Origin of the sequence: Loktanella agnita, from assembly GCF_046640325.1 — a bacterium.
In the GTDB taxonomy this organism is placed as follows: domain Bacteria; phylum Pseudomonadota; class Alphaproteobacteria; order Rhodobacterales; family Rhodobacteraceae; genus Yoonia; species Yoonia agnita.
The window spans coordinates 1-55571 of sequence record NZ_JBJMBF010000002.1 but is presented as its reverse complement, the minus strand read 5'-3'; the positions used below and the strand labels follow the sequence as shown (position 1 = coordinate 55571).

General features: G+C 58.2%; 59 protein-coding genes and 1 riboswitch (1 of these 60 running past the window's edge). Of the genes, 27 read left to right on the top strand and 32 right to left on the bottom strand.

Translation table 11 applies throughout. The features are described 5' to 3' along the window. The 5 genes in view from fghA to ACJ5NV_RS02300 are tightly spaced (at most 60 nt apart) and all read left to right on the top strand, a layout consistent with a single transcriptional unit that may run on beyond the window. Positions 1-704 carry the 3' portion of an S-formylglutathione hydrolase gene (fghA, locus tag ACJ5NV_RS02320; RefSeq protein WP_411642273.1) on the top strand. Its footprint begins 127 nt before the window's first position, so only the last 704 of its 831 coding nucleotides appear in the window; its start codon lies beyond the left edge, outside the window; it ends in the stop codon at positions 702-704. Positions 705-726: 22 nt separating this feature from the next. Beyond that, positions 727-1176 (top strand): YaiI/YqxD family protein, encoded by a 450-nt coding sequence (locus ACJ5NV_RS02315; protein ID WP_411642004.1) that lies wholly within the window; start codon positions 727-729, stop codon positions 1174-1176. 60 nt (positions 1177-1236) lie between these two features. Continuing rightward, complete coding sequence (locus ACJ5NV_RS02310; protein WP_411642003.1) at positions 1237-1860, top strand: HAD family hydrolase; 624 nt, start codon at positions 1237-1239, stop codon at positions 1858-1860. Beyond that, positions 1857-2777: an ornithine cyclodeaminase family protein gene (locus tag ACJ5NV_RS02305; RefSeq protein WP_411642002.1), complete on the top strand. Its 921-nt coding sequence runs from the start codon at positions 1857-1859 to the stop codon at positions 2775-2777. Before ACJ5NV_RS02310 ends, ACJ5NV_RS02305 begins: the two co-directional genes overlap by 4 nt. A 28-nt stretch (positions 2778-2805) precedes the next feature. After that, positions 2806-3720, top strand: coding sequence for an alpha/beta fold hydrolase (locus ACJ5NV_RS02300; protein ID WP_411642001.1), 915 nt, complete (start codon positions 2806-2808; stop codon positions 3718-3720). Here ACJ5NV_RS02300 and ACJ5NV_RS02295 read toward each other — a convergent pair. Beyond that, positions 3717-4961 (bottom strand): MFS transporter, encoded by a 1245-nt coding sequence (locus tag ACJ5NV_RS02295; RefSeq protein WP_411642272.1) that lies wholly within the window; start codon positions 4959-4961, stop codon positions 3717-3719. The genes ACJ5NV_RS02300 and ACJ5NV_RS02295 overlap by 4 nt on opposite strands. Positions 4962-5428: 467 nt before the next feature. Between ACJ5NV_RS02295 and ACJ5NV_RS02290 the strand changes: the two genes are divergently transcribed. The 3 genes from ACJ5NV_RS02290 to ACJ5NV_RS02280 all read left to right on the top strand — a co-directional run bounded on the left by ACJ5NV_RS02290 (position 5429) and on the right by ACJ5NV_RS02280 (position 7422). Further along, the gene (locus ACJ5NV_RS02290) at positions 5429-5998 is read left to right on the top strand and encodes a carboxymuconolactone decarboxylase family protein (RefSeq protein ID WP_411641999.1); all 570 of its coding nucleotides are present in this window, start codon (positions 5429-5431) and stop codon (positions 5996-5998) included. Positions 5999-6174: 176 nt separating this feature from the next. Next, positions 6175-6819 (top strand): DsbA family oxidoreductase, encoded by a 645-nt coding sequence (locus ACJ5NV_RS02285; RefSeq protein WP_411641998.1) that lies wholly within the window; start codon positions 6175-6177, stop codon positions 6817-6819. 3 nt (positions 6820-6822) lie between these two features. Further along, positions 6823-7422 carry a TetR/AcrR family transcriptional regulator gene (locus tag ACJ5NV_RS02280; RefSeq protein WP_411641997.1) on the top strand — a complete coding sequence of 200 codons (600 nt, stop codon included), beginning with the start codon at positions 6823-6825 and terminating at the stop codon, positions 7420-7422. Positions 7423-7810: 388 nt separating this feature from the next. Here ACJ5NV_RS02280 and ACJ5NV_RS02275 read toward each other — a convergent pair whose 3' ends face one another. From ACJ5NV_RS02275 to ACJ5NV_RS02190, 18 genes are all read right to left on the bottom strand, one after another. Beyond that, positions 7811-8602 carry an amino acid ABC transporter ATP-binding protein gene (locus ACJ5NV_RS02275; RefSeq protein ID WP_411641996.1) on the bottom strand — a complete coding sequence of 264 codons (792 nt, stop codon included), beginning with the start codon at positions 8600-8602 and terminating at the stop codon, positions 7811-7813. A 12-nt stretch (positions 8603-8614) separates the two neighbouring features. Further along, on the bottom strand, positions 8615-10045 hold the full coding sequence (locus ACJ5NV_RS02270) for an amino acid ABC transporter permease (protein WP_411641995.1): 1431 nt from the start codon (positions 10043-10045) through the stop codon (positions 8615-8617). Position 10046: 1 nt separating this feature from the next. Beyond that, a complete protein-coding gene (locus tag ACJ5NV_RS02265) occupies positions 10047-11285 on the bottom strand; it encodes an amino acid ABC transporter permease (protein ID WP_411641994.1) in 1239 nt (412 codons plus the stop codon). A 139-nt stretch (positions 11286-11424) separates the two neighbouring features. Then, the gene (locus tag ACJ5NV_RS02260) at positions 11425-12444 is read right to left on the bottom strand and encodes an amino acid ABC transporter substrate-binding protein (protein ID WP_411641993.1); all 1020 of its coding nucleotides are present in this window, start codon (positions 12442-12444) and stop codon (positions 11425-11427) included. 296 nt (positions 12445-12740) lie between these two features. Further along, the gene (locus ACJ5NV_RS02255; RefSeq protein WP_411641992.1) at positions 12741-13451 is read right to left on the bottom strand and encodes an ATP12 family chaperone protein; all 711 of its coding nucleotides are present in this window, start codon (positions 13449-13451) and stop codon (positions 12741-12743) included. Continuing rightward, a complete protein-coding gene (locus ACJ5NV_RS02250; protein ID WP_411641991.1) occupies positions 13451-14119 on the bottom strand; it encodes an HAD-IA family hydrolase in 669 nt (222 codons plus the stop codon). The genes ACJ5NV_RS02255 and ACJ5NV_RS02250 overlap by 1 nt, the downstream gene beginning before the upstream one ends. Continuing rightward, positions 14112-15167 carry an RluA family pseudouridine synthase gene (locus tag ACJ5NV_RS02245; protein WP_411641990.1) on the bottom strand — a complete coding sequence of 352 codons (1056 nt, stop codon included), beginning with the start codon at positions 15165-15167 and terminating at the stop codon, positions 14112-14114. Before ACJ5NV_RS02245 ends, ACJ5NV_RS02250 begins: the two co-directional genes overlap by 8 nt. Continuing rightward, positions 15164-15541 carry a fluoride efflux transporter CrcB gene (gene crcB / locus ACJ5NV_RS02240; protein ID WP_411641989.1) on the bottom strand — a complete coding sequence of 126 codons (378 nt, stop codon included), beginning with the start codon at positions 15539-15541 and terminating at the stop codon, positions 15164-15166. The genes ACJ5NV_RS02245 and crcB overlap by 4 nt, the downstream gene beginning before the upstream one ends. Before the next feature lie 31 nt (positions 15542-15572). After that, on the bottom strand, positions 15573-16883 hold the full coding sequence (locus ACJ5NV_RS02235) for a replication-associated recombination protein A (protein ID WP_411641988.1): 1311 nt from the start codon (positions 16881-16883) through the stop codon (positions 15573-15575). After that, on the bottom strand, positions 16883-18250 hold the full coding sequence (locus ACJ5NV_RS02230; RefSeq protein WP_411641987.1) for a trypsin-like peptidase domain-containing protein: 1368 nt from the start codon (positions 18248-18250) through the stop codon (positions 16883-16885). Before ACJ5NV_RS02230 ends, ACJ5NV_RS02235 begins: the two co-directional genes overlap by 1 nt. Before the next feature lie 107 nt (positions 18251-18357). Further along, positions 18358-18777 (bottom strand): 50S ribosomal protein L17, encoded by a 420-nt coding sequence (gene rplQ / locus ACJ5NV_RS02225; RefSeq protein WP_411641986.1) that lies wholly within the window; start codon positions 18775-18777, stop codon positions 18358-18360. A 181-nt stretch (positions 18778-18958) separates the two neighbouring features. Next, a complete protein-coding gene (locus ACJ5NV_RS02220; RefSeq protein WP_411641985.1) occupies positions 18959-19975 on the bottom strand; it encodes a DNA-directed RNA polymerase subunit alpha in 1017 nt (338 codons plus the stop codon). Between the two features lie 111 nt (positions 19976-20086). After that, on the bottom strand, positions 20087-20476 hold the full coding sequence (rpsK, locus tag ACJ5NV_RS02215) for a 30S ribosomal protein S11 (protein ID WP_411641984.1): 390 nt from the start codon (positions 20474-20476) through the stop codon (positions 20087-20089). 14 nt (positions 20477-20490) lie between these two features. Next, a complete protein-coding gene (rpsM, locus tag ACJ5NV_RS02210; protein WP_411641983.1) occupies positions 20491-20859 on the bottom strand; it encodes a 30S ribosomal protein S13 in 369 nt (122 codons plus the stop codon). 306 nt (positions 20860-21165) lie between these two features. Continuing rightward, positions 21166-21750, bottom strand: a complete 585-nt coding sequence (locus tag ACJ5NV_RS02205; RefSeq protein ID WP_411641982.1) for an adenylate kinase — start codon at positions 21748-21750, stop codon at positions 21166-21168. Further along, on the bottom strand, positions 21747-23108 hold the full coding sequence (secY, locus tag ACJ5NV_RS02200) for a preprotein translocase subunit SecY (RefSeq protein ID WP_411641981.1): 1362 nt from the start codon (positions 23106-23108) through the stop codon (positions 21747-21749). The genes ACJ5NV_RS02205 and secY overlap by 4 nt, the downstream gene beginning before the upstream one ends. Positions 23109-23211: 103 nt before the next feature. Further along, positions 23212-23685 carry a 50S ribosomal protein L15 gene (rplO, locus tag ACJ5NV_RS02195; RefSeq protein WP_411641980.1) on the bottom strand — a complete coding sequence of 158 codons (474 nt, stop codon included), beginning with the start codon at positions 23683-23685 and terminating at the stop codon, positions 23212-23214. Between the two features lie 269 nt (positions 23686-23954). Continuing rightward, positions 23955-24179, bottom strand: coding sequence for a DUF1127 domain-containing protein (locus ACJ5NV_RS02190; RefSeq protein ID WP_411641979.1), 225 nt, complete (start codon positions 24177-24179; stop codon positions 23955-23957). A gap of 265 nt (positions 24180-24444) precedes the next feature. On the opposite strand from ACJ5NV_RS02190, the gene dapE reads away from it, so the two are divergent. The 3 genes from dapE to ACJ5NV_RS02175 all read left to right on the top strand — a co-directional run bounded on the left by dapE (position 24445) and on the right by ACJ5NV_RS02175 (position 29311). Continuing rightward, positions 24445-25590, top strand: a complete 1146-nt coding sequence (gene dapE, locus ACJ5NV_RS02185; protein WP_411641978.1) for a succinyl-diaminopimelate desuccinylase — start codon at positions 24445-24447, stop codon at positions 25588-25590. A gap of 143 nt (positions 25591-25733) precedes the next feature. Further along, on the top strand, positions 25734-27989 hold the full coding sequence (rnr, locus tag ACJ5NV_RS02180) for a ribonuclease R (RefSeq protein ID WP_411641977.1): 2256 nt from the start codon (positions 25734-25736) through the stop codon (positions 27987-27989). Between the two features lie 137 nt (positions 27990-28126). After that, on the top strand, positions 28127-29311 hold the full coding sequence (locus tag ACJ5NV_RS02175) for an AAA family ATPase (protein WP_411641976.1): 1185 nt from the start codon (positions 28127-28129) through the stop codon (positions 29309-29311). 41 nt (positions 29312-29352) lie between these two features. On the opposite strand, the gene ACJ5NV_RS02170 is transcribed toward ACJ5NV_RS02175, so the two are convergent. Both ACJ5NV_RS02170 and ACJ5NV_RS02165 read right to left on the bottom strand, forming a co-directional pair. Further along, positions 29353-29769, bottom strand: a complete 417-nt coding sequence (locus ACJ5NV_RS02170) for a DUF1801 domain-containing protein (RefSeq protein WP_411641975.1) — start codon at positions 29767-29769, stop codon at positions 29353-29355. Further along, positions 29766-30455 (bottom strand): glutathione S-transferase family protein, encoded by a 690-nt coding sequence (locus tag ACJ5NV_RS02165; protein ID WP_411641974.1) that lies wholly within the window; start codon positions 30453-30455, stop codon positions 29766-29768. The genes ACJ5NV_RS02170 and ACJ5NV_RS02165 overlap by 4 nt, the downstream gene beginning before the upstream one ends. A 74-nt stretch (positions 30456-30529) precedes the next feature. On the opposite strand from ACJ5NV_RS02165, the gene ACJ5NV_RS02160 reads away from it, so the two are divergent. Both ACJ5NV_RS02160 and ACJ5NV_RS02155 read left to right on the top strand, forming a co-directional pair. After that, positions 30530-31264 carry a helix-turn-helix transcriptional regulator gene (locus ACJ5NV_RS02160; RefSeq protein WP_411641973.1) on the top strand — a complete coding sequence of 245 codons (735 nt, stop codon included), beginning with the start codon at positions 30530-30532 and terminating at the stop codon, positions 31262-31264. Between the two features lie 61 nt (positions 31265-31325). Next, positions 31326-32504, top strand: coding sequence for a lytic murein transglycosylase (locus ACJ5NV_RS02155; protein WP_411641972.1), 1179 nt, complete (start codon positions 31326-31328; stop codon positions 32502-32504). Here ACJ5NV_RS02155 and ACJ5NV_RS02150 read toward each other — a convergent pair. The 3 genes from ACJ5NV_RS02150 to ACJ5NV_RS02140 form a co-directional block, all read right to left on the bottom strand. After that, positions 32484-32969, bottom strand: coding sequence for a hypothetical protein (locus ACJ5NV_RS02150; protein WP_411641971.1), 486 nt, complete (start codon positions 32967-32969; stop codon positions 32484-32486). The two genes, ACJ5NV_RS02155 and ACJ5NV_RS02150, sit on opposite strands and share 21 nt — an antisense overlap. 103 nt (positions 32970-33072) lie before the next feature. Continuing rightward, on the bottom strand, positions 33073-33576 hold the full coding sequence (locus tag ACJ5NV_RS02145; protein WP_411641970.1) for an RNA pyrophosphohydrolase: 504 nt from the start codon (positions 33574-33576) through the stop codon (positions 33073-33075). 46 nt (positions 33577-33622) lie between these two features. Next, positions 33623-34117: a L,D-transpeptidase family protein gene (locus tag ACJ5NV_RS02140; RefSeq protein ID WP_411641969.1), complete on the bottom strand. Its 495-nt coding sequence runs from the start codon at positions 34115-34117 to the stop codon at positions 33623-33625. Between the two features lie 216 nt (positions 34118-34333). Between ACJ5NV_RS02140 and ACJ5NV_RS02135 the strand changes: the two genes are divergently transcribed. Then, positions 34334-35476: a DUF4240 domain-containing protein gene (locus ACJ5NV_RS02135; protein WP_411641968.1), complete on the top strand. Its 1143-nt coding sequence runs from the start codon at positions 34334-34336 to the stop codon at positions 35474-35476. Between the two features lie 232 nt (positions 35477-35708). Here ACJ5NV_RS02135 and ribA read toward each other — a convergent pair whose 3' ends face one another. Next, on the bottom strand, positions 35709-36785 hold the full coding sequence (ribA, locus tag ACJ5NV_RS02130; RefSeq protein ID WP_411641967.1) for a GTP cyclohydrolase II: 1077 nt from the start codon (positions 36783-36785) through the stop codon (positions 35709-35711). Between the two features lie 157 nt (positions 36786-36942). On the opposite strand from ribA, the gene ACJ5NV_RS02125 reads away from it, so the two are divergent. Next, on the top strand, positions 36943-37629 hold the full coding sequence (locus ACJ5NV_RS02125) for a response regulator transcription factor (RefSeq protein ID WP_411641966.1): 687 nt from the start codon (positions 36943-36945) through the stop codon (positions 37627-37629). Between the two features lie 199 nt (positions 37630-37828). Next, positions 37829-38203 (top strand): rhodanese-like domain-containing protein, encoded by a 375-nt coding sequence (locus tag ACJ5NV_RS02120; protein ID WP_411641965.1) that lies wholly within the window; start codon positions 37829-37831, stop codon positions 38201-38203. 9 nt (positions 38204-38212) lie between these two features. Here ACJ5NV_RS02120 and ACJ5NV_RS02115 read toward each other — a convergent pair whose 3' ends face one another. After that, positions 38213-39337: a trans-sulfuration enzyme family protein gene (locus tag ACJ5NV_RS02115; protein ID WP_411641964.1), complete on the bottom strand. Its 1125-nt coding sequence runs from the start codon at positions 39335-39337 to the stop codon at positions 38213-38215. Between the two features lie 290 nt (positions 39338-39627). After that, a riboswitch (TPP riboswitch) is annotated at positions 39628-39716 on the top strand. A 52-nt stretch (positions 39717-39768) separates the two neighbouring features. Here ACJ5NV_RS02115 and ACJ5NV_RS02110 point away from each other — a divergent pair. Together ACJ5NV_RS02110 and ACJ5NV_RS02105 are read left to right on the top strand one after the other, a co-directional pair. Further along, complete coding sequence (locus ACJ5NV_RS02110; protein ID WP_411641963.1) at positions 39769-40434, top strand: TenA family protein; 666 nt, start codon at positions 39769-39771, stop codon at positions 40432-40434. 100 nt (positions 40435-40534) lie between these two features. After that, positions 40535-40975 (top strand): hypothetical protein, encoded by a 441-nt coding sequence (locus ACJ5NV_RS02105; protein WP_411641962.1) that lies wholly within the window; start codon positions 40535-40537, stop codon positions 40973-40975. A gap of 119 nt (positions 40976-41094) precedes the next feature. On the opposite strand, the gene serB is transcribed toward ACJ5NV_RS02105, so the two are convergent. Next, positions 41095-41970, bottom strand: a complete 876-nt coding sequence (gene serB, locus ACJ5NV_RS02100) for a phosphoserine phosphatase SerB (RefSeq protein ID WP_411641961.1) — start codon at positions 41968-41970, stop codon at positions 41095-41097. A gap of 158 nt (positions 41971-42128) precedes the next feature. On the opposite strand from serB, the gene ACJ5NV_RS02095 reads away from it, so the two are divergent. The 3 genes from ACJ5NV_RS02095 (at position 42129) to ACJ5NV_RS02085 (ending at position 45813) form a co-directional block, all read left to right on the top strand. After that, on the top strand, positions 42129-43271 hold the full coding sequence (locus ACJ5NV_RS02095; protein ID WP_411641960.1) for a phosphoserine transaminase: 1143 nt from the start codon (positions 42129-42131) through the stop codon (positions 43269-43271). Between the two features lie 102 nt (positions 43272-43373). Continuing rightward, the gene (gene serA, locus ACJ5NV_RS02090; RefSeq protein ID WP_411641959.1) at positions 43374-44966 is read left to right on the top strand and encodes a phosphoglycerate dehydrogenase; all 1593 of its coding nucleotides are present in this window, start codon (positions 43374-43376) and stop codon (positions 44964-44966) included. Between the two features lie 58 nt (positions 44967-45024). Then, positions 45025-45813 carry a metallophosphoesterase gene (locus ACJ5NV_RS02085; protein ID WP_411641958.1) on the top strand — a complete coding sequence of 263 codons (789 nt, stop codon included), beginning with the start codon at positions 45025-45027 and terminating at the stop codon, positions 45811-45813. Between the two features lie 211 nt (positions 45814-46024). Here the strand turns inward: ACJ5NV_RS02085 and ACJ5NV_RS02080 are convergent, their stop codons facing one another. Further along, positions 46025-47578, bottom strand: a complete 1554-nt coding sequence (locus tag ACJ5NV_RS02080; protein ID WP_411641957.1) for a hypothetical protein — start codon at positions 47576-47578, stop codon at positions 46025-46027. 147 nt (positions 47579-47725) lie between these two features. Between ACJ5NV_RS02080 and mnmH the strand changes: the two genes are divergently transcribed. Both mnmH and ACJ5NV_RS02070 read left to right on the top strand, forming a co-directional pair. Next, the gene (gene mnmH / locus ACJ5NV_RS02075; RefSeq protein WP_411642271.1) at positions 47726-48793 is read left to right on the top strand and encodes a tRNA 2-selenouridine(34) synthase MnmH; all 1068 of its coding nucleotides are present in this window, start codon (positions 47726-47728) and stop codon (positions 48791-48793) included. Next, a complete protein-coding gene (locus ACJ5NV_RS02070) occupies positions 48777-49184 on the top strand; it encodes a GFA family protein (RefSeq protein WP_411641956.1) in 408 nt (135 codons plus the stop codon). Before mnmH ends, ACJ5NV_RS02070 begins: the two co-directional genes overlap by 17 nt. Before the next feature lie 57 nt (positions 49185-49241). Here the strand turns inward: ACJ5NV_RS02070 and ACJ5NV_RS02065 are convergent, their stop codons facing one another. Beyond that, on the bottom strand, positions 49242-50702 hold the full coding sequence (locus ACJ5NV_RS02065) for a tannase/feruloyl esterase family alpha/beta hydrolase (protein ID WP_411641955.1): 1461 nt from the start codon (positions 50700-50702) through the stop codon (positions 49242-49244). 272 nt (positions 50703-50974) lie between these two features. Then, a complete protein-coding gene (locus ACJ5NV_RS02060) occupies positions 50975-51622 on the bottom strand; it encodes a carbonic anhydrase (protein ID WP_411641954.1) in 648 nt (215 codons plus the stop codon). Between the two features lie 115 nt (positions 51623-51737). On the opposite strand from ACJ5NV_RS02060, the gene ACJ5NV_RS02055 reads away from it, so the two are divergent. From ACJ5NV_RS02055 to ACJ5NV_RS02045, 3 genes are all read left to right on the top strand, one after another. Further along, positions 51738-52157, top strand: coding sequence for a hypothetical protein (locus ACJ5NV_RS02055; protein ID WP_411641953.1), 420 nt, complete (start codon positions 51738-51740; stop codon positions 52155-52157). 69 nt (positions 52158-52226) lie between these two features. Continuing rightward, positions 52227-53606 (top strand): leucyl aminopeptidase family protein, encoded by a 1380-nt coding sequence (locus ACJ5NV_RS02050; protein WP_411641952.1) that lies wholly within the window; start codon positions 52227-52229, stop codon positions 53604-53606. Next, the gene (locus tag ACJ5NV_RS02045) at positions 53603-54421 is read left to right on the top strand and encodes a C40 family peptidase (RefSeq protein ID WP_411641951.1); all 819 of its coding nucleotides are present in this window, start codon (positions 53603-53605) and stop codon (positions 54419-54421) included. The genes ACJ5NV_RS02050 and ACJ5NV_RS02045 overlap by 4 nt, the downstream gene beginning before the upstream one ends. A gap of 21 nt (positions 54422-54442) precedes the next feature. Here ACJ5NV_RS02045 and ACJ5NV_RS02040 read toward each other — a convergent pair whose 3' ends face one another. Both ACJ5NV_RS02040 and ACJ5NV_RS02035 read right to left on the bottom strand, forming a co-directional pair. Then, the gene (locus tag ACJ5NV_RS02040; protein WP_411641950.1) at positions 54443-54778 is read right to left on the bottom strand and encodes a DUF2794 domain-containing protein; all 336 of its coding nucleotides are present in this window, start codon (positions 54776-54778) and stop codon (positions 54443-54445) included. A 216-nt stretch (positions 54779-54994) separates the two neighbouring features. Beyond that, entirely contained in the window at positions 54995-55261 is a 267-nt protein-coding gene (locus ACJ5NV_RS02035; protein WP_411641949.1) for an I78 family peptidase inhibitor, read from the bottom strand. Between the two features lie 110 nt (positions 55262-55371). On the opposite strand from ACJ5NV_RS02035, the gene ACJ5NV_RS02030 reads away from it, so the two are divergent. Next, the coding region (locus tag ACJ5NV_RS02030; protein ID WP_411641948.1) for an alcohol dehydrogenase catalytic domain-containing protein at positions 55372-55571 on the top strand (200 nt) is incomplete at its 3' end.

The window sequence follows — 55571 nt, the reverse complement described above, 5'->3', positions numbered from 1 at the left end:
TACCCGTCCTGTGGTTTCTGTCGGGGCTGACCTGCACCCATGAAAACGTAATGACCAAGGCGGGCGCCCAAGCCTGGGCCGCTGAACATGGGATCGCGCTGGTCTTTCCCGACACATCCCCGCGCGGCGAAGACGTGCCCGATGATAACGCCTATGATCTGGGCCAAGGGGCGGGTTTCTACATTGACGCGACACAGGCACCTTGGGCGCAGCATTTCAAAATGTGGACCTATATCGCCGAAGAATTGCCCGGCCTGCTGGGCGACAGCTTTCCGCTGGATATGGAACGGCAGTCGATTTGCGGGCATTCCATGGGGGGGCACGGCGCGCTGACGATGGCGATGGCCTTGCCCGGACGGTTCCGATCGGTCAGCGCCTTTGCCCCGATCTGCAACCCGACACAAAGCGACTGGGGCCGCAAACAATTCACTGCCTATTGGGGCGCGGATGAAAGCAAATGGGGACCCCATGACGCGACCCTGCTGATGCAAGGGCCGGGCTTTGACGGGCCGCTTTTGATCGACACTGGCACCGATGATCAGTTCGGTGATCTTCTGGGGACAGAGGCCTTTGCCGCCGCCATGGCCACCAAACGCCAGCCCGGCACGCTGCGGCTGCAAAAGGGCTATGATCATAGCTATTTCTTTATCGCGACTTTCATGGAAGACCACGTCGCCTTCCACGCAGACGCGCTTTACACCTGACCGGCGCAACGCAGGAGCACAGATGATTTACGTCGATGCAGATGCCTGCCCCGTCAAGGCAGAGGTCGAACGGGTCGGCACCCGACACAAGCTGCGGATGTTTGTCGTCTCAAACGGCGGCATCCGGCCCTCGCCCAACCCGCTGGTCGAAACGGTGATCGTACCCGATGGGCCGGACGTGGCTGACATGTGGATTGCCGACCGGGTCACCAAAGGCGATGTGGTCATCACCGGTGACATCCCGCTGGCTGACCGCTGTATTGCAAACGGGGCGCTGGTGCTGAAACATAACGGCGAAGCGCTGACCGAGAAAAACATCGGCAACGTGCTGGCCACCCGCGACCTGATGACCGACATGCGCGCGGCCGATCCCTTTCGCCAAGGCGGCGGCAAACCTTTCAGCAAAGCAGATCGGGCGCGGTTCCTTGACGCGCTGGAACGGGTAGTGCGGGCGGCAGCACGCCACGTCTGAACATCTGGTTTACAGCCTCTATCAGCGGGGTAAGGTGGTCCAAAAGACAAGGACACCATCATGACGCAGGTCAACGCGGTTATCTTTGATATCGGCAATGTGCTGATCGAATGGCAGCCCGAACGGTTTTACGACAGCGTGATCGGCCCCGAACGGCGCAAGGCGATGTTCGCCACGATTGATCTGCACGGGATCAATGACGTGGTCGACCGGGGCGGCAATTTCCGCGACACCATCCATGCCGCCGCTGACGCCAACCCCGATTGGCGGGACGAGGTGCTGATGTGGCATGACCGCTGGATCGACATGGCGGCTCCGGCCATTGATCATTCTGTCCGGCTGCTACGCAGCTTGCGCGGCGCGGGCGTACCTGTCTTTGCGCTGACCAATTTCGGCATCCAGACCTTTGACATCGCCGAACCGGTCTACCCGTTTCTAGGCGAATTCGACCGACGCTATATCTCGGGGCATATGGCCTGCATCAAGCCAGACGCGCAGATTTATGAAATGGTCGAACAGGATTGCGGACTGGACCCAGCCACACTGCTATTTACCGATGACCGGCAGGACAATATCACCGCCGCTGCGGCGCGGGGCTGGCAGACGCATTTGTTCACCGGACCACAAGGTTGGGCCGACCGGCTGGTGGCAGACGGGCTGCTGACACCAGAGGCCGCACAATGACCGTCACGATTTCCTTTGCAGAGGGCGAAGCGCATCTGGACTGGCTTGCCCTAACCGACGCGCTGGCCGCAGGGCATCAACATCCGAAAGCCGAGGTCGCGGATGTGTTCCTCTACCAAGGGGACAACACGCTGCTGAACCGGTCAGCATGGGTCGACGGGCTGGGACTGGCGGTGAAATGTGCCACCATTTTTCCGGGCAACAAGGCACATGGCAAACCGGCGGTCGGCGGCGCGGTAAACCTGTTTTCCGGCAAGGACGGCACGCTAGAGGCAATCCTTGATTTTCATCTTGTCACCAAATGGAAAACCGCCGGGGACAGCCTGCTTGCCGCACGGCGTCTGGCGCGACCGGATAGTCGGAATATCCTGATCGTCGGTGCAGGCACCGTGGCGCAATCGCTGCGCGCCGCCTATGGTGCCGCCTTCCCCGATGCCCGTTTTACAGTCTGGAACCGGTCCCCTGCCGGGGCGCAGGCCTTGCAACAGATCTGGCCCGACATCGCCATCGCCGATGATCTGGAAACCGCCATCCGTGTGGCGGATATCGTCACCGTCGCGACCATGTCTACCGACCCGCTGATCCGGGGCGATTGGCTGCAACCGGGGCAACATATTGACCTGATCGGCGCCTACCGCCCCGACATGCGCGAAGCAGATGATGCTGTCCTGCAAAAGGGGCGGATTTTCGTGGATAGCTTCGAAACCACGCTGGAGCATATCGGCGAACTGAAAGACCCTATCGCACGCGGCGCTATTGGAAAAAACGATGTCATCGCAGACTATTATGCGTTAGACCGCTTTAAACGCCATGATGACAAAGACATCACAGTCTTCAAGAATGGTGGTGGGGCGCATCTTGATCTCATGACCAGCCGTTACATACTTGCGGCCTGTAAGCCGGATCCTGAAAGCTGACCCACGATATCGAAAGGACATCGGTCATATGTGGTATGTGATCACTCTATGCGTCATTCTGGTGATTGCGGCACCGCGATTGCTGGAAATGATACGGCCCACGATTGGACCCAAGCAGCGCCAAAACGCAGAAGGCGATTTTGCGCAGCTCTCGCAGGGTGTAACCCATTTCCGTTGGGTCGGACCGGTGCGTGGACCGGTCGCAGTGATCATCCACGGGCTGACCACACCACTTGTCGCCATGGACGGGATCGCCGAAGGGTTGGGCGGTATGGGCTACCGGGTCCTGACCTATGATCTTTACGGGCGCGGCCTGTCCGATGCCCCGACTGGCGCGCAGAATCGGGTGTTCTTCCTGCAGCAGCTGACTGATCTGCTGGCGCATCAGGGGATCCGTGGAGATATTACGCTGGCGGGCTATTCCATGGGTGGGTCCATCGCCACTGCTTTTGCCGCCGAAAACCCGCACCGGATTACACGGGTCGTGCTGTTCGCTCCTGCAGGGGTGAAAACGACCGAAGGGGGTTTTGCACGGTTTTGCCGGATGATGCCTATCGTTGGGGACTGGGTGCACGGGCTCTTTGCGCGCAAGCGCATTCTGGAAGCGATCCCCAAAAGCACCGCCCGGCCAGAGGTCAACCGCGTGCTGGTCGCCCAACGTAACGAATTGCGGCGCAAGGGTTTCCTGCCCGCAATCTTGTCCAGCCGTCGGGGCATGCTGTCCGAAAAGCTGGAAAAGGATCACCGCATGCTGCAACACGAAGACGTGCCAGTCATCGCCATCTGGGCCGAAAAAGACGCGACCATCTCGATCAAATCCAAAGATATTCTGGCAAAATGGAATCGGGCGGCCCGGCAGGAAGTGGTGAAAGGGGCGACCCACGCCCTGCCCTACACCCATAGCGCAGAGGCGTTGGACGCGCTACGGCACGCCCTGCGCTAACGCACAGGCGCCATCACCGGCGACCGACGCTCGCGGATCGGCAGATGGACCAGCGCGCTGAACGCGCCCACAGCCACACCAACCCACCACACATGGGTATAGGTGCCGTAAATATCATAGAGCGCCCCGCCCAGCCAAACGCCCATGAACGACCCCAACTGGTGCGAGAAAAAGACAATCCCGTAAAGCGTCCCCATATACCGCAGCCCATACAGATGCGCGACCAAACCAGAGGTCAGCGGCACAGTCGCCAACCACAGCGACCCCATCCCGACCGAGAACAGCAGCACCGTTGTCGGTGTAATCGGGAACAGAATGAAAGCAGCAGCGATAATCGTGCGGCCCGTATAAATGCCCGCCAGCAGGTATTTCTTGGAATACCGCTTGCCCGCCCAACCGGCCAGCAATGTACCGCCAATATTTGCCAACCCGATGAGAGAGATCGCTACCGCCCCCAGCGCGCTTGTGGTCGATACACCCAGCCGGGCCAACGTACCGCCCTGATCAATTGGACCGCACATCTCTGTCACCAGCGCAGGGAAATGGGCGGTGACAAAGGCCAGTTGATAGCCGCAGGAAAAGAAGCCCAGAAAGATCATCGTATAGGACGGGTCCGCAAAGGCACGGCGCAGCACGGTGCCCATGCTCTCTTCCAACTCCGTCTTGCTGGCCGGGGCCGGGCTGCGCATCATCGGCAACACCAGCAACACCGCCAGGATCAGACCCGCGAAGCTGACAAAGGTCATCTGCCATGTCATGATGCTCAGCATATATTCGGCCAAGGGCGCACCAAACACCTGCCCGGCAGAGCCCGCAGCAGTGGCGATGGCCAACGCCATAGAGCGGTTTTCATCCGACGCCGCCCGGCCCACCACGGCCAAGATCACGCCAAACCCGGTGCCCGCGATACCAAAGCCCACCAGCACCTCGTAAAACTGATGGGCCAGCGGGGTCGTCGCACCTGCAGAGAGCAGCAAGCCAGCCGCATAGAACAACGCGCCAAGGATGATCGCCTTGCGATCTCCGATCTTCTCGGCAATCGCGCCAAAGATCGGCTGACCAATCCCCCAGGCAAGGTTTTGAATCGCAATGGCAAGGCTGAAATCACTCCGCAGCCAGCCAAACTCCTCAGCAATCGGGATCTGAAACACGCCGAAAGAGGCACGAATGGCAAAGCCAGTCATGATAATCAGACAGCCGGCCACCAGAACCGGAGTGATCAAAGGCGCACGATGTTCCATCCCGGCAGTTGAGGGCGGAGGGGTGGTTTTGTCAATCGGGGGCAGTGTGATGGTAGGGATCACGGGGAGTGATGGCTGGCGACGACGCAAAGCAGCAGTGCCGAATGTTAGCAGATGCTGCGGCGCGGCTTCGCTAAAGGTGCCATAACTATTCAAACCATGGGCTACGACAAACAGTAGATTACCGTTTGCAGCTGTCGTGTCGTAGCAGACAAGAATGTTGAGCGTCATTTCAAGGACCGGCTGAAATGCGACGATGTTGCGGCATTCAAGGGCCTCTGGCACATCGTTTTTCCGATCAACCTGAAACGCGGGTAATCCTCACAATATCGGCGCAACCGTAGCTGATGGCGATGTTGCAGGACTGATCAGCCTCACATTTGAGTGATTGCTCAATAATATTGGTGAGCAATCACTCAAACAGAACTAAGTCGGTGTTACATTCCAAAATCCTGAAAGAGCACATCATGGCGACCTTCAAAATCCACACCGTCGAAACTGCACCAGAGTCCGGCAAGCCTTTGTTGGAAAAATCACTTAAGGCCAATGGCCGCATTCCTGGCCTGCATGGCACGATGGCTGATGCCCCGCCTTTGCTGGCGGCCTATCAGGTTGCCCATGAACAGTTCATGGCCACCAGCCTGACGAACGAAGAAAAGACTGTCGTCTGGCAGACGATCAACGTTGAAAGCAACTGTCACTATTGTGTGCCCGCCCACACCGGTATCGCGAAAATGATGCAGGTCGACGACGCGATCACCGAAGCCCTGCGTAATGAAACACCACTGCCGACTGCCAAGCTCGAAGCGCTGCGGACGTTTACCTTGGCGCTTATTCGTGACCGCGGTTTCGTTGCTGACGCTGATACGCAGGCCTTCCTCGACGCAGGCTATACTGAAACCAACATCCTCGAAATCATTCTGGGCGCCGCGCAAAAGCTGATGTCAAACTACACCAACCACTTTGCCAAAACGCCCGTCGATCAAGTGTTCCAAAAGTTCGCTTGGGAAAAGACATCGGACGTCGCCGCCGAGTGACGCCCAATTAGGTTATGCCAAAAGAGGGAAGCGATATTCGCTTCCCTCATGCGACGAACAAGAACCCTAGGACGAAGTTGATCATGTAGTCTCGTCGCAGGTGGCACACATTGCGCATCGCGCAAACAATGATTTTCGCCTATTGGCTTGCGGGCGACTATGCATGAGGAACTGAAATGACTGAACCGCTCCGTATCGACATTGTGTCCGATGTGATGTGCCCGTGGTGCATCATCGGCTATCGTCAGCTTGCACAGGCACTCGAAGCGACTGGCACCGCTCATGAGATCCACTGGCACCCGTTTGAGCTGAATCCGCAGATGCCCCCCGAGGGGCAAAACACGCGTGCGCATATCATCGAAAAATACGGCAGCACGCCGGAGCAATCCGAGCAGTCACGCCAGCAGATGAAAGCGCTTGGTGACAGCCTCGGGTTTGATTTCGCTTGGGATGAAGATTCCCGCATGCACAACACCTTCAACACCCATCAGGTGCTGCATTGGGCCGAAACCCAAGACCGCAAGCACGACCTGAAAATGGCGTTGTTCGAAGCGCATTTTACAGAAGGACGCGATCTATCTGACAACACCGTGCTGGCGGATATTGCTTCAGAGATCGGTCTGGACCGTGATGAAGCCTTGGCCGTGCTGGACGACCAACGCTTTGCCAACGACGTGCGCAACACGGAAACCTTCTGGCAACAGCAGGGCATCACAGGCGTGCCGGCCGTGGTTTTCGACCGCAAACACCTTGTCACAGGGGCGCAAGGCGTGGACAATTACACCAGTATTTTGACCCAACTGGCCGAAATGAAGGACTAACCCATGGCGCGCGCTGCAAATTATGATCGGGATGCAGCCCTTGATGCAGCGATGGAGGTGTTTTGGCGCAAAGGCTATTACGCCACGTCCCTCAAGGATCTGGAAGTGGCGTTGCAGATGAAGCCCGGCAGCATTTATGCGGCTTTTGACAGTAAGGAAAACCTCTACCTGCTGGCGATCGAGCGATATTTCAACTTATCGCGCGCGCGCTTCCGCGCCGAAGCAGCCGCCTCGGCCTCGCCCTTGGCTTGCTTGGCAGCGCAGTTCCAAAACTACGTCGATCTCGGTGATGGTGACCCATCTCGCCAAGCCTGCATGTTGATGAAAACGCTTGTGGATACGAAATCCACCGACCCCAAGATTGCGCAGGTATCACAAAACTATTTGAACGACATGCACGCTGAATTCGCCAGCATTTTCGAGGCCGCCCGCACCAGTGAGGAAATTTCGACGAACGCGGACCCCGACCGGCTGGCGAGACGGTATCAAGCCAACATCACAGCGTTGCGGGTCGAATTGCTACGTGGCGTGCCGCAAGCGGACTTGATCGCCTTGGCCGAAGACATGGCACAGGAAACGATGCAGCTTGGCATGACAAATTAGAAACTTTGGCGCGCTGTTCCAGTCGAAGTATTCAGCTTCTGGATGGATGATCTGGTGGGGGCGAACGCTTTCCATTTTGAGGTGGTAGAAAGGGTGCCTCCCGCGACAAAAAGCGAGGCAAGTAAAAAGGCGGTCTCGTCTCCCGCAGCAAATGTATGCAATCCGCCGTTTCCGCGCGATCAATGCAGAACAATTAACCACACCTTAACCACTCCAACCGCCCGCACCCTTAACCTAGGAAAACCCGTCCAACGGTCAGATGGAAGTCCGATAAGTGTCCGACGCGATATTGACCCTTTTAAGTGGACTCAAAAAAAGCCGCCCCGTTTTGCAACGCGGCGGCTTTGTCTGTTCAGAGGTCCCGGATCGTGTCCGGGACTGCGGGCAATTAGTGACCGAGAATCTGGCTGAGGAACAACTGTGTCCGCTCGGATTGCGGATTGAGGAAGAATTCCTCGGGCTCGTTCTGCTCTACGATCTGGCCCTGATCCATAAAGATCACGCGGTTCGCCACCTGCCGTGCAAAGCCCATCTCGTGCGTGACGCAGAGCATGGTCATACCTTCCTCGGCCAGTTCAATCATCGTATCGAGCACTTCTTTGATCATTTCGGGATCAAGCGCCGATGTTGGTTCGTCAAACAGCATGATCCGTGGCTTCATGCAAAGCGACCGGGCGATAGCAACACGTTGCTGTTGCCCACCTGAAAGCTGGCCGGGGTATTTATTGGCCTGATCGGGGATTTTCACCTTTTCAAGGAAATGCATCGCTGTCGCTTCGGCCTCTTTCTTAGGCGTCTTACGCACCCAGATTGGGGCCAGCGTACAGTTTTCCAAAATCGTCAGATGCGGGAAAAGGTTGAAGTGCTGAAAGCACATGCCCACTTCTGACCGGATCTTGTCGATGTTTTTCAAGTCCGACGACAGTTCCGTCCCGTCCACGATAATCCGGCCCGCCTGATGTTCTTCCAGCCGGTTGATGCAGCGGATCAGGGTGGATTTGCCCGAACCGGAGGGTCCGCAGATCACGATCCGCTCTCCCCGGTTCACCGTCAGATTGATGTCGCGCAGCACGTGAAAGGTCCCGTACCACTTGTTCATGTCGTGGACTTCGATGGCGACCTCGTCTGAGACCTGCATCTGGCTGCGATCCACGTCGCGTTCTTTTGTCATTTCAACCATTGTCAGGTCTCCTTAGCGGTTTTCACGCTGGAGCTTTTTCTCCAGGTAAAGTGAGTAGCGCCCCATGCTGAAGCAGAAGATGAAGAACATCACACCGATGAAGACGTAAAGCTCCCAGTAGATGCCATTCCAATCGGTGCTTGCCCGAATTGCGTTGGTCAGCCCGAGCGGGTCAAACAAGCCGATGAAAACCACCAGCGTGGTATCTTTGAACAAGCCAATAAAGGTGTTCACGATACCGGGGATCGAGATTTTCAGCGCCTGCGGCAGGATGATCAGGCGCATCGCCTGCCAGTAATCCAGACCCAGTGCATCTGCGGCCTCATACTGCCCCTTTGGCAGGGCGGCGAGACCACCGCGCACAACCTCGGCGATGTAGGCTGCCGAGAACAGGGTCACCATGATGATCACACGCAGGGTCAGGTCGAAACTCGTGCCCTTCGGCAGGAAGTAGTTGAGCAGCAGCGATGCGGTGAAAAGCCAGACGATCAGAGGCACGCCGCGGATGATCTCGATAAAGGCCACCGACAGCTTGTTGACGATCAGCAGTGGCGATTGCCGCCCCAGCGCCAAAAGAATGCCCAGCGGCAGTGACAGCACGATACTGGCGGCCCCGATGACCAACGATAGGGTGAACCCGCCAAAATCCTTGGACGCGATAAAGGGCAACCCGACGACTTCATCTGTGAGTCCATTTAGAAAATTTGTGCCGCTTCCAACTAGTGGGAAGATTGAAAGCAGGTCAAATCCGAACACATTTAACGTCAATTTGGGTTCACCGCCAAACCAATCAAGCACCCAGTTGAATGAGGAAAGAAGCAAGCTCACTGGATCGGCAAAAGTGCATAGAAATACCAGTGTGGCGACTAGCGCTCCTACAATAGCATTTGTTGCTGAAGTCGTTTTGGTGAACGCGAAACCAACAGCTATCAGCCCGGCACCCACAAGAATTGGCCCCCAGATCGACCCGCCCCATAAAAGCATGTAGCACAGAAACGGCGCCGCGGCGGTGAAGATCAGCGCTTGACGCGGAACCTTGTCAAACAGTACGGGCATCAGCCCCAAGAGGAAGACGATCAGCGCCAGCACTGGCCGCCAGTAGGCGTCATTGGGATAAAAGCCGAAAACAAGCTGCTGCCAGCGATCACCGAGAACGGCGAAACACGCGGCGGATGCATCCGGCCCCAGTGTTTCATTCCGGATCTCCCGGCATTCGCTCAGCGAAGACGCGCTCCAGATACCATTCAGGAACCAAGGCAGCGTATGCATCAGCACATAGGCGATGAAGATCACCGAAAGCACTGTCAGCGCGATATTCAGGACGCTGGAAAAGAGATTCTCGCGCGTCCATTTGACAATACCCTTTTCGCCCAATGGCGGTTCCGCCTGCGGCAGCATCGTATCGCGGACGTAGGGAACGGTTTGTGCATGTGTGTCGCTCATATCACCGCTCCACCAGTTTTTTACGATTATTGTAGATGTTCATGAAGAACGAAATCACCAGTGACAGCGCCAGATAGAACAGGCCCAGCAGCAACATGCATTCCAACGCGCGGCCCGTCTGGTTCAGCGTGATCCCCCCCAGCGTGGCACGCACGTCCGGATAACCCACCGCGATGGCGAGTGAGGAGTTCTTGGTCAGGTTCAGGAACTGCGAAATCAGCGGCGGGATGATGACCCGCATCGCCTGCGGCAGAATGATCAAGTTCATCGTCCGGTTTGGCCGCATCCCAAGCGCAAAGGCCGCTTCCGATTGCCCCTTGCTCACGGCGAGGATACCCGCGCGGACGATCTCTGCGATAAAGGCACCAGTGTATAGCGACAATGCCAGCCAGAGCGCCACGAGCGGGGTGCTGATCTGGATACCGCCCCTGAAGTTGAACCCACCGAGTTCCGGGTAGCTCAGCCCGACAGGGCGACCCAGAATAAAATAGAAAAGGATTGCCGGCACGATGGCGATCAGCAGAGCCGGCCAGAACATTGGAAGCAACTTACCCGTATCATAAAGCAGCTTCTTGGCGTAGCGGCGATACATGAACGCGCCGATCACCGACAATACGAACACAATCGCAAGCACGACAACCATACCGGCAGCTTCCGGCATCCAGGTCGGTCCGGGCAGGTAAATCCCGCGGTTTGTGATGGCAAAGCTATCGAAAATCATGGATGCGGCGGCGTTGCCATCCGCGTCAGGGCGAAAATCGCGAGGTTGCGGCATGCCTTCTGACATGATCGCGTAGATCAGCACGATCCACAACAGCAACGGCACATTGCGGAACCCTTCGACATAGACAGCCGTCAGGCGGCTCACCAGCCAGTTGTTCGACAGGCGCATCACCCCAGCCAGAACACCGATGATTGTTGCCGTGACACAGCCCATGACCGCGACCAGAAGCGTGTTCATGATCCCGACCAGCGCTGCCCGTGCGTGGCTCATGCTACTGTCATAGGCAATCAGGCTTGTGCCGATATCATAACCCGCCCGGCTGGACAGAAAGTTGAAGTTTGGCTCCAGCCCCAACTGGCCAAGGTTTTCCAGCAGGTTGTTTACCAGATACCAGATACCAAAGCAGACAAGGGCCAGCGTGACGACCTGAATGGTCATCGAACGATAGCGCGTGTCATAGATAAGCTGTTCAAGCCGGAAACCCGACTTCGGCGGACTGTCCGCTTGAATTGACATGACGTTCTCCCCAGGCTCCCGTTCTCATTTTGGCAGCCCCGATTTTCGGGTGCCGCACGCGGCGGGATGCTCTTTTGACGTTATTTTAGCGTAATATGGCGAAAGGCCCGGCACGGGGCCGGGCCTTTGCCAAAGTATCTTAGCGGAAAGGAGGCGAGTAGATCAGGCCGCCTTCGGTCCACTGTGCGTTCAGACCACGCGCCAGACCGATTGGGGTGCTTTCTCCGATGTTCTGTTCGAACAGTTCGCCGTAGTTGCCGCCAGCAGAAATCGCGTTCACAGCCCAGTCAGCCTCCAGACCGATCATAGCGCCCAGTTCACCTTCGGTGCCCAGCAGACGGTTGACTTCGGGGTTGTCGGTTGGTGCAGATGCCATGTCGGTAACATTGGCCGAGGTCACGCCAAGTTCTTCTGCAGCGATCAGCGCATTCAATGTCCAGCGCGCGATGTCACCCCATTCGCTGTCACCGTGGCGAACAAGCGGGCCCAGAGGCTCTTTGGAGATAATTTCGGGCAGCACGACGTGATCGCCGGGTGCTTCGAAAGTTGCACGGGTCGCGGCCAGACCGGAAGCATCCGTTGTGTAGACGTCACACGCACCAGCAAGGTATTGCTGTTGGGCTTCGGCGTTGGTCTGAATTGGCACAGGCTCGTAGCTGATGTTGTTGGAACGGAAGAAATCCGCCAAGTTCAGCTCTGTCGTGGTGCCGGTCTGGATGCAGACAGTTGCGCCGTCCAGATCCTTGGCCGAGGACACGCCAAGTGCTTTTGGCACCATGAAGCCTTGACCGTCATAGTAGTTCACGCCAACGAAATCGAATTTCAGATCGGTGTCACGGCTCATTGTCCAGGTGGTGTTCCGGGCCAACAGGTCGATTTCGCCGGAGGACAGCGCGGTGAAGCGTGTTTCACCAGTGGTCGGCACGAATTCGACGGCAGTAGGATCACCGAAGATAGCGGCAGCCACGGCGCGGCAAACACCAACATCAAAACCTTCCCAAACGCCATTGGCGTCGGGTGCAGCAAAACCAGTCAGACCGGTCGTCACGCCGCAGTTCAGCGAGCCACGGGCCTTCACGTCATCAAGCGTCGCCGCCGAGGCCATGCCAGCAGCAAGACCAGCTATAGTCAGCGCGCCGAAGAATACGGTTTTTTTCATTTTTACCTCTTCCTGAGTTTCCACCTAAATGAAGGTGGCCAATTTTTATTCCATCCACATAGGCAGATGAGAGAAATCAATCCGGTCTCCCGGACCAACATGTGGCAGAGTGTGCGGATTCACTCAAAGACGTCAAGAGTGACAAAGGGTGAACCAAAGGCATACGCCGCAAAAATTGGCACATTTCAGAACCTTTGCTGCGAAATGCTCTTTGTTGAAAGCCTGTTCATCTTAAATCACATTGCCGGGGGTGCCGGTATCTGGCCGGGGATTTCGCGCCCGGTGATGCCTGATCGTTAGCCGCGCGTCAGTTGATAGAACCGTTCGGCATCAAAAAACGCAGCGCGTTTGACCGCGGCCATCGCGCTGGCTTCATCATCCGCGCCCCATTGTTCGATCTGCCAGTCTTCATCAACCCGCGACACGTCCCAGGCTTCTATTGGTGTCAGCCTTTCCCGCGTGACCGCCAGCGCCAGTACCAACGATCCAGAGAGGCTGATCAGATCATGCACAGCAGCCAGTGCAAATTCGTCAAAACTGTCGATTTCCTGGGTCAGCCGGGCCAGAATCTCTGGTTTTTGCGACACATGCATGACGCCTTCGCCAACCCAGAGCCGGGCATTGAACGTCTCAGCCGCCCAATCCAAAAGCGGATCCCACGCCGCTGCCTGTCGTTTGATCAGGCCGTCAGGCCCCGGCGCGCGATAGCACAGCAGATCACTGTCGCCATACTCTGCCAGCATCGCGACCACTTCGTCCCGCTGGGTACGCACCTTGTCGATAGCAGCATTAGCCCCACGCGTGACCGGCATAGTGCCCGGATCGACCTTTTCGGTTTGTGCATCCCATTCTGCGGCGACGGCTTCGGCCAATGCGCGGGTCGGCAGAATCAGCCCGGCCTTGGCCGGTGTCTTGACCGGCCGGTCGTCCAGATGCACAGCGTGGCCGCCATCAACGGCCACAACTTTGGCCTCTGTCCAGAATCGTTTGGGCTGCCAGTCACTCATCAAGATGCTTTCGTCAGTTGGTCAAATGCCCCCGGCAAAGCCGCGAAGTCATCAATCAGAATATCAGGGTGCAGATCCTCTGACGGGTGATAGCCCCAGCTGACACCGATCGTGCGCACGCCCGCCGCGCGGGCCATATCCATGTCATAGGTGGTATCGCCAAGCATGACCGTCCTCTGCGGTTCAACGCCAGTTTCGTTCAGCGCAGTCAGGATCATGGATGGGTTTGGCTTTGATGGATGGTCATCGGCCACCTGTTCGCTGTGAAATATCCCCGTCAGCCCGTGCCGTTCCAACACCTTGTCAAGCCCGCGCCGTGATTTGCCCGTCGCGACAGCCAGCAAAGTGTCGTCTTGCGCCTTAAGAACCTCTAGCACCTCCCGCGCGCCGGGAAACAGCGGGCCCAGTTCCTTGTCCTGCGTCCGCAGCGCCCCGAAAGCATCCTTGTATCCTGCCACGAGCCTGCCCTGCGCATTGTCATCCGAAGCAGGGGACAAGCGCCGAAACGCGTGGTCCAGCGACAGGCCGACAATTGAAAGAACCGCATCGCGCGCGGGCATCACGATACCTTCACCAGCAAAGGCCATCTGCATGGCCGCCATGATTTCAGCCTGACTGTCGACGAGCGTGCCATCGACGTCAAAAATCAGCAGTCGCAAATCAGTCATCAGGCATATTGAACGGGTCAACAGGTGCGTGTTCCACCACCCATCCCACGTAATCCCATGTGTTTTGCATATGTTCGGGCAAGGGTGCCGTCAGATGCAGCGTTGCCCCTGTTGCCGGATGCTCGATGGTCAGGCTGCGAGCATGCAGGTGCATTTTGCGGCTAATCTCGCCGCCCATGCCTGCGCCCCAGCCATCGCCCAAGTTTTCTTGGCCCGATCCGCCATATTTACCATCACCGATGATCGGATGCCCGATTTCGGCCATATGCGCGCGCAGCTGGTGGGTGCGTCCCGTGATCGGCACAAGCGCGCACCATGATGCCCGGCTGCCCAATGTATCCATCACCGCATAATCACTGGTGGCGCGTTTCGCGCCTTCGGTGGTGGCCACCTCGCGCGGGTGCACACAGCGCATCTTTTCATTTTCGCCGCCGCGCCCGTGGCCCGCCGCCTTGACCAGCCCGTATTTGATCGTCGCCGCACGCGGCTGCGGCACACCGGCAATCGCCGCCCAATAGATTTTGCGCGTGTCGCGATGCTTAAGGTTTTCGGTCAGCTGTTTGGCCATCATCCGTGTACGTGCAAGCAACAATACGCCAGAGGTATCCTTGTCCAACCGATGCACCAAACGGGGTTTTTCATCATAGCCAAAACTCAGCGCCTCGGCCATGCCATCCACGTGTCGCGTGGTTTTAGAACCGCCCTGCGTGGCCAGACCAGCAGGCTTGTTGATCGCGATGATGTGGTCGTCACGATAGATCACGCAGGACTGGATCATCTTGGCGTCCGCTTTGGTCACGCCTTGCTTGGCCAGTGACGCGGCTGCGGCGGCCTCTTCCTCGGTCGGGAGGGGGGGGATGCGGACCACCTGCCCGGTTTCAAGACGGGTATTCGTTTTGACCCGCCCGCCATCAACGCGCAATTCACCCTTGCGGCACATCTTTTCGATGCGACCCTGTGTCAAATGTGGAAACAGGCGGCGCAGATACCGATCCAGCCGCTGGTCACCATCATCAGGACCAATTGTTCGTGTTTGTACGCCGCTCATGTCAGCACCATCCTTGTCAGGGCCATTCCCGCAATAATCGCCAATAGGGCGACCAGCACGGTGCCAACAATATAAACCGCCGCCTGCACCAGTTCACCACGCTCAAACAGCGTCACGGCATCCAAGGAAAAGGCAGAAAATGTGGTGAACCCGCCCAGCACCCCGGTCATCAGAAAGGGGGCAAAGCGCATGTCGCCCTTGTGCGCGAGAAGCACCACCATCACCCCCATCAGGAATGACCCAAGCACGTTGACAGCCACCGTGCCCCAGGGAAAACCGGGGCCGAATAGCCGCATCGCCGTCACGTTGACGCCATAACGCCCGACCGCGCCAATGGCACCGCCAAGGGCCACATAAGGGAGAGTTGTCATCATGCCTGTGCCTTCGCCCGTAATCGCCACGATGTCAATTCTTGCTGCGCTTTGCGCGCAACCCGGCAAAATAATCCACCCGTTTTTTCAATTCACGCTCGAACCCGCGATCCACGGGCAGGTAGTAAATGCCGCGCTTCATCGTCTCGGGAAAGTAATTCTGGCCTGAAAAACCGTCTTCTGCATCATGGTCATAATCATAACCCGCGCCGAACCCCTGTTCCTTCATCAACTTCGTCGGCGCATTCAGGATATGGGCAGGGGGCGGTTCCGATCCGGTCTTTTTCGCCGCCACCATCGCCGCCTTGTAGCCCACATAGGCCGCGTTCGATTTCGGGGCGAGCGCCAGATAAACCAGCGCCTGCGCCAGGGCGAGCTCCCCTTCGGGGCTACCGAGCCGTTCATAAGTTTCCCAACTTTGCAGGCAAACCGACTGCGCTTGCGGATCGGCCAACCCGATATCTTCCACCGCCATACGGGTGATACGACGGGCAAGGTATCGCGGATCCTCCCCCCCGGTCAGCATGCGCGCGAACCAATAAAGTGCCGCGTCCGGATCTGATCCCCGCACGGATTTATGTAAGGCGCTGATCAGGTTGTAATGCTCATCCCCTGACTTGTCGTATTTCGCGGCCCGTTTCATCAGGCGGCGCGTCAGGTCATCGGTGGTCAGCTTTCCATCAGCCTTCCAAGCGGTAATCTGTTCGATCAGATTAAGCAGTGCGCGCCCATCGCCATCGGCCATTTCCAGCAGCGCATCACGCGCGGGCCCGTCCAGTGGCAAAGCTCGATCCAACTCTTTTTCCGCGCGCTGTGCCAACCGTTCCAGATCAGTCAGGTCCAGCCGCTTTAACAGCAGTACCTGCGCCCGGCTCAACACAGCGGCATTCAATTCAAAGCTAGGGTTTTCGGTCGTCGCCCCGACCAGCAGGATCGTCCCATCCTCCATATGCGGCAGGAACCCGTCCTGTTGCGCCTTATTGAAACGGTGGATTTCATCGACGAACAAAAGCGTGCCCTTGCCGTTCTGCCGCCGCATCTTTGCCGCTTCGAACACCTTGCGCAGTTCTGGCACCCCAGTGAAAATGGCACTGATCTGTACAAAATGCAGATCGGTTTCATCGGCCAGAAGGCGGGCAATCGTCGTCTTGCCGACACCGGGCGGGCCCCAGAAAATGAGCGATGACAGCGATCCAGAGGCCAGCATTGTGCCCAGCGGCGCATCGGGACCAAGCACCTGTTCCTGCCCGATTACCTCGGAGAGTTTCGCCGGACGCAGCCGATCCGCCAACGGGCGCGGTGCGCTCTCACCCCCTGATGGGGCATGATCAAATAAATCTCCCATTATATACCGAACCGCAGTGTCAGGCGGCGATTGCCGCGCTGCGCGTCAATACGGATACGGCGTCCAGCCCGGTGCAAGGCGGAAGCAATGTCAGACGGGGCGACAATCGCCACGCCATTGATCGCACGAATGAGATCGCCGGCTGCCAATCCGACCCGCTCACCATAAGGGCCCGGATCAGTCACAACGACGCCCTCAGCAAAAAGCGGAAGATCAAGCTCTGCGATCACCGCCGGGTTTACCACTGAGGCAGTCAGTCCTGGCAGCACGTCCAAACGGTCCAAGGTAAGCGGTTCGCGCGGTGGCTGATTGGGTGCTACTGCCAGAGTGATCTGAGCTTGCATTCTTTGCTGTTCACGCACGTATGTAACATCGACGCTTGCACCAATGCCCGCAACAGTCATGCGATAAAGCATCTCGGCAGATGTGTTTACAGGATGGCCATCCACTTCCACGATGACATCACCTACCTGCAACTCCGCTGCCTGCAATGGGCTGACAGGGTGCAACGCAGTGACGACCACGCCGCCTGGGCGCGCCATTGCAAAGCCCCTGGCGAGATCAGCAGTCACGTCCTGCCCGGAGAAACCGAGCCAAGGACGCTGAAGGCTACGATTGCCTGCCCGGGCCTGCTCTACAAATTGCTGCACCAATGCGGCGGGGATTGCGAAACCAATACCGTTTGAGCCACCAGAGCGGGTCAGAATTGATGTATTCACACCAATAAGACGCCCCGCGACATCGATCAGTGCACCCCCGGAATTCCCCGGATTGATAGGTGCATCGGTTTGTATAAAATATCCGCGCCCGCCGCCGTCCGCCGCGCCGGAACGGGCCAGCCCTGACACAATGCCGCTGCTGACGGTTTGCCCTACCCCAAATGGGTTTCCGATGGCCAACACCAGCTCGCCTACCTCTACAGTGTCGCTATCGCGCAGAGCCAGATGGGGCATGTCGGCGGCATCCACCATTTGCAGGATCGCCAGATCCGCTTCTTCGTCGCCCAGCAACACCTCTGCTATATGTTCACGTCCGTCTTTTAGCACCACGCGAATATCAGTCGCCTGCCCAACTACATGATAATTCGATACCACGATCCCATCCGCTGACAGGATAACCCCAGATCCAAGCGAATTCTGTACCCGCGGACGTTGCTGTCGAAACATATCGCCAAAAAAGGGATCGCCCGCAAATGGGCTGCGCGCCTGCACTAGACGCTGTGCATAGATATTTACGACAGCCGGGGCAGCCTGTTTAACCAAAGGTGCAAAGGTCAAACTGATTTCGGCCTGCGACTGTGGCACCCGCTCTTGTGCATCGAGCGGCGGCGCAAGGCAGCATAGAATTATGAAAAGCAGGCGGATCATGACGCCTAGGATATGTTCCGCTCCCGACACGATTGCAAGGCTATCAGAATGACAAAAAGCCCCGCTGGTCTGGCGGGGCTTTGCGAAATTCACCAAGGGCGAGAGGATTAATCCTCAGCAGCCTCAAACTCGGCCAGACGGGCTTTGTCGCCGGCGCCTTTGGCGTCAACGTCACGATCAACAAATTCGATGATCGCCATCGGTGCCATGTCGCCATAACGGAAGCCGGCTTTCATGATGCGAATGTAGCCGCCCTGACGTTCAGCATACCGTGGGCCGAGGATTTCGAACAGCTTTGCGACGTGAACGTCCTGCTTCAGCTGCGCATTGGCCTGACGGCGGGCATGCAGATCGCCGCGCTTGCCCAGCGTGACCAGCTTTTCGACAACCCGGCGCAGTTCTTTCGCCTTGGGCAGTGTTGTTTTGATCTGCTCATGTTCGATGAGCGCACCAGCCATGTTTGCAAAGAGCGCCTTGCGGTGCTCATGTGTGCGGTTCAGGCGGCGGTAACCTCTTGCGTGACGCATTTTGATAGTCTCCTAGGTTTATACTTTGTCCAACGGTCTGATGCGTGCCAGCCGTATTATTGGGGCAGAATTGCCCGGATATTCCCCGCACGAGGCGGGCAATATAGTGCGGCGCAGCCCCGGACTTGATCCGAGGCCTCAAAGTCCAGATCCCGGATCAAGTCCGGGATCTTCGGATCAGTTAAAACTGATCCTCAAACTTTTTCGCCAGATCTTCGATGTTGTCCGGTGGCCAGTCCTCGACATCCATGCCAAGGTGCAGCCCCATACCTGACAGCACTTCCTTGATTTCATTCAAGGACTTGCGGCCAAAGTTCGGCGTGCGCAGCATTTCTGCTTCGGTTTTCTGGATCAGATCGCCGATATAGACGATATTGTCGTTCTTCAGGCAGTTGGCCGAACGGACAGACAGTTCCAACTCGTCCACTTTCTTGAGCAGCAACGGGTTGAATTCCAGCCCATCATCATCGGAACCAGCAGAGGCCGATTCAGGCTCATCGAAGTTGACGAAGATTGACAGCTGATCCTGCAGGATGCGGGCCGCATAAGCGACAGCATCATCAGGGGTCAGCGATCCGTCGGTTTCGACCTTCATGGTCAGCTTGTCATAGTCCAGAACCTGACCTTCACGAGTGGACTGCACGTCGTAGCTGACTTTTTTCACAGGCGAATAGATCGCGTCGATCGACATCATGCCGATAGGCGCATCTTCTGGCTTGTTTTTGTCAGCGGCGACATAGCCCTTACCGGTGTTGACGGTCAGTTCCATGTACAGATCAGCGCCGTCATCAAGGTGACAGATCACATGATCCTTGTTCAGGATTTCGATACCCGCTGTTTCCGAAATATCGGCAGCTGTCACAATGCCGGGGCCTTTGGCTTGCACGGAAAGACGCTTGGGGCCTTCGACGCCCATGCGAATGGCAACGCCTTTGAGGTTCAGCACGATATCGGTGACGTCTTCACGCACACCGGACACGCTGGAAAATTCGTGCAGCACGTTGTCGATTTGCACCGCAGTAATGGCGGCACCTTGCAGCGAGCTCATCAGGATGCGGCGCAATGCGTTGCCCAATGTCAGACCAAAGCCGCGCTCCAGCGGTTCGGCAATAACGGTCGCCTGACGCATGGGATCGTTGCCTGGCTTCACTTCCAATTGCGTTGGCTTGATCAGCTCAGCCCAGTTCTTGTGGATCATGTGTCCCTCCATTCCTGTCTGCCTTCATGTCCAAAAGGCAAACGCCCGAGGTTTAAAATGACGGATTGGGGCCGTGCCAATACAAGCACGACCCCAAAGCGTTTGGGTAATTTATACGCGGCGGCGCTTTGGTGGACGACAGCCGTTGTGCGCCATTGGGGTCACATCACGGATCGAGGTGATGCTAAAACCGACAGCTGCCAGTGCGCGCAACGCAGATTCGCGACCGGAACCGGGGCCCTGCACTTCGACTTCCAGCGTTTTCACGCCGTGATCTTGTGCTTTCTTGCCCGCATCTTCCGCAGCCATCTGTGCGGCGTAAGGTGTCGATTTCCGCGACCCTTTGAAGCCCATTGTACCGGCAGACGACCATGAAATGGCGTTGCCCTGTACGTCGGAAATCAGGATCTTGGTGTTGTTGAAAGAAGAGTTCACATGCGCCACACCTGCGGCGATGTTCTTAGAGACCTTCTTCTTGGTGCGTTTTGGATCACGTGCCATGTGTCAGACCTCCCTTATTTCTTCTTACCGGCAATGGCCTTTGCGGGGCCTTTGCGTGTGCGTGCGTTGGTGTGGGTCCGCTGACCGCGCACCGGCAGGTTGCGACGATGGCGCAAACCACGATAGCAGCCCAGATCCATCAGGCGCTTGATGTTCATCTGCGTTTCGCGACGCAGGTCACCTTCGACGGTAAGGTTCGCGTCGATATATTCGCGGATCGACAGAACTTCGGCGTCGGACAGGTCATTGACCCGGCGTGTCGCGTCAATTTTGACGGCTTCGCAGATTTCGACAGCTTTGGCATTACCAATGCCGGTGATGTAGGTGAGGGCGATAGGAACCCGCTTTGCAGTGGGTATGTTGACGCCGGCGATACGTGCCACGTGTGCAATTCCTTTTTCGTTGCGGGTCCGTCATGCCAGACCCTTTTTTCACAACGGAAGCCCGGACCAAACGGCACCGGGCTGCGTTATATCGAGGTAGTCAGCAGGTGACGGACGCGCCCGCCCTGCTTGGTGATTCTCTGATGAGATGGCGCTGTTTAGGGGGCATCAGACGAAGGGTCAAGTATGCAAGGCCCCACAATTGAGAGAGGCGTAGCCCGAGCGTGGTATAAACGTAACCTCTAATGCAATGCCGCAACCCTAATCGCCCAAGAGCTGGATGCGTTACGATGCAAAAGATCTCCGCTATTTCCCGGCCATCGCCTTTGCAATACTTTCGGCAACCTCTTCCATGCTGCCCAAGCCATTGATCGACCTCAGATCGCCCTTGGCATAGTAATAACCGACCAGCGGGCTGGTCTGCTTGTAATAGGCCATCAAACGGATACGCAGGCTTTCTTCATTGTCGTCAGCGCGCACCGGTTGCCCTGCGGCTGCGGCTTCTTTGGCCCGACCGACGATCCGACCCACCAGCGCGTCATCATCAACCTGAAGCTCGATCACGGCGTCAAGATTTTCGCCCATATCAATCAGCAGACGGCCCAGCGCATCGGCCTGCGCCAACGTCCGGGGAAACCCGTCAAAGATATAGCCGCCAGCGCCATCGTCTTTTGCCAGTTGTTCGCGGATCAGGCCAATCACGATATCATCGGTAACAAGCTCACCGCGATCCATCACTTCGGCAACCTTGTTGCCCATATCGGTGCCGCTTGTACGGGCAGCGCGCAGCATATCGCCGGTGCTCAATTGCACCATGTTGCGTTCCTCCACAAGCTTCTGCGCCTGTGTCCCCTTACCCGCCCCCGGCGGCCCCAACAGTATGATATTCATCGACGCGATGGCCCCTTACGTTTTTTTGCACCGCGTCTGCCACGCAGTTGCGACTTCTCAATAAGACCTTCGTACTGGTGCGCGAGCAGATGAGATTGAACTTGCTGAATCGTATCCATACCCACTGACACAATAATCAGGATAGACGTACCACCAAAATAAAACGGAATGGCGAGCTCTGCCCGAAGGATTTCAGGAAGCAGCGCAACCAGCGCCAGATAACCAGAACCGAGCACCAGAATGCGGGTGACCACATAATCCAGATATTCTTCGGTCTTCTTGCCGGGGCGAATGCCGGGCACAAAGCCGTTTTGGTTTTTCATGTTCTCGGCCACATCCTCGGTTTTGAACGCAACTTCACGTGTATAGAAATACGTGAAGAAAATGATCATACCACCAAAGAACACCAGATATAGCGGCTGGCCCGGCCCAAACAGCGCCAGAATGGTCGACATGATCGGCCCGGATGACCCACCGCTAAAGGTGCTGATTGTCGTTGGCAAAAGCAGCAGGGCAGATGCAAAGATCGCAGGGATCACACCGGCAGGGTTCACCTTGATCGGCAAGTGGCTGGTCGAGCCGTCATAGACCTTCATCCCGCGCTGCTGGCGCGGATACTGGATATGGATCTTGCGCAAAGATCGTTCCATGAACACGACGAACGTCAGCACCACCGCAAGCATCACAATGATCCCGATCACCACGGGTGTGCTGATCGCGCCGGACCGGCCTTGGGACAGGAACTGCGCCACGGCGGCAGGGACCTCTGCGATGATGCCCACGAAGATGATCAGCGAAATTCCGTTGCCGATGCCACGCGCGGTAATCTGTTCACCAAGCCACATCAGGAACATGGTCCCGCCCACGATCGTGATGACGCAAGATGCACGGAAGAAGAAACCGGGGTCATTGACCAGACCGCCCGCCTCAAGGCTCAGCGCAAGGCCGTAAGCCTGTGCCGTTGCCAGAACGACCGTGCCGTAACGGGTATATTGGTTCAGCTTGCGGCGGCCCTGCTCCCCCTCTTTCTTGAGGTTCTTCAGCGGCTCCCACATCGACCCAAGCAACTGCATCACGATGGATGCGGAAATATATGGCATGATTCCCAGCGTAAAGATCGCCATCCGCGACAGCGCGCCACCGGTGAACATCGACAGGATGCCCCCAATGCCCGACTGCGCGTCATCCATGAATTCTTGCAGCGCAAGGCCGTCGATACCGGGCACCGGAATAAACGTGCCCAGACGGTAAATCATCAGAAGGCCGATGGTGAACAGGATGCGTTGCCGAAGCTCAGTTGCTTTGCCGAAGGCGCTCCAACTGATATTGGCTGCCATTTGCTCTGCTGCAGAAGCCATAAGGGTCTCTTTTCATGCTAACGCCGCCAGACGGTTCCCCGTTGGCGGCGTTTGGGAAAACTTGAAGAAACATGTAAGCGACGAAAACGCCGCTCACAAGGTCTTACTCAGCCGCTGCCGGAGTTGTCACAGTCAGCGCGCCGCCAGCCTTTTTAACCGCCTCAACTGCGCCCTTAGAGGCACCGGTGACGGTAATATTGGCTTTTGCGGTGAAATCGCCCTTGGCCAGCACGCGAATGCCGTCCTTCTTGCGGCGCACCAGACCGGAGGCGACCAGCGCATCTTCGGTGATGTCGGCCTTGACGTCGATCTTGCCCGCGTCGATGAATTTCTGGATCAGACCCAGATTCACAACAGCGTAGGTTTTTGCGTTCGGATTGTTGAAGCCACGCTTTGGCAGACGTTGGTACAAAGGCATCTGACCGCCTTCATAACCTTTGATCGCCACACCCGAGCGGGATTTCTGACCCTTGATACCACGCCCAGCAGTTTTACCCTTGCCGGAACCGGGACCACGCGCAACGCGCTTCTTACGGTGGGTTGCGCCTTCGTTATCGCGAAGTTCATTCAGTTTCATGTCGCTTCTCCTCTTGCCGGAACTGACCCCCAGCGACGGGAGCGGCCAAACACGGCATTACAATTGAGTCGGGCAGACAACCTGCCGACCGGGGGCGTATAGACAAACAGGGTGCACTGATCAAGAGGGGCGGCGCGTTTTGCATGCAGGTCACAACCGGCAGAGCGACATCATCGGCCATCAACGCCACAGCAGAAACGCAAAACGCCCCCGACATGGCGGGAGCGTTACAAGACCATATGCCCGGAGCAACCCCGGTGCGCATGCCTTCAGTTGTCGGAGTAAGCCGCCCGGCGCGCCACATCGCGAATTTCCAGACGGGAAATCCCGATATCAGCAAGATCGCGGTCCGTCATCGTGTTCAGCTCTGCCAGAACCTGCGTGTAGATCGTGCGCTGGACGCGCGCTGCCTTGAAACGGGCGAGACCGTCATTGACCAGTTGTGCGACAGTCCCACCAGAGACGTTTTGAAGATTTACATTTACGAATGCCATGCGATGCACCCCTTTCATTTCCTGCGCCTCAAGACCTGACGAAGCGCTGTTACCGTTGACTTGAACCTAGCGGCTGGGTGCTTTCAGAACAAACGCGGTTTCGGAATTGCCGCCATGCAGCACGGGAATGCCGCAACTGCATCATCGCCAGAAAATTGTGCATCTTGCATATGCAGATACGCACCAGGGCAGCGATCTGCTGCGAACGGCAGCGCGTTTGCACTTCCCGCGCTCAGCCGCTAGCCATTGCGAAAAGGAGTGTCCCATGCCCCCCATTGATCCCGTTGCCCTGACCGCCGATCTGGTGCGGTGCCCCTCCGTCACACCGGCAGAGGGTGGCGCGCTCACCCTGTTGGAACGGCTCCTGTCCGACGCCGGATTTACGTGCACCCGCGTGGATCGTGGCGGGATCGCGAACCTCTATGCCCGTTGGGGCCGCAAAGGGGCGAATCGGACATTCGGCTTTAACGGTCACACGGATGTGGTGCCGGTCGGCAATGAAAACGACTGGACCATGCCGCCCTTCAGCGCTGATATTCGGGACGGCTACCTGTACGGACGCGGGGCAACGGACATGAAATCCGGCGTCGCCGCTTTCGCCGCAGCCGCAATCGACTTTGTGCAGGACACACCGCCGGACGGGGCGATCGTTCTGGCGATCACCGGGGACGAAGAAGGGGATGCACTGCATGGCACCACCGCCCTGCTCGACTGGATGAATACAGAGGGCGAGGCGATGTCAGTCTGTCTGGTCGGCGAACCCACCTGCCCCGATGTCATGGGTGAAACGATGAAGATCGGACGGCGGGGGTCGGTCAGCACATGGCTGACGGTACGCGGCGTGCAGGGGCATGCTGCCTATCCGCACCGGGCCAAAAACCCGCTGCCTGCGATGGCGCGGTTGGTGGACCGGCTGTCGTCCCACGTGCTCGACAACGGCACGGATCATTTCGATCCTTCCACCCTTGCGGTCGTCAGCATCGACACAGGCAACACCGCCACCAATGTCATCCCCGCTGTGTGTCAGGCCGTTGTGAACGTGCGCTTCAACGACGCACATAGCAGTCAGTCTATCGTGGATTGGATCGGGGAAGAGGCGGGCCGCATTGCCGAGGAGTTTGACGTTGATGTGGACATCAAAGTGAAAGTGTCCGGGGAAAGCTTCCTGACGCCCCCCGGCGATCTGTCCGATCTGGTCGCCTCTGCGGTCGAGGCAGAGACCGGACGCAGGCCCGAACTTTCCACCTCTGGCGGCACCTCCGATGCGCGCTTCGTCAAAGACCATTGTCCGGTGGTGGAATTTGGGTTGGTGGGCAAGACGATGCACCAAGTAGACGAACGGGTGGCGGTCGCGCAAATTGGCCAACTCAAAGCGATCTACAAACGGATTTTGCAAGACTACTTCACCTGACGCGCCGCAGTTTCACGATCATCCCCGATAACACTGACGGGAAATGTCGCCACCATCGCAGCATCCAGACTTTCACAGAAAGTCTGCCGCCAAATCCTGTGTCAGGAATTGGCGGCGCCGCGACCGCATGCTAGGGCTGCGCCATGACACATATCCCCTCCAAGTCCGAAATCCTCACCTGGATCTCCGACAACCCCACCAAGACCGCGAAACGCGATATCGCCAAGGCCTTTGGTATCAAGGGTGCAGCGCGCATCGAGCTCAAACGCCTGCTGCGTGAATTGCAGGATGAAGGCAAGCTGGCCAAGCGGCGCAGTTCCTTCCGTGACGCCGAGGAATTGCCGCCTGTCGCAGTGCTCGAAGTACTTGCGCCCGACGCGGATGGTGATCTTTTCGCCCGCCCGCTCGAATGGAAGGGTCAAGGCGCAGAGCCGCGTATCCTGCTGATGCTCCGCTCAAGCGATCCGGCATTGGGCGCGGGCGACCGTATTCTGGGTCGGCTCACCGTCGATGCGACCGAACATCATAGTCACACAGCCCGCATGATCCGCCGGATTGGAACCAATCCGCTGCGCATCCTTGGTATCTTCCGGGAAGGGAGCGAGGGCGGGCGCCTGTTGCCCATCGACAAGGGATCGGACAGACAATGGACGGTCGCAGCAGGGGCCACTGGCGGCGCGAAGGATGGGGAATTGGTCGAGGCGGAACAAGCCGGGCCAAAAGGTCGCCTCGGCCTTCCCAAAGCACGGATCGTCGCACGTTTGGGCGACCCGACCGCGCCGCGTGCGGTATCCCTGATCGCCATCCACCAGCATGGCATCCCCGATCATTTCCCTGATGAGGTGATCGCAGAAGCGGATGCCGCCAGCCCTGTGGCGCTGAAAAAGCGCAAAGATCTGCGTGACATGCCCCTGATCACGATCGACCCTTGGGATGCGCGCGACCATGACGATGCCTGCTTTGTCGAAGCTGACCCCGACCCAAAAAACGCCGACGGCTTCATCATCTGGGTCGCCATCGCCGATGTCGCGCACTATGTCACGCCCAACTCTGATCTCGACCACGAAGCACGCAAGCGCGGCAATTCCACCTATTTCCCCGACCGGGTTGTGCCGATGTTGCCTGACCGGCTGTCGGGCGATTTATGCTCTTTGCACGAAGGGGTAGAGCGTGCCTGTCTGGCTGTGGCGATGCGGATCGATGCCAATGGCAACAAGATCGACCACAGCTTCCATCGCGGGCTGATGAAATCCGCCGCCTCGCTGAATTACGAAGAGGTGCAGGCAGGGATGGACGGGCAACCGAATGACAAGGTGGCCCCGCTGATGGATGGTATCATCCGCCCGCTCTTTGCCGCCTATGACGCGCTGACACGGGCGCGGGCCGCCCGCCAGCCTTTGGATCTGGACCTTCCCGAACGCAAAATCGTGCTGGACGATAATGGCAAAGTCACATCCGTGCAGTTCAAGGAACGGCTGGATGCCCATAGGCTGATCGAAGAATTCATGGTGCTGGCCAATGTAGCCGCCGCTGAAACGCTGATCGCCAAGAAATCCCCCCTGCTTTTCCGCGTGCATGAAGAGCCAAGCCCTGAAAAGCTCGACGCGCTGCGCGAGGTTGCCCAAGCCTCGGGCCTTGTTCTGGCCAAGGGTCAAGTTCTGAAAACCGCCCACCTGAACCGATTGCTGGTGCAGGCGCAGGACACTGACAATGATGAGCTGATCAATATGGCCACGCTACGGTCGATGACGCAGGCCTATTACAGCCCTGACAATTTTGGGCATTTCGGGCTGGCGCTGCGGTCCTATGCGCATTTCACATCACCAATCCGACGCTATTCCGATCTGATCGTGCACCGGGCATTGATCAGTGCCCATGGCTGGGGCGATGACGGGCTTAGCCCGTGGGACATCGAACATCTGGCCGATACCGGCAAACAGATCAGCGACACAGAGCGGCGGTCGATGACAGCAGAGCGTGACACAACTGATCGCTACCTCGCGGCCTTCTTGTCAGAGCGGGTCGGCGCGGAACTCACCGGGCGGATCAGCGGCATTGCCAAGTTTGGCGTCTTCGTCCGGCTGGATGAAACCGGCGCCGACGGCATGATCCCGATCCGGACGCTGGGAAATGAGTATTTCGACTATGACGCAGACAGCCAGACACTGATGGGGGCTGACAGCGGCATGATCATCACGCTGGGGCAACGGGTCACGGTCAAACTGGCTGAGGCGGCACCGGTCACCGGCGGGTTGATCGTCGAATTGGTAACGCTGGAAGACCGGGCCATCCCGCGCGGCCCAGCCCGCGGGCGCGGCAAGCCACCGCGGCGCAAGGTTGGATCGGCGCGCAAGAAGGCTGCCAAGACCGCGCGTAAGGTGAAACGGCGCCGCAAATAGGACCAGCGCTTTACCCGGCTTTGTACGTGGCAAGCGGGCTATAGGATCAACAGGTTGACGCATTGCTGGCAAAGCGGGAGTCGCAACCACATTTCATTGCTTGCAGACAGGTAACGGCAAGATTGTTAGGAAGGCGCGTGTTGCGTTCGCTTCTACCAACCGGGGCCAAAGACATGATCATAACACTTGCCGTATCCGGCTATCGGTCGTTGTGCGATATCGTCCTGCCGCTCAGCCGTTTGACCGTGATCACCGGCGCGAACGGCACTGGCAAATCATCTCTTTACCGTTCGCTGCGGCTGCTGGGTGACATCGCGCAAGGGCGTGCAATTGCGTCCCTCGCGAAAGAGGGCGGGCTGACATCAACCCTTTGGGCAGGTCCGGAACAGCTTTCACGCGCGATGAAAGCAGGCGAGGGCGCGATTACCGGAACCCAACGCAGCAAGCGCGTCGGGCTCAAACTTGGGTTTGCGTCAAATGACTATGGCTATGCGGTTGATCTTGGATTGCCGTCCGTGGTGTCGGCATTCGCGCATGACCCTGAAATCAAGACAGAGTCGGTCTGGGCCGGGGAATATCTGCGGCGCAACAATGTTTTTGCAGAACGGCGTGGCCCCGGTGTGCGCATTCGCAGCGACAACGGTGCGTGGGATCAGGTAAAAACCACGCTTCCCCCGTTCGACAGTATGATGACCCATGCTGCCGACCCCCGCAGCGCACCGGAATTGCTGGACCTGCGCGACCGTATGCGCGGCTGGCGCTTTTATGATCAGCTTCGGACAGATCGCGACGCGCCGGCCAGAAAGCAACAGGTTGGGACCAGAACACCTGTGCTGGCGGGGGATGGCGCGGATATGGCGGCGGCCGTCCAGACGATCTTTGAAATCGGCGACCAGCAGGCATTTCACCGAATGGTCGCTGACGCCTTCCCCGATAGCACGGTCGAGGTCAGGGTTCGCGATGGCATCTTCACCTTGCACATGCGTCAAAGGGGGCTGCTCAGACCACTCAGCACGGCTGAATTATCGGATGGCACATTGCGCTACTTGCTTCTTGTGGCGGCCCTGATGACACCACGACCGCCAAGTTTGATGGTTTTAAATGAACCGGAGACAAGCTTGCACCCTAACCTGATCGCCCCGCTGGCCCGGCTGATTTCCCACACATCGCAAAACACGCAGATCGTGGTTGTCTCGCACAATCAAGCGCTGGCCGACGCGCTGCATGGTGATGACACATTGACCCACCGCCTTGAGAAAGACACGGGCGAGACTGTTGTGTGTGAGGCAGAACCAGTCGGTTGGGCATGGCCAAAGCGATGAACGACAGAGCAATCGAGTGGCCCCCTGAAACGCGCGCCGCGTTACGACGCGCGCGCCTGTTTCAAATGATAGGTCAGACCGTGATAAATCAACAACCGCACCCGTTCCGGCACGATGTCTTGCGCGCGCATAAAGATCACCGCGCGATTGCCTTCAATCTGGTCGGCCTCCGGAAAGGTATTGGCATAGGTGCTGATGATATTCGTCGCGCAATGCGCAAACAGGGCCGCTCCCCCGTTCTTGGCCATCCCGATCCGCAAGGTTGATCCTGATTTCGTCTCTGACGTCAGATAAGATGGCTGACCCCATTTCAACGTTTCCTCAATGCGTCCGACCTGCGGCGTGTCCCAGGCCACGCTCAGGATCAGATCGCGCAGGGTCAGTGCCATGTCGCGCACATCTGGCGGCAAGGCGTCGTAGGCGTCAGCAACTGCCGGGTTGTCAAACGGACGCATCATAGGCCCATCTCCTGTGTCATACGCGCTGCATAATCAGACAAAACGGGATCATCCGATACCCTTTCACGCAAAGCAGTCGGCAAAGGCCCGGCCATTGCGGCACTCAGCATTGCCGCGACAGGATAATCGGGCAGGTTGATTGTGTCACCCAGCAGGTATGGCTGATCCCTTAACAGTGTCGCGATGGCCATAAGATCAGGTTCGATCCGTTCCATCCGCGCGATACGATCAAAACGCCCAAGGCCTTGCGTGTGCATGCCTTTCATCACCGCCTTGCGGATACTGCTTGTGATCGGCTTGCGCAGCAGCCCCGGAATAGCGTCAAAATACGTGTCGCGAATAATCGGCCAGACATCATCATCGCCCCAGCGATCCATGAGGATATGGAAATACATGTGTTCCTCGGCCATCCGGATCAGCGCGTGACCAAGCACCCGGTCAGCCGCCACGCCCCAGAACTGCGCCCCCTGCTCTTCCAGATGGGTTTGGATGTCGTGGCTGTCTGCAATAATCCCCTGCGCGGTGCGGATGGCGGGCAGTTTGGCATAAGGCATCTTGCGCGGGTCATTACTGTCTTCGCGCTGCCAATCTACGCCTGCCGCCTGCAACAACCACATGGCCTTGACGCAAAAGGGGCTTAGGCTGGGCTGACCGAAACCGGCCTGATAGGTGATAAGAGTGATCATAGGGGCTCCATTTAAGTTGCCCCCTTATGCCGGTTGGTGCTGACAATTTTTGGCAGCAGCATTAAGCTATGCGCATGTCCCGCACCGCCCGCCTGTTTCAACTGATGCAATCGCTGCGCCGCCATGCGCCACCGGTCACCGCACGGCAGCTTGCCGATGACACGGGCGTCTCGCTGCGCACGCTTTACCGCGATATCGACTCCTTACGTGGCCTTGGGGCGGTGATCGACGGCACGGCAGGTTACGGCTATGCCCTGACCGAGGACGCCGCCCTGCCGCCGATGATGTTCGAAGATGAAGAGATCGAAGCAATCGTGCTGGGTCTGCGCGAAGTACAAGCGGTCGCCGATCCGGCGCTGGCGCAGTCGGCCCGAAACGCGCTGGCCAAACTGCAAGCGCGGCTGCCCGGTACTCAGGCGCACCGGCTGCAATATGCTGTCCTGCACGCAAAGCGTATCGTGCAGCCACCCGTCCCCACTGTTGATGTGCGCGCGCTCCGGCAAGCAACATGGGACGAACGGACCATTCAACTGGATTACATTGATGCCGAAGACCGGGCGAGCACACGCCGTGTCGACCCGCTTAGCATCGTATTTCTAAAGGACACCCATAATCTGATCGGCTGGTGCCATCTGCGGCAGGCCTATCGTAATTTTCGTCTGGACCGGATGCAGAACCTGACCGTGACAGAAACCAGCTTCCGGCCACGGCGAGTGCCGATGCTGCGCGCGGCATTGGAAGAATTACAGCACTGCTGGCCAGAGCCATTAAATATAGATGCACAAATGGTGGAACTGTCAGAGAGTTGATTTCGTTCTCCCTTAAATTACGCTTAAATGCGCTAAAAATAGTAGTGGTGAGGACAGGTTTATGAAACGCAGACAATTTATCGCAACGGGCATTTCGGCCATTGTGGCAGGCAGTGCCGCACAGGCCGACGCGAGCGGCTTTGGCAATTGGGTCATGGGATTTTACCGCCGGGCAAAGGCCGCAGGGATTTCCGACCAGACTTTCAACGCAGCATTTTCGAACGCGCGCTATTTGGCGGAGAGTATCGAACGCGATCGCAATCAGGCCGAATTTGTGCGCCCGCTGGGGGAATATATGGCCACCGCAGCCTCGGAAACGCGCGTCGAAACCGGGCGCGCCATGCTGCGCCAGCACGCCAGTCTGCTGTCCCGGATCGAGGCCACCTATCAAGTCGAACCCCATGTTGTGCTTGCTGTCTGGGGGATGGAATCGAACTACGGTCAGCGCCGGGGCGATACCGATGTAATTTCCACCCTCGCCACACTGGCCTATGACGGGCGGCGCGGGCGGTTCTTTGAACAACAGCTGATCGCCGCGCTTAAAATCTTGCAACGCGGCGATGTGGCCCCGCGCAACATGACCGGCAGCTGGGCCGGGGCGATGGGCCATACGCAGTTCATCCCCACATCGTTTGAGGCCTACGCGGTTGATTTCACTGGCGACGGGCGGCGTGATATCTGGGCGGATGATCCCAGTGATGCGCTAGCCTCTACCGCCGCCTATTTCCGCCGGTTCAACTGGCGCCGTGGGCAGCCTTGGGGGGTCGAGGTCACCCTGCCCCGCAATTTCGACTTCACCCAAAGCAACAGTCGCTCGCCTGCCGCTTGGGCACAGCTAGGGGTGCGCGGCGTCGATGGGCAGCCCGTGCCGAACCACGGCGATGCATCGCTGATCTTTCCCACCGGCGCTGACGGCCCGGTCTTTCTGACCTTCGCCAACTACCGCACGATTTCGCGCTATAACAACGCGCAGGCCTATATCATCGGGGTCGGACATCTAAGCGACCGGATCAAAGGGATGGGCCCGTTGCGCACTGCATGGCCCACCGGCGACCGCCCCCTGCGCCGGGCGGAGCGTGTTGAACTGCAGCAAAGGCTGACGGCGGCAGGATTTTCCACCCAAGGCGTGGACGGGCAGATCGGGCCAAACTCCATGACCGCGATCCGGGCCTACCAGCGTAGCGTCGGCCTGCCGGCGGATGGGTTCGCGTCGCTGTCGCTACTGCAACGGCTGCGGTGAACATTCACCACCCTGCATACAGGACACCATCATATTCAACGTAGCCTGATCTGGCTGCTCAAAGATCATGCCACCGCAGGCTCCGGCTTCCATTGTGACCGGGGCACCATCGGCCCGCACGAAATATAGCGCATCAACCCCGCTGCGGGCGGACCCACACCACGAACCGGCGCAGGTGACCTGCAATGCGGCGGGGCTGATATAATCCGATGTAAAACCTTGGCGTGTCAGCCCTTTGCCACGAAAAAATGCATCAATCGGATCAGGCTCTGCCACCGGTATCTGCGACACAGCTTCCGGCAGCGCATCCGTATCGAACGTCAACTGGCCATAAAGCACATAGTAATCATCCGGCGCAGCGGCCACACGGTTGAACGTCTCGACCGGGTCAGGGCGCATACAGCTCAGCGCAGCGGATTGCGTGGCAAGCGCACTCAGCGCGAGGGCAAGGGTGAAACTCTTCATTCGCATTCTCCTTGATATCAGACAGCGCGCGTTACGCGGCTTGCAACAATAGGACGGTCGCCACACCGCGATCCTTGGCGGCAGGCAGAATTTTATGCGCGGCTCAGTATTTGCCCGCGAACTCTGCCAGCACCTGTTCATAGACGGCGCGCTTGAACGGCACGATGGCATCAATCACCTGATCACGGGGCATCCATTTCCAGGTGGAAAATTCCGGATGTTGGGTTTCCAGATTGATCTGGTCATCGCTGCCATGAAACCGCATGAGATACCATTTCTGTTCCTGCCCGCGATAGCGCCCCTTCCAGATACGCGGCACCAGATCATGTGGCAGGTCATAGCGGACCAGCCCGGTGCTTTCGCCCTCAATGGAAACGAGCTTCTCCGTCACGCCGATTTCCTCTTGCAGCTCACGCAGGGCCGCATCCCGTGTCTTTTCGCCGGGATCCACGCCCCCCTGCGGCATCTGCCAGGCGTCCTGATCGCGGTCGATCCGCTGACCGACAAAGACATGCCCGCGCGGATTGGTGAGCATGATACCAACGCAAGGACGGTAGGGGAGTTTTTCGATTTCGTCAGGAGTCATAAAGTGGCCTTGATGTTTCATGGTACAGCCTTTGGATACCTCTCCCAGCTTAAGGCGTATCGCCGGGTTATCGAATAACAAGACGGGTTTGGTAACCGATATGCTGTGCAATCCACAACAGATTCTGGCGTGATACCGCCACGCAGCCCGCAGTCGGACGTCCGGGACCACGCCATTGATGCATAAAGATCGCAGACCCGCGGCCTTTGACCACATAAGGCCAGTTCCAGTCGGTCAGAATGATCAGATCATACATCGGATCGGATCGGCGCAGGTTTTCGTGGCTATAGTGATGGGGCGCACGCACCATCATATTGTAATCCGGATCGCGGATATCATCAGACCAAAGATCAAACGGACCAATCGGCAGCGCCCAGTCTACCGGTTTCGCCATCCGGTCAGCCCGATACAGCATCCCCACAATACGATGCACACCACGCGGCGTCGCGCCATCGCCCTCTGCCTTGCGGTCCGTCAACGCGCCGCGGCCGATTGTGCAGGGGAAACGGCGGTTCATGAACCTTAGATGGGTAGGGGTGAGAACAAGGTCGACGGAAGTCATGAGAGAGAGATATAGCGATCAGCACCGAACATGTCAGCAGAGGGTGGCCGCAAAAATTGTTGATGGCCGCTCGGAGCCCGAACTGTAGGCCGCTGCGCTTTGCACCAACGTGTGCTTTCGGTGATGGGTGAAAAATGTTTAATCTTTACCTTGAATAGGTCAGAAAGCATTCTTTGAATTCGAGACCATCGGTGATCGGTCAACTGAGGACGAAAAATGCGAAAAAGTGAAATCGATTCGATGTGCTTCGAAAAAGGACGGATCACTGGGTTTAAGCCACGATTTCGCTCCATAGATGATGATTGGGAACGATACACAGAAGCTTTGGTAGAACTCGTCGACCGCGGTGTTGTGGCGCATGAGAAAGGGCGCTCGCTCTATGACCTATATTTACAAGACCTAGACGAATGGCTGACCGAGTTCTATTTCGAGCAAAAGCGGTTTGACCAGATCGAAGCACACTACACCCCTACAGGAGAAGTTTCTTTTGGTCCGATATGTCCAAAACATCTGATCGTGTTCGACCGGCTGCAAGCGATGGGCGAGGGTGCGCGCGTACGGCGGATTTGGCGCTCACATACGGGGCTCATCAAGGGGGAATTCTGGTGGTATATCGGTGAACGGAATGCGGGCTTTCGTATGGCTAAATATTATCAAGCCTCGGAACAAAAACAGCGCCGCGAATACGCAAAACTGATCGGCCAAATTCCAGAGATGAAGCGAGAGTTATTGGCCATCATGGCTAACTATCGCAAAACGGCGGAAAAAACCGGTGCTGGTGAAACGGAACTGACCCGTATTGATGCCGATATTGGTGCAATTCAGGCCGAAGAAAGACCGCGTCCCAAGGGTAAACCCGATCCGCGGAAAATGGATGAAGATCTGTTTTGGAACTTGATTGATGAAGGCCTGATGGATCAGCCAATAGGCGAACGGATTGACACGCTTCCCGAAAGGCTGGCCGCATTCAAAGCGACAGCAATTCGCGACTTTGAAAAGATCCAGCGCAGCCTTGATGCGCGCGCCTATCGGTGGGACATCTGGGCCTTGGCCTATCTGCTACAAGGTGGATGTTCAGATGACGCATTCGAGGACTTTCGGGGCTGGTTGATCTGGCAGGGACGAAAGGTCTTTGAAGGCGCGCTTGCGGACCCAGATAGTTTTGATGTGACCTTACATAGCGGCACGGCCAGCGGAATAAATGGATTACGAGACGCCGCACCCATGGCCTACGAAATGCGGCAAGGCAAGGCGATGAAGCCAGTGAAGATAGTCCGGATGGATGTCGCCGGACCCGAAATTGTTGAAGAAGAATTCGCATCTGCCTTACCGCGGGTCGCAGCTCTCGTCGGTACCTGATCCCTTAACCCCTCTGCCGCTGCTCAAATTTACTCCAGCAATTCTTTACAATGGCAAGGTTACGGGAAGCTGATAAGGGCTTGGTCGGCAAGAATATTTCGAGCGATCCCATTTTGTCGTGTTCTACAATTCTCCCAATGGTTTTTGGCAGGATTGAGGAAAATCCTGCCAAAGCTCGCGTTAGTGAAATTGCAGCGAAATGGTGCTTTGTCCGCATAGCGGACCCTATCTTTTACAACAAATGTCCCGACTTTGCCGCCTTGGTCGCCAAATAGGCATGATTGTGGGTGTTTTCGCCGACTTTCAGCGGCACGCGTTCGACCACGTTAATCCCGCTCTGTTCCATCAACGCTACCTTGGCGGGGTTGTTGGTCAGTAGCCGGACGGATGAAAATCCCATCTGTTTTAATATCTCGGCCCCAATCCGGAAATCACGTTCGTCATCCTCAAACCCCAGCCGGTGGTTTGCCTCGACCGTGTCAAACCCCTGATCCTGCAAAGAATAAGCCCGCATCTTGTTGGCCAGCCCGATGCCCCGCCCTTCTTGGTTAAGGTACAGCAGCACACCTGCCCCCTCATTCCCCATCTGCCGCAACGCGCCGCGCAGTTGCGGGCCGCAATCGCATTTCAGTGACCCAAGCAGGTCACCCGTGAAACAGGCCGAATGCAAACGCGATAGGACCGGGGCCGACCGATCCGGGCGACCGATTTCGACGGCGTAATGTTCCTCTGCCCCATCATCCGGGCGGAAAACATGCAGGCGTCCGGCCTCTGATACCTCTAACGGTACCCGTGCGCTGATGATCGGTTGCAACGGGCTAAGCGCAGTATCCACAACCGCCGCTGCCGGGATCAGCGTCAGGTTATGGGTGCGCGCGAAACCTGTTGCATTATCAACCGTCAGCACCAGTGCGGCAGGTAATAGGCGTGCCGCCTTACACAGCGCGATGGCGGCGCGATGCAGATCCGCCACCCCATCCCGCGCCGTCTGCAGTGGCCCTTTCATCGGAACGCGCAGATCATCAGCCGGGTCAGCAACCGAGCGTACCCAGTACAATGTGGCATCATCCGGCAGCACAATCCGGGCGATATCGCCATCATACGCACGGGCCTTCAGCGTCTCGGCGCGCCTGCCGGTCACAGCTAGCACCGGCGCGCCGCCCAGCGCGCGCAGATGCGCCAGACGGGCGGCATCCAATGTTTCAACCGCCAGCAACACCGCGCCGCCATCCAAGACGACGGGCACGCCCATGCGTAGGTCGGCGCGGGCGCGGGCCAGCCGTTCGGTGATATCGGGGAAAAAGCTCATTTCAGTCCACCTGCCTTTGTTACAGCAGATAGCCCCAATCACGGCGAAAGTGAAACATTTGCACGATTAATCACACGTCCGTGTGAAGCTTTCGCAAAGCGCCTTGTCTCAGACGTACCTTAAACACAGATCAGTGATAGAACCGAAGGAGGATGTCATGGGACAGCTCAAGAAAATCTTGCTCGTCGATGATGATGACGACCTGCGCGAAGCGTTGGGTGAACAACTTATGATGACCGAGGACTTCGACGTGTTCGAAGCCGATGATGGCGCCAGCGCAATGGCAAAGGCGAAAGAGGGTCTTTACGACCTGATGATCCTTGACGTGGGCCTGCCTGATACGGATGGCCGCGAATTGTGCCGGGTCATGCGTAAACAAGGCGTGAAATGCCCGATTGTGATGCTGACCGCGCAGGATAGTGACGCTGATACGATCCTTGGGCTGGATGCGGGCGCGAATGATTACGTCAGTAAGCCATTCAAATTCCCCGTTCTTTTGGCGCGTATCCGCAGCCAGCTGCGCACGCATGAACAATCAGAGGACGCGGTGTTCCAGCTTGGGCCATATACGTTCAAACCTGCCCAGAAACTGCTGGTGACAGAGGATGACAAAAAGGTGCGGTTGACCGAAAAGGAAACCAACATCCTGAAATTCCTCTACCGCGCGACCGAAGGTGTTGTCGCCCGTGATGTGCTGCTGCATGAGGTGTGGGGCTATAATGCGGGCGTCACGACGCACACATTAGAGACACATATTTACCGTCTTCGCCAAAAAATTGAACCAGATCCGTCCAATGCTCGCCTTCTTGTGACCGAATCCGGGGGCTATAGATTAGTGGCGTAGTACTCCACCCGGCGGTCAGATTTCCTCCCCTCTCTGACCGCCGGTTTTTAGTAATCCCGCCGGTGATCGGGTCATATCACCACCTCCCTGTTGGACTTGCCCGGGCATTGCGCCCGGGCTTTTTTATGGGCTTTCATGGAACGAAATCGGCGTGGCTTGCGTTGGTTTCATCAACGAACACAACATGAAAAGGTGCCCTATGAAAACCGCCAATGATTATCTTGATGCGGCACATGCCGATGTTCCCCGGATCAGCAGTGAAGAGGCGATTGCCAAACATAAGGCGGGCGGTGTGACGTTCATCGACGTGCGCGACAGCGCTGATATTGCGCAGTCGGGTACCATTGCAGGCGCGGAACGTGTGCCGCGTGGTTTTATCGAATTCGCCGCCGATCCAGAAACGAAGTTTCACAAACCTTTCTTTCAGAAAGACACCCCGATTTGCCTTGTTTGCGGTGCGGGTGGTCAGGCGGCTCTCGCCGGTAAGACATTGAAAGAAATGGGTTATACCGATGTCACCAATATCGGCGGTGTGCCCGACTGGAAAGCGGCAGGCGGCCCAATGGAAAGCTGAAGCTTCCGATTAATTGTCGAGCGCCTGCGCCCAATCGGCGATCAGGTCGTCGATATGTTCGATCCCGACAGACACCCGGATCAAGTTTTCCGGGATGCCTGTATGGGGCTCGATCGAGTGGCGGTGCTCGACAAGGCTTTCGACACCGCCCAGCGACGTGGCCCGCAGGAATAATTGCAGTTTCCCGGTGATCCGCAAAGCGTCGACCCGGTCGCCGGAGACGAGCACAGACAGAAGCCCCCCAAAACCGCCAATCATTTGTTTTTGCGCGTTTTTATGTCCTGAATGATGTGGCAGACCGGGGTAGAATACATCCTTCACCGCCGGGTGCGCCAACAAATACTCGGCCAGCGCCTGCGCATTTTGCGACATCCGTTCCACCCGCAATGGCAGCGTGCGCATGGCGCGGGTCAGCAACCACGCCTCAAACGGGCCGAGGATTGCACCCGCCATCTTGCGATCATCGCGGACTGCTTGCCAAATTTTGCTGTCTTTTGAGTTGGTTGACAGCACCCCGGCCAAAACATCCGAATGCCCGTTGATGCCCTTGGTGGCGGAATGCATTACGATATCCGCCCCGTGATCCAGCGCCCGTGTCAGGATCGGGGTTGCGGCAGTAGCATCGACCACCAGTGTCGCAGTGCCAGTATCCTTAACTGCCTGAATATCAATAGTTTTCAGCCATGGATTCGACGGGGTTTCGATAAAAATCAGGTCTGGATCATGGGTGGCGGCAGTGTCGGTCAGATCGTCCGCCTCGGCCGTGATCAGGGTGATGTCCCGCCGTTCGCAAAAATCCATGATCCAAGCGGTGGTGCCCCAGTAGATATGCGATTGCACCAGCGCTGTGGCACCATTTGGCAATGTCCGAAACACCGCAGCAATCGCGGCCATACCTGAGGGAAAAAGCAATGTTTCTTGCGCGTTTTCAAGCACTTGCAAAACCGCCTCTGCCTGTCGCAGGTTGTCGGAATTATCGCGGGAATAGATATTGTCGGGCCGGACAAGATCGTAATTCTCGTCCCGCAGGAAAGTGGTGGAGGGCTGCAATGCAGGTACGACACCGCCGGATTGCGGGTCAAGTGCGCCAGCGGCATGGGCGGCAATGGTGGCGGGGTGCTGGATTTTCTTCATGCGCTTATCTGGCGTAGCGGGGCCGTCCGATGCAAGAGGCAAAGCAACGTCCGGGGCGTTGCATCGGGGGCACCGCGCGGTGGAGTTCACCCGCGAAGCGCGAATAAATGATCAATGCCACAATTAATGCGATTTTCGCTATCGGCATCCCATCGGAATTATGTCGGAATTGCGTCGGACCCTTTCGCGCAACCCTGCATGGTAACCACTGCGCGCGGTGCAATTATAAACGCACGGTTAAGGTTTCAGCCATCGCCGTTTGACGCGGCACCCACAGCCTGTCACCAATGGTTCTGCGACAGGGGCGCCCACGGGCTGAGATGCACCCTTCGAACCTGAACCGGATAATGCCGGCGGAGGAAGTTGCAAAAGGGCGCGCATTGTACGGCCTTTGATCGCGCTTCCCTGCCGGTTTTGAGAAGTGAGATCACATGACCTTTACCGACCAGCTTTGGGCCGAAACGGCCAGCCTGCAAACCCAGATACAGAGGATGCCATTCAATGCAGAACTGACGACGGGCACCCTGCCGCATGAGACGTTTCAGGGCTACATTATTCAGGACGCACATTATCTGGAAGGCTTTGCGCGTGCGCTATCGCTCGCCGCTGCCCGCGCGCCCGATGCGGACACGATTGCGCAACTGGCTGGCTCTGCCGGTGGGGCGGTCGCGGTGGAGCGACAGTTGCACAGCGATTACATGGCACGCTTTGGTGTGTCCCCCGAAAGCTTTGCCGCGACGCCGAAATCGCAGGCCTGCGACCACTATGTGAATTTTCTGCTGAAATCCTGCGCTCTTGATCCGTTTCCGGTAGCTGTGACCGCGCTTTTACCCTGTTTTTGGGTTTACCGCGAGGTTGGTAAGTTGATCCATGACAGGGCTGTACCCGATCACCCCTATCGTGCGTGGATCGACACCTATGCGGGCGAGGCTTTCAGCGCCTCGGTTGACCGGATGCTGGATCTGACGAACCGTTTGGCGGCTAAGGCTGACGGCAACATGCAGGCGCAAATGCGCGCGACATTTGAACGGTCAAGCTGGCATGAATGGCATTTCTGGGACAGCGCCTATCGCCGTGCCGGATGGCGGACCGCCTAAGATCGGCCATCTATTGCCCGTCTGGCCCAAAGCCCGGTGGTGTTTGCTGCCGTGTGCGCTAGGTTTGGCCTAACGCTTCTGGAAATAAGGATTTATTTGTATGCCACGTATAGATTCACTGATGTCGCGGGGCTTGGTCCTTGCGCTTTGTGCAAGCTGCGCGGCCAGTGCCGATGTGGTCCCTGCCCCGGAAACCGGTGCGGCCTGCCCGGTGATCGAAAGCCGCGACTGGGCCGCTTGGATTAACAAGATGCCCGGCCCGGAGAGTGATGGGCCGCCATTGCATGTGACTGGCACCGTGACCCTGCCGACCCCCGGCTATGATCTGACCTATAGCGCCGGGCCGCTGGATCGCAGCATGCGCCCGATGCAGCATATCAACCTGCAATTCACCCCGCCGGATGGCATGGTGGTGCAGATGATCGCCGAAGACGAGGTGCATATCACGATCCCGGCGGCATCGGCCCAATATCGCGGCGTGACGCTGCATTGCGGGGATCAGGTGCTGGCCGAGATTGGCGCGGTCGAAAGCGTCTACTAGAGCATTTCGATTTATACCTGAATCAGCAATCGCTGCCTTTCGCCTGCGGCTCAAACGCAATTGGTGATCTGTGATGTCTCAGGTTAAAACCGAAACGCTTTAAGCGTTATGCGAAAGATTTAGCTGACGAATTCGTCCCGGCTGTAGCCTTGCAGAAAAAGCAGTGCAGTCAGGTCGCCGTGGTTGATCCGGATATCGCATTGCTCTTGCACGCGCGGTTTGGCGTGCAGGGCAACACCAGTCCCGGCACGGCCCAGCATACCCAGATCATTGGCCCCGTCCCCGACGGCGAGCACATCACTTTCGGTGATGCCGCGCGCTGTGGTGATTTCGACCAGCGCGTCGATCTTGGCCTGTTTGCCCAGAATGGGCAGCCCCGGTGCCCCAGTCAGCTTGCCATCTGCGACCAGCAAGCTGTTGGCCCGGTTTTCATCAAAACCAAGTGCTGCGGCGACCCGTGCGGTGAAAGCCGTGAACCCGCCTGACACCAGCACCGCATAAGCGCCATGCGCCTTCATCGTGCTGACCAGCGTATGCCCGCCCGGCATGTGGGTGATCCGCGTGTCGAGCACGTGGTCAATGATGCTTTCATCCAGCCCTTTCAGCAGGCCGACACGTTCTTTCAGCGCCTCTTCGAAATCAAGCTCACCATTCATTGCCCGCGCGGTGATATCGGCGACACGAGCGCCAACACCCGCCTCTGTCGCAAGCTCATCAATGCATTCTTGCCGGATCATCGTGCTGTCCATATCGGCCAGCAGCATCTTTTTGCGCCGGTTCTCAGCGGGTTGGATGATCAGATCGACACAGGCCTTTTGCAGGTCATGCCAGACATCCCACCGGTTGTCTGGCATGACTGGCACTGGAAATTCCGCAGCCTCGTCAATCGCCAGCCAGGTCACATCACCACCGCCCCAAGCATTGCGCAGATTATCGACCAGCGCCCCGTCCAGTGTCCGTTCGGTCGGGGTCGTCAAGAGGGTGACAATGAACATGGGGGAAGTTTCCTTTTGGCGTCACGGGTGTCGCGAAAATCATCTCGATCGCCGGTCTAGTGACATTTTGCCGCTTGTGAAAGCCAAAAGCCGCCGCTATTTCGGCCAGTGGGACACCCTTCCCCAACGAAGGGCGCATATCTGTGAGGATACCAGCAATGGTCATGACCAAACCGGCAACGCGGCCGGGTAATCCGCGTTTTTCGTCCGGCCCCTGTGCCAAACCCCCCGTATGGAAATTGGATGCTTTGCGTGACGCGCCTTTGGGCCGGTCGCATCGGGCTTCTGTTGGTAAGGCCAAGCTGGCCGAAGCCATTGACCTGACCCGCGAGATCCTTGGCATTCCGGCCGACTACCGGATCGGCATCGTACCCGCATCCGACACTGGCGCGTTTGAAATGGCGATGTGGTCGCTGCTGGGTGAACGCCCGGCCGAGATGGTGGCGTGGGAAAGCTTTGGCGCAGGCTGGGTCACGGATGTGGTCAAGCAGCTGAAGATCGACGCACAGGTGCATACCGCCGAATATGGCGAGATCGTCGATATGGCGGCGCTGAATTATGACAATGATGTTTGCTTTACATGGAACGGCACCACATCCGGCGTGCGTGTCCCGACAGGTGATGTGATCCCCGGCGACCGGGCTGGCCTGACGCTCTGCGATGCGACATCCGCCGCTTTCGCGCAGGAGTTGCCATGGGACAAGCTGGATGTGACAACCTTTAGCTGGCAGAAAGTCATGGGGGGCGAGGCCGCCCATGGGATGCTGGTACTGTCCCCCCGCGCGGTAGAGCGACTGGAAAGCTACACGCCCGCCTGGCCCCTGCCCAAGATTTTCCGCCTGACCAAAGGCGGCAAGCTGATCGAAGGGATTTTCCGGGGCGAGACGATCAACACGCCCTCCATGCTTGCGGTCGAGGATTACCTCGTCGCGCTGAAATGGGGCCGGTCCATCGGCGGTCTTGATGCGCTGATCCACCGGGCCGACGCCAATGCCCGTGCGATCTGGAATTTCTGCGCGGCCTATGACTGGATTGCCAATCTGGCTGTGGACCCGGCAACGCGGTCAAACACATCCGTCTGTTTGAAATTCACCGATGACCGGATCACCGATGGTGCGGGTTTTGCCAAAGCTGTGGCGAAACGGCTAGAGGCGGAGAATATCGCGCTGGATATCGGCGCCTATCGCGATGCCCCCGCGGGGCTGCGCATCTGGTGCGGTGCAACGGTCGAGACTTCGGATATCGAAGCGATGCTGCCCTGGCTGGAATGGGCGTTCGAGACCGAGATCGCCAACCAGTGATCCGCTGTCCCGGACTTGATCCGGGACCTCCCACAGAATTGAAGCAGAGGCCCCGGATCAAGTCCGGGGCAACATTCCGAATAAATGCAAGGAGTGCGCCAGATGGCCCCCAAAGTACTGATTTCCGACAAGCTTTCCCCCGCCGCCGTGCAGATCTTCAAGGATCGCGGCATTGATGTGGATTTCCAGCCTGACCTTGGCAAAGACAAGGACAAACTGCTGGAGGTCATTGGCCAATATGACGGTCTGGCCATCCGCTCGGCCACCAAGGCGACCGAAAAAATTATCGCAGGGGCTGATAACCTCAAGGTGATTGGCCGCGCCGGGATCGGGACTGACAATATCGACAAGGATGCCGCATCGCGCAAAGGCATCATCGTGATGAACACGCCTTTCGGCAATATGATCACCACGGCGGAACATGCTATTGCGATGATGTTCGCCGTCGCGCGTCAAATCCCCGAGGCCAGCGCATCGACACATGCAGGCAAATGGGAGAAATCGAAATTCATGGGGGTGGAGCTGACCGGCAAGACCCTCGGCGTGATTGGCGCGGGCAATATCGGCTCTATCGTTTGTGACCGCGCACGCGGGCTGAAGATGAAGGTCGTCGCGATGGACCCCTTTCTGTCCGAGGAACGCGCCACCGAAATCGGCGTGGAAAAGGTCGAGCTGGACGAGTTGCTTTCCCGTGCGGATTTCATCACCCTGCATGTGCCCCTGACCGCAGACACCAAAAACATCCTGAGCGCAGAGAACCTCGCCAAGACTAAAAAAGGCGTGCGGATCATCAACTGCGCCCGTGGCGGTCTGGTGGATGAAGCGGCGCTCGCCGAGTTACTGAAATCCGGTCATGTCGCTGGCGCCGCTTTTGACGTATTTGCCGAAGAGCCTGCCACCGAAAACCCGCTGTTCAACCTGCCCAATGTTGTTGTGACCCCGCATTTGGGTGCGGCGACGACCGAAGCGCAGGAAAATGTGGCCTTGCAAGTGGCGGAGCAGATGTCGGATTACCTGCTGACGGGTGCGGTACAGAATGCGTTGAACATGCCGTCGGTCACGGCGCAAGAGGCCAAGATTATGGGCCCTTGGATCAAGCTGTCCGGCCATCTGGGCAACTTCATTGGGCAAATGACCGATGAGCCAATCAAGGCGATCAATATCCTGTTTGACGGCGAAGCCAGCCACATGAACCTGAAGGCGCTGACCGCGTCGACTGTGGCGGGGATCATGAAGTCGATCAACCCGGATGTGAACATGGTGTCCGCCCCGGTGATCGCAAAGGAACGTGGTGTCAAAATCTCGACCACCAAACAGGATCAATCCGGCGCGTTTGAAGGTTATATCAAGGTCACGATTGTTACAGATACCCGCGAGCGGTCGATTGCGGGGACGGTGTTTAGCGATGGCAAGCCGCGCTTTATCCAGATCAAGGGTATCAATATCGACGCTGATATCGGCGCGCATATGCTTTACACCACAAACGAAGATGTTCCTGGCATCATCGGAACTTTGGGAATGACGCTGGGTGAGAAGGGCGTGAATATCGCGAACTTTACATTGGGCCGGTCAGAGGCGAAAGGTGAAGCGATCGCGTTGCTTTATGTTGATGATCGTGTGCCTGATGCGGCGATCAATGCCCTGCGCGACACAGGCATGTTTCGGCAGATCAAACCGCTGACGTTCGACGTCTGATGACCCTTTGCGTAAGGTGGATCCGGATCCACCTTACCTGCCGCGCGCTGGAGATTTCATGACCCCCATCTATGCCATTGGCGATATTCACGGCCAAAAGGCCCAATTAGATCAAGCCCTTGACCTGATTGCGGCAGATGGCGGTACGGATGCGCGGATTGTGTTTTTGGGCGATTATACCGATCGCGGCCCGGACAGCCGGGGTGTGATCGACACATTGATCGCGGGCCGTGAGGCGGGTCGCAATTGGGTGTTTGTGCGCGGCAATCATGATCGCCTTTTCACCCGCTATGTCCGGCAGGGGCTGGGCCATGATGACAATATCCGCTCTGGTTTGCATTGGTTGAACCCGCGTCTGGGCGGGACAGAGACGCTGCGCTCTTACGGTGTTGTGGGACAGCCGCAGTTTGCGCGACATAAACCTGGGGAAATTGAAATTCTTCTGCGTTTCGAAGGGGTTGATGGCGTGATGGAGCCTGACGACCTGCATCGCGCGGCACGCGATGCGGTGCCTGCGACCCATCTGGATTTCCTTGATGGCTTGCCCCTGACCCATGTGACGGATGATCTGATCTTTGTGCATGCCGGGCTGCGTCCGGGGGTACCACTGGCGGATCAGACCGAGGATGACTTGATCTGGATTCGCGACGGATTTCTGGAAACGGGCCATGATTTCAAGCGCTTGGTGGTGCATGGCCATACGGCGCTGGAGCATCCGCAGCATTTCGGCAACCGCGTCGATCTGGATGGCGGGGCGGGCTATGGTCGTCCGCTGGTGCCTGCTGTGTTTGAGGGCAGGGATTGCTGGACCCTAACCCCGACAGGGCGCGTGCCGCTGCGCCCGTGAGGCGGCATTGCGCAACGTTCGGTGCTGTCGGATGGGTCGGCGCAGACGGGGCCGCGAATCAAAGGTAAATCTGCTGTTTTTCTGCGATTTTCGGGGTGGATATCGCGTCGGACACTTATCGGACTTACGTCGGACCCGTCAGTGCGTTTTGGCGGGTTAAAGCAGCGCACGGTGGATATGTGAAGGTAGCGTTAAGGATTTGCCCCGGCGCTTAATCCCGCCGGATCACACCTGTGACGGCGGCTGCGCCGATGGCGGTGACGATCCAGCCGAGCGTGATCAGGATCCAGCGCACCCACCATAGGTGCCAGCCCCAGCCGCCGCGATTGGTGGAGGGCGCCCATGCGGCCTCTTGCCCCAACGAGATGATGGGGATGACCACATCCACGGCATAGGCGAGGCTGTGGAAGGTCTCAAAATCTTGTCCCTGCGCGTATTTCTCTCCCCACGCCGCTGCCGGGTTGGGGTAGGTTTCGCGGTCAGTTGCAAAGCTCTGCCAGTCTGCGGATTCGAGGATGACGGGGGAATTGGGGGCGAAATCGCCGGCGTGCCAAGCTTGGTAGGCGAGGAACCAGCCGATAATTATCAACACGGGGAGTGAACTATACGCAATACGTTCAGGCTTATAGCCGTAGCCTAGAGACCAGCGGAATATCAAATCCACGAATATCAAAAAACTATTGAACGGTAGCGCGCGGAACCATCCTAGCTTTCTGTTTCTCTGGCGGCGCAGATACGCGCGCTGCTCTTGCTCCTGCGCGACCATTATCTCGCGCGCTTCAGCCCGATGCCCGCCTTCGCGCAGAGTTTTGGCGAGTTGTTCGTAGGGTTGGGGGTGGAATTTACCGCCCGAGATCGCACCTTTTTGCAGCCAGTCCAGCCGCTCTGCCGCATCAGTGGTGCCATGCAGAACATCGTAAGTGAAGCCGACAAGTGAAAGCTCATCGCATTTCGTCCAGCTTTCCATATCGTCGACCAAATCAGCGACATGGGCCGATGCCAGGTCAATCGCTCCTTCCGCCACTTTCACATCACGCCAGAGAAAACTACCTTCCACCTTCATCCGCTGTGCATTCAGTGCCTTGCCATCCGCATTGTGCAGGCTGGCACCGGTGCAATCTAACTCACCACTGATCGCTGTGCCGGACAGGCACACCTCTCCCTCGCTCTGCACATCGCTCAGAAAGACACCCCCGCCGATATGCGCGCCTTGCGCGTCCAGTGCATACCCATCTGCGTTTTGCAGGCGGGCCCAATCACAAACCAACTGACCGGAAATGGCCGCACCGGACAGATTCACTTCTCCTTCACTCTGAATGCTGCGTAAAAAGACATCACCAGAAATTTGCGCTCCTTGAGCACCCAGCCCTCCTCGTAAGGTGCTACCTTTCAGCAATAATCCAGCTAATGTGCTTTGCAGCATAACTAGCTCCTCTGTAATATTGCAGTTGAATAGGAACAGCGCTCCTTTGGCAGTGGAAAAGCTTAGATCAAGCGTATCTGCCATCCATGCGCCCTGCACTAGCACGCCTGCCGCCTCTGTCCGGCAGTCTTTGCAGCCGCCGAGGATCAGGTAGCGTAGGAGGGGCGCGCGTATCAGGGTTTCGGGGGTTTTGATCTTGGGAACGGCCTCGCCGATTTCTGCGATTTCGCCCGCTTTCGCGGCTGCGATCAACCTGTGTTCGGCGGGGGTGAGCTTGTCCGCGTTGATCAACGCTTGCACATCGGCCCATTGCCGGATTGGGGGGAGTTTATCTTCAATCATTGGGTCACTTGGGAAATATATTTTTACACGTTAGGGGTGTGTGCTGTGTTTGGCAATGGTGTGGGAGGTCCCGGATCGGGGTCCGGGACTGCGGTGGCGTAAGTGGTGCGCCTTGGAAAATCCGCAGCGTCGCGCTATCCCGCCTGTATGCCGTTGCAGTTTGATGCTCTTTCCCCGCTTCTTGCCCATGGGTTTGATACCGTGATTGATGTCCGCTCTCCGGCGGAATTCGCTGAGGATCATGTCCCCGGTGCGATTAACCTGCCGGCGCTGGATAATGATCAGCGCGCCGAGGTGGGCACGATTTACAAGCAGGTCAGCCCGTTTGATGCTCGCAAGATCGGGGCGGGCATGGTGATCCGCAATGTGGCCGATCATATTGATGGTCCGTTGCGCGGGATGGATGGTGGCTGGCGTCCCTTGGTTTATTGCTGGCGCGGCGGGCAGCGGTCGGGTGTGTTTCGCACGATCCTGTCGGAGATCGGCTGGCGTGCCGAGACGATCAAGGGTGGGTATCAGAGCTATCGTCGTTTGGTGGCCCAATCCCTATATGATGTGCCCCTGCCCCATCGTCTGGTGCTGCTGGATGGCAATACGGGCACGGCGAAGACGGATCTGCTGCCCCGCCTTGCCGCGCGCGGTGTGCAGGTGCTGGATCTGGAGGGGCTGGCCTGTCATCGCGGGTCATTGCTGGGGGCGATGCCCGGTGGGCAGCCGCGTCAGAAGGCTTTTGAAACCGGGCTTGCCGTGGCGTTGGCGGGGCTTGATCCGGCCCGTCCTGTGGTGGTGGAGGCGGAGAGCAGCAAGATTGGCCGGTTAGTGTTGCCCAAGATGCTGTGGCAGGCGATGCTGGCTGCCCCCCGGATCATGATGGATGTACCGTTAGCCGCCCGTGCTGCCTATCTTGCCCATGCCTATCGTGAGGTGATTGCGGATACGCCTGCGCTGGCGGCGCGCCTTGCCCCGCTGCGCCATTTGCGCGGCAATGCGGTGGTGGACCGTTGGGTTGCGCTGTCGGCGGCGGGCGCGTTGGAAACGCTGGCGGGGGCGCTGGTGGCAGAGCATTATGATCCGGCCTATGCCAAATCCCGCCGGATCGACACCCGCGACGTGATCGCTGTGGTGGCGGCGGGTCGGTTGGATGATGCTGGGCAGGACCATGCGGCGGATCGGATTGCCGCCATTGTGGAGGGGTCTGATGAAGGGTGCCTGTAATTGCGGCGCGGTGGCGTTTCGGGTCGATGCTGATCTGCGTGATGTCTATGTGTGCCATTGTTCGATCTGTCGCCGCTATAGCGGGGCGCAGGGTATTGCGGTCGTCGTTGTGCCCAATGCCGCGTTTGCTTGGCTGCACGGGCAGGACAATATCCGCAGTTGGGACAAGCCGGGTGCCGATTGGCAGGCGCATTTCTGTGTGACTTGCGGCTCTGCCCTGCCCGGACCAAATGACCCTGATCGTATGTTTATTCCTGCCGGGTTGCTGGATGGGGATGATGCGGGGATGGCCGTGGCGCATCATATCTGGGTTGGGTCCAAAGCCGCGTGGGATGAGATTGGTGATGACGGGCAGCAGCATCCGGAGGGGTTTGGGTCGGCACCGGGTTGAGGCATTCCCGCGCATGTCGATTGAGGCAAGGCCGCTGTAGCGCCCCTGCCCCTTCGTTTAACGCATTTCGCTTTCGTCCGTGACCATGATGCTGTCTGGTGCTGTGCCGTTTTCCAGCCAGTTTTCCAGTGCTGTCAGCGGGTCGATATCAGCCCTTGCGATGCCCCCCGGTCCTGCGGCGAGGCCGCAGTGGTCCATGCCGGGGATCATGTATAACGCGACATCTTGGGCCAATGCCTCTGCCCCGCCTGCGGCGTCTTCGGCCCGTGCGTGCCAGTCGGTTGTCATAGAGGGCGGCACGATGGCGTCGGCCCAGCCGTGCCAGACGATCATCTTGCCCCCTGCGTCCCGGAACGCGGAAATATCGACGTCATCTGCGTTAAACATGTCTGCCGCTGCTGCCATGCGCCCCGGATCACGGTCGAAATCGAAGTCCAGCAGTGAATAGCTGGGACCCGGATCTTCGGGGAAGGCCATATATGATCCGAAGGCCTGCCCGAAGAGCGGGTTGATCGCGGGGGCGCCGGCCCCATCCCCTGTCAGCCATGTCCGCCAGAACGGCTCGGACCCTGCGGGAATGCCTGCGGCTGCGAGGACTTTACCTGTGGAATCGACCGGGGGGTTGCGCCATTTTGCGACAACCTCAATTTCCTGCGGGGTCAGGCATTGCGCGTCTGCGTTGCCAGCCTCGCAGCCGATCACCGATAGATCGACGGTGCAGGCGCGGGGGTCGGCGATCAGACCGTCTTTTGTCCCGTCGGCATCATCGCATTGCCGCATGACTTCGTCGCCGATCAGATCGGTTTTGTCCGCTTTGAGGATCGGCGTGCCGTCCGGCCCGGTGTTGGCTTGCACCTGCCACGCCAGCGCGGTTCCCACCAGTGCGGTTTCATTCAGCGCGGGCGCGCCAGAGATGATCCCGTCGAACATATCGGGGTAGCGCAGTGCCGCCATATGCGCCATGCGCCCGCCGGTGGAGCAGCCTTGAAAGATCGCCGGGCTGGTCGCGCTGTCATAAAATGCGTCGATCATCACCATCGCGACCCGGTTGGTTTCCCCGATTGACCGCCAGCCCCAATCGCGTTCGGCATGTGGGTTGCCATCCGCCCAGCCCGCATCCACAGAGGATAGCCCGTGATGGCCGCTGTCGCTGGTGGCGGTCGCGTAGCCTTTGACCAGTCCCGGCACCATAGAGTTGATCAGATCGCCGCGTCCGTGCAGATTGCCGCAGAACCCACCGCACCCGGCCTGATAGTATCCCCCGTTCCAGTTTTCGAGCGGCAGGCGCACCTCTATCCCTATGGCTGGGAGCGCGGTGGCGCGGATTTCACAATAGGCGGGGGCCTCCGCTGCGGCATCCATCACACGGGCCGAGGTCACATGACCGGAGTCGAACACAATATCGCGCATGGCGTCACATTGCGCTGCGGGGTCTTCCTGCGCCACTGCCCCGCTGCCGGTAACAAACCCGGCCCCCATAACAACAAGCAGGGCCGTCTTTTGAAGTCGTTTCTGCATGGTCGTTCTCTCCTTTGTGGTTGATCTGCCGTTTTGGGCGCGCGCGTTCCTTTCGTGATGTGATTATGCGCGCGTCATAGGCGGCGACACCGTGATGGTGACCGTGTGGAGCGGGTTTGTCATGCTGCGAATCTGTCTTTTTGGCCTGTCGGGTGGTTTGATCGCAAGGCCACGCACCAGAAGCGGGGGGGGGTCGAGACCCACCTTACGCTGCGGTGCTATTGTATCAGACGCGCCAGCGGCAGTGATGGACCGCCAGCGCTGACGGGTTTTTAAAGCGGGAGAAACGCGTCTTTTTCGGGGTCATAGCCTTCGAGCCCGCCTTCGCCGATATCATTCCACAGGCCGTGCAGCGACAAGACGCCGTCGTCTACCGCTGTTTTAACGAAGGGGAATGTCATCAGGTTTTCCAGCGAAATCAGGACCGATGCTTTTTCCAGCGCCCGTTTGCGCGTGGCGTCATCGCCCTCTGGCAGTTGATCGTAGCCCCGCCGCAGCATGTCCATCCAGCGGCCGACGAAGCTGGTGGATTCTTCCAGCTCTGGCGCGTGGCCTGCGCACATGTTGTAGCAACCTTCGACGCCGCCGCAGCCAGAATGCCCCAATACGATCAGATGCGCCACTTTCAGCGAGGTGACCGCATATTCCACTGCCGCCGATGTGCCGTGGTGTTGCCCATCGGGGTCATAGGGTGGCACCAGATTGGCGATGTTCCGGTGGATGAAGAATTCGCCCTGATCCGCCCCGAAAATTGCCGTTACATGCACCCGGCTGTCACAGCAGGAAATCACCATCGCGCGCGGGTGCTGCCCGTCTTCGGCGAGCCGCTTGTACCATGCTTTATCCGCAGCATAGGTGGTTGCCTTCCAGCCGTGATAACGTTTGGCCAGATACGCGGGCAGCGGGCGGGCTAATTTCATGGTATTGGTCCTTTCCTACGTGCCGCAGATATATGTCGCATTTTTCTGAATTTCGAGCGGTTTTTGCAGGGGTTTTCAACCTTCTGGGAACCTTGATGCCCTAAGTTCTGCCCCTATGGACATTATTACACCATCTCTGGCCCCTGTCGCCGTCGAAGCCGATCTGGACGTGGTTCTGCTGCGCTGCACGGATCAATTGCATTTTGACCCCACCCCATTGTGCCGCCTGTTTGCGGAAAAAGACAGTGTGGAGGCGGAAGAGCAGCTTTGCCGTATTCTGGAAGATATCGCCATGCGGCTGGACATGCTGCAACAGAATATGTCGCGCTGCACCTTTGACAGGATGCTGAAACCTGCCCGTCGCATCGGCACCATCGCCGATCAGATTGGCCTGACAGAGGTCGCGATTTCCGCCGGTCATGTGGTTGCCTGCCTGAAACAGGCGGATGGTATTGCGCTGGCGGCGACGATGGCCCGGCTGGAGCGCGCCTTTGACGTGGCGGTGTCTGAGGTTTGGAATTTCCGCGACACTTAGCGGGACGCCCCTTGCGGACCGGCGGCGGGCCGTTACTCTGTCGCGCGAACACTGCTGACAGGACACTTTATGACCCTTGCTTTTGCCGTTGATGCCGGCGCTGCTATCCCTCTTTATGTCATTTCGGAAGATGATCTGGATCAGGCCCTTGCTGATCTGCCGGATCAGGCCCGGCCTTGGGCAAAGTCGCAGGGCTTTACCGGGGCGCTGGGGCAGGCGCTAACCGTGCCGGACGCCAATGGCGGGATCGCCTGTGCGCTTGCGGGCTATGGCACTGCGAAAAAACGTGCGCGCGGTCGGTTTCATCTGGGCCAAACGGCCAAGGCGTTGCCACAGGGCGTTTACCGGATCGCTGGCGGTCTGGAGGGCCGCGCACTGGAAGAGGCGGCACTGGCCTGGTTGTTGGCGGGCTATGCGTTTGACCGCTATCGCAAACCCGCCCCCGCTATCGCGGCACTGGTCGCGCCCGAAGGGATCGACGCGGATCGCATCGCGATTATTGCCAATGCAGAGGCGCTGACCCGGGACCTGATCAATACGCCTGCGTCAGATATGGGCCCTGATGAGCTGGAAGAGGCCGCCCGCCGCTTGGCCAGCGATCATGATGCGAGTGTGAATGTCACCACCGGCGATGACCTGATCCCCGCCAATTTCCCGCTGATCCACACGGTTGGTCGCGCCTCCACCCGCGCGCCACGCCTGATTGATATTCGCTGGGGCGACAAAGGACCGAAGCTAACGCTGGTCGGTAAGGGTGTGTGTTTTGACACAGGCGGGCTGAATTTGAAGCCCGGCAGCTCTATGGGGTTGATGAAAAAGGATATGGGCGGGGCGGCCACGGTTTTGGGGTTGGCGCAGATGATCATGGCGCTGCACCTGCCTGTGCAGCTGCGCGTGCTGGTGCCAGCGGTCGAAAACAGCGTGTCAGGTAATGCCTTCCGCCCGCAGGATATTCTGACCGCCCGCAAAGGCCTGACGGTTGAGATCAATAATACCGATGCCGAAGGGCGGCTTGTGCTGGCCGATGCACTGACCCTGTCGGATGAGGATGAGCCGGATCTGGTGATTTCCATGGCGACGCTGACGGGTGCGGCCCGTGTGGCGGTTGGGTCTGATCTGTCCCCATTCTATACTGAGAGCGACGCCCATGCGCAGATGCTGGCCGAAGCCGCAGCAGCGGTTGCGGACCCGGTGTGGCGCATGCCGTTTCATGATCCTTATGAGGCGATGATTGAACCCGGTATCGCTGATCTGGACAACGCCCCCTCTGGCGGGATGGCCGGATCGATTACGGCGGCGCTGTTCCTGCGCCGCTTTGTGGAAAGCCCGTATATGCATTTCGACATTTATGGCTGGCAGCCCAGCAGTGCGCCGTCGCGCCCCAAAGGTGGCATCGGCATGGGTGCCCGCGCAGTGCTGGAGGCCCTGCCCCGGATGCTGAACCTGTGACGGATCGACGATTGAGCCCTGCCAATGGGCGCGTGGCGGCAGCTCATCTGGCCGGGCAAGTCGTGGCAGACCGATATGTTGATGGCACGCCAATGATGCTGGGCCAGCCGGTGACGGACCTTTGCGCCACGCCGAATGGCGCGCGGGACCGGCAGTTGCTGATCGGGGCCATTGTCACGGTGTTTGAGGATCGCGCGGGCTGGTCCTTTGTGCAGGCGGCGGATGGCTATGTGGGCTATGTGCAAAGCGCGGCGCTACTGCCCCCTGTGGCCCCCAGCCATTTCGTGGCGAGTGTGGCGACCCATGCCTATGCTGCGGAGGATTTCAAATCCGCCGATCTGATGGCACTGCCCTTGTTGAGCCGGGTCACCGTGCTGGACGAACGCCGCCGGTTTTTCGAAACCAATCTGGGTTTTATCCCGAAAGCCCATCTGCGCCCGCTGGATCGGCCTTTTTCCGATCCCGCCACGGTGGCGCAGATGCATTTTGGCGTGCCCTATCTTTGGGGTGGGAATTCCACGCGGGGGATTGATTGTTCCGGACTTATTGCCGCCGGTCTGAGCGCCTGCGCCCTGCCCTGTCCTGCCGATAGCGACATGCAAAGCGCTGCGCTGGGGCAGGATATCACCGGTCCGTTGCAACGCGGTGACCTGATTTTCTGGAAAGGTCATGTGGGGATGATGGTCGATGGCGAGACGCTGGTGCATGCCAATGCGCATCACATGGCCACGGCCTATGAGCCGATCAACAAGGCAATCGCCCGGATCGCGGCGCAGGACGATGGTGATGTGACAGCGCGCAAGCGACTGGGGTGAATCACAACAGAGCTTTTGGATTTAGTTTACTGCGCGAATCAGCTTGCGTTCGAGCACGCGCAGCACTTGGCGCAAATCCTCGCCCCGTTTGAGGATCTGCCCATCCATGCCAATCACCGCATATTGCCCTTGGCGCAGCCGCAGTTTGGGGCGTTTTTCAATCCGGTAGAGCGGATTTTCAGCGGTGCGCCGAAAGGCAGAAAACACTGCGACGTCGCGCAGTGAAGAGATACCATAGTCGCGCCATTCACCGGCGGCGACCATGCGTCCGTAGAGACCGAGAATCAGGTTCAGTTCAGTCCGGTGGAATGAAACGCCGATCGCGCCCTGGAACGGGGTGGATGAATGCAGGGTCATAAGGCAGATTTGCGCCTATTTTCGCAAAAATCAACCGCTGGTATCGCCTGCCTTGGTTCCGCCTCAAAATGACCACTGGGCCGCCGCAACGCTTACCAACTCGGAACACAACTATTCGTAATAAATTACCGCATAGCGAAATGCTACCCCGGTGTCGCGGTCAATAGCCCCCACCCAGTTCGTGACATCGGGGACTTTCTCTTAATTCCCAGACAGTTAGCCGCAGCGGATCGACGCGATAATTTCGTCCTGGCCAATCTCAAAGTTAATCCGCTCTGGCCGGAAATCCATCGTGACCATGTCACCGGGCCGGACAAGCCGGACCGGCCCCAAGATCAACCGGCGTTCCAGCGCCTTGGCGTCCTGACCGATCAGATCGGCGTGGGCGCTGGCATTACAGGTGTCTTCCGCCGGGGGCGGGACGGCATGTTCTGGCACGACGCTACAGCCTGCCAAAAGGATAAGAAGTGTAAGGTGTTTCATCCTGTCAAATTGCACCGTGACGTCCGGAAATGGCAAGACCTGTCGGCTATGCGGTTGAAATTCTGACGCTTATGCATGATCGTCGCCCCAAATAAGAAGGAGAGATCATGATGCGCACGAGAGCGGCGGTTGCGCTGGGGGCTGGACGGCCTTTGGAGGTGATGGAGGTGAACCTTGATGGTCCCAAGGCGGGCGAGGTTCTGGTGGAGATCAAGGCGACCGGCCTGTGTCACACCGATGAATTCACCCGCTCTGGCGATGATCCTGAGGGGCTGTTTCCCGCCATTCTGGGCCATGAAGGTGCCGGCGT

Bases quoted from the DNA above. Each gene is read 5' to 3' on its own strand.
- ACJ5NV_RS02260 (WP_411641993.1), bottom strand. From the start codon at position 12,444: ATGAAAAAAACCGTATTCTTCGGCGCGCTGACTATAGCTGGTCTTGCT.
- ACJ5NV_RS02160 (WP_411641973.1), top strand. From the start codon at position 30,530: ATGTCCCGCACCGCCCGCCTGTTTCAACTGATGCAATCGCTGCGCCGC.
- ACJ5NV_RS02250 (WP_411641991.1), bottom strand. From the start codon at position 14,119: ATGACTGATTTGCGACTGCTGATTTTTGACGTCGATGGCACGCTCGTC.
- ACJ5NV_RS02265 (WP_411641994.1), bottom strand. From the start codon at position 11,285: ATGTCAATTCAAGCGGACAGTCCGCCGAAGTCGGGTTTCCGGCTTGAA.
- ACJ5NV_RS02205 (WP_411641982.1), bottom strand. From the start codon at position 21,750: ATGAATATCATACTGTTGGGGCCGCCGGGGGCGGGTAAGGGGACACAG.
- dapE (WP_411641978.1), top strand. From the start codon at position 24,445: ATGCCCCCCATTGATCCCGTTGCCCTGACCGCCGATCTGGTGCGGTGC.
- ACJ5NV_RS02220 (WP_411641985.1), bottom strand. From the start codon at position 19,975: ATGATCCACAAGAACTGGGCTGAGCTGATCAAGCCAACGCAATTGGAA.
- secY (WP_411641981.1), bottom strand. From the start codon at position 23,108: ATGGCTTCTGCAGCAGAGCAAATGGCAGCCAATATCAGTTGGAGCGCC.
- ACJ5NV_RS02105 (WP_411641962.1), top strand. From the start codon at position 40,535: ATGCCACGTATAGATTCACTGATGTCGCGGGGCTTGGTCCTTGCGCTT.
- ACJ5NV_RS02095 (WP_411641960.1), top strand. From the start codon at position 42,129: ATGGTCATGACCAAACCGGCAACGCGGCCGGGTAATCCGCGTTTTTCG.
- ACJ5NV_RS02155 (WP_411641972.1), top strand. From the start codon at position 31,326: ATGAAACGCAGACAATTTATCGCAACGGGCATTTCGGCCATTGTGGCA.
- rplO (WP_411641980.1), bottom strand. From the start codon at position 23,685: ATGAAACTGAATGAACTTCGCGATAACGAAGGCGCAACCCACCGTAAG.
- ACJ5NV_RS02135 (WP_411641968.1), top strand. From the start codon at position 34,334: ATGCGAAAAAGTGAAATCGATTCGATGTGCTTCGAAAAAGGACGGATC.
- ACJ5NV_RS02145 (WP_411641970.1), bottom strand. From the start codon at position 33,576: ATGAAACATCAAGGCCACTTTATGACTCCTGACGAAATCGAAAAACTC.
- crcB (WP_411641989.1), bottom strand. From the start codon at position 15,541: ATGATGACAACTCTCCCTTATGTGGCCCTTGGCGGTGCCATTGGCGCG.
- ACJ5NV_RS02170 (WP_411641975.1), bottom strand. From the start codon at position 29,769: ATGATGCGTCCGTTTGACAACCCGGCAGTTGCTGACGCCTACGACGCC.
- ACJ5NV_RS02275 (WP_411641996.1), bottom strand. From the start codon at position 8,602: ATGGTTGAAATGACAAAAGAACGCGACGTGGATCGCAGCCAGATGCAG.
- ACJ5NV_RS02255 (WP_411641992.1), bottom strand. From the start codon at position 13,451: ATGAGTGACTGGCAGCCCAAACGATTCTGGACAGAGGCCAAAGTTGTG.
- rnr (WP_411641977.1), top strand. From the start codon at position 25,734: ATGACACATATCCCCTCCAAGTCCGAAATCCTCACCTGGATCTCCGAC.
- serA (WP_411641959.1), top strand. From the start codon at position 43,374: ATGGCCCCCAAAGTACTGATTTCCGACAAGCTTTCCCCCGCCGCCGTG.
- ACJ5NV_RS02310 (WP_411642003.1), top strand. From the start codon at position 1,237: ATGACGCAGGTCAACGCGGTTATCTTTGATATCGGCAATGTGCTGATC.
- ACJ5NV_RS02140 (WP_411641969.1), bottom strand. From the start codon at position 34,117: ATGACTTCCGTCGACCTTGTTCTCACCCCTACCCATCTAAGGTTCATG.
- ACJ5NV_RS02315 (WP_411642004.1), top strand. From the start codon at position 727: ATGATTTACGTCGATGCAGATGCCTGCCCCGTCAAGGCAGAGGTCGAA.
- ACJ5NV_RS02060 (WP_411641954.1), bottom strand. From the start codon at position 51,622: ATGAAATTAGCCCGCCCGCTGCCCGCGTATCTGGCCAAACGTTATCAC.
- ACJ5NV_RS02120 (WP_411641965.1), top strand. From the start codon at position 37,829: ATGAAAACCGCCAATGATTATCTTGATGCGGCACATGCCGATGTTCCC.
- ACJ5NV_RS02110 (WP_411641963.1), top strand. From the start codon at position 39,769: ATGACCTTTACCGACCAGCTTTGGGCCGAAACGGCCAGCCTGCAAACC.
- ACJ5NV_RS02235 (WP_411641988.1), bottom strand. From the start codon at position 16,883: ATGGGAGATTTATTTGATCATGCCCCATCAGGGGGTGAGAGCGCACCG.
- ACJ5NV_RS02300 (WP_411642001.1), top strand. From the start codon at position 2,806: ATGTGGTATGTGATCACTCTATGCGTCATTCTGGTGATTGCGGCACCG.
- ACJ5NV_RS02065 (WP_411641955.1), bottom strand. From the start codon at position 50,702: ATGCAGAAACGACTTCAAAAGACGGCCCTGCTTGTTGTTATGGGGGCC.
- serB (WP_411641961.1), bottom strand. From the start codon at position 41,970: ATGTTCATTGTCACCCTCTTGACGACCCCGACCGAACGGACACTGGAC.
- ACJ5NV_RS02290 (WP_411641999.1), top strand. From the start codon at position 5,429: ATGGCGACCTTCAAAATCCACACCGTCGAAACTGCACCAGAGTCCGGC.
- ACJ5NV_RS02190 (WP_411641979.1), bottom strand. From the start codon at position 24,179: ATGGCATTCGTAAATGTAAATCTTCAAAACGTCTCTGGTGGGACTGTC.
- ACJ5NV_RS02230 (WP_411641987.1), bottom strand. From the start codon at position 18,250: ATGATCCGCCTGCTTTTCATAATTCTATGCTGCCTTGCGCCGCCGCTC.
- ACJ5NV_RS02150 (WP_411641971.1), bottom strand. From the start codon at position 32,969: ATGAAGAGTTTCACCCTTGCCCTCGCGCTGAGTGCGCTTGCCACGCAA.
- ACJ5NV_RS02245 (WP_411641990.1), bottom strand. From the start codon at position 15,167: ATGAGCGGCGTACAAACACGAACAATTGGTCCTGATGATGGTGACCAG.
- ACJ5NV_RS02165 (WP_411641974.1), bottom strand. From the start codon at position 30,455: ATGATCACTCTTATCACCTATCAGGCCGGTTTCGGTCAGCCCAGCCTA.
- ACJ5NV_RS02280 (WP_411641997.1), top strand. From the start codon at position 6,823: ATGGCGCGCGCTGCAAATTATGATCGGGATGCAGCCCTTGATGCAGCG.
- ACJ5NV_RS02295 (WP_411642272.1), bottom strand. From the start codon at position 4,961: ATGGAACATCGTGCGCCTTTGATCACTCCGGTTCTGGTGGCCGGCTGT.
- ribA (WP_411641967.1), bottom strand. From the start codon at position 36,785: ATGAGCTTTTTCCCCGATATCACCGAACGGCTGGCCCGCGCCCGCGCC.
- ACJ5NV_RS02125 (WP_411641966.1), top strand. From the start codon at position 36,943: ATGGGACAGCTCAAGAAAATCTTGCTCGTCGATGATGATGACGACCTG.
- ACJ5NV_RS02115 (WP_411641964.1), bottom strand. From the start codon at position 39,337: ATGAAGAAAATCCAGCACCCCGCCACCATTGCCGCCCATGCCGCTGGC.
- ACJ5NV_RS02080 (WP_411641957.1), bottom strand. From the start codon at position 47,578: ATGATTGAAGATAAACTCCCCCCAATCCGGCAATGGGCCGATGTGCAA.
- ACJ5NV_RS02085 (WP_411641958.1), top strand. From the start codon at position 45,025: ATGACCCCCATCTATGCCATTGGCGATATTCACGGCCAAAAGGCCCAA.
- rpsK (WP_411641984.1), bottom strand. From the start codon at position 20,476: ATGGCACGTGATCCAAAACGCACCAAGAAGAAGGTCTCTAAGAACATC.
- ACJ5NV_RS02050 (WP_411641952.1), top strand. From the start codon at position 52,227: ATGACCCTTGCTTTTGCCGTTGATGCCGGCGCTGCTATCCCTCTTTAT.
- ACJ5NV_RS02285 (WP_411641998.1), top strand. From the start codon at position 6,175: ATGACTGAACCGCTCCGTATCGACATTGTGTCCGATGTGATGTGCCCG.
- ACJ5NV_RS02040 (WP_411641950.1), bottom strand. From the start codon at position 54,778: ATGACCCTGCATTCATCCACCCCGTTCCAGGGCGCGATCGGCGTTTCA.
- mnmH (WP_411642271.1), top strand. From the start codon at position 47,726: ATGCCGTTGCAGTTTGATGCTCTTTCCCCGCTTCTTGCCCATGGGTTT.
- ACJ5NV_RS02035 (WP_411641949.1), bottom strand. From the start codon at position 55,261: ATGAAACACCTTACACTTCTTATCCTTTTGGCAGGCTGTAGCGTCGTG.
- ACJ5NV_RS02305 (WP_411642002.1), top strand. From the start codon at position 1,857: ATGACCGTCACGATTTCCTTTGCAGAGGGCGAAGCGCATCTGGACTGG.
- ACJ5NV_RS02055 (WP_411641953.1), top strand. From the start codon at position 51,738: ATGGACATTATTACACCATCTCTGGCCCCTGTCGCCGTCGAAGCCGAT.
- rplQ (WP_411641986.1), bottom strand. From the start codon at position 18,777: ATGCGTCACGCAAGAGGTTACCGCCGCCTGAACCGCACACATGAGCAC.
- ACJ5NV_RS02270 (WP_411641995.1), bottom strand. From the start codon at position 10,045: ATGAGCGACACACATGCACAAACCGTTCCCTACGTCCGCGATACGATG.
- ACJ5NV_RS02070 (WP_411641956.1), top strand. From the start codon at position 48,777: ATGAAGGGTGCCTGTAATTGCGGCGCGGTGGCGTTTCGGGTCGATGCT.